This is a genomic window from Thioclava sp. JE_KL1, assembly GCF_009296265.1.
Taxonomy (GTDB): Bacteria; Pseudomonadota; Alphaproteobacteria; order Rhodobacterales; family Rhodobacteraceae; genus Thioclava.
On record NZ_WBJS01000009.1, the window covers coordinates 56,660 to 98,570 of the forward strand.

The window sequence follows — 41,911 nt, forward strand, 5'->3', positions numbered from 1 at the left end:
ACCACCAGCGGGAAGTTGTCGTCGAACTTGCCTTCGATCACTTCGCCCGCGGCCTCGATGATCGCATCGGCGATCTTTGCGTCCATCTTGCCCTGCGCCTTGTTGGCCATTGCGCAGGCTTTCTTGATTACGCCAAGCGCGCGGATGATCGGCACGGGCTGACGCTCCCAGCCGATCGGGAAGTTCATGATCGAGCGCTGCGTCTGCGCGCCCCAATATTTGTCGGCGGGAACTTCAAGCGGGCCGAAGCTGTCGGTTTCGGTGCGGGTCGCGGTCATCTGGGCCTCCATGATTGCGCGCAATCTTTCGCTCGCACTGATAGGGCGCGCGGAGGGATTTTGCAACGGTATACGGAGGTATACTTGGGGGGCTCTCAGATCTGTGCGGCGATCGCGTCGCGGTCGATCAGAGAATGCACTTCGCGGATGCGGCCATCGGTGACGCGATAGAAGACATGTTCGTCGAACGTCACGCGGCGGCCGTTCACCGGCAGGTCGAAGAGCGTTCCCGCGGGCGTGCAGTCGAAACGCAGCCGGGCTGCGATCACCGGCGGATCGGTCACGAGCGTTTCTGCGCGGAAGTGCAGGTCGGGGATCGCACGATGGTCACCCTCGAGCATCGCTTGATACCCTGCGAGGCCGAGCGGGCGCGCGTTATGCGTGACCTCCGGATGCACGAAATCACCGAGACGCGCCCAGTCTTGAGCGTTCAAGCAGTCGAGATAGCCGTGATAGAGCGAGAGGAGCGTGTCGCGGTCCAGAGGCTCCGAAGACACCGGATTACTTGCGGAATTGATCGAGGCTGACGACCTCGGCCTCGCCACGCTCGGCAGGGGCGGTCTCTTCCTCCTCGGCCACCTCATCCTCTTCGATCTCGTCGTCTTCGTCATATTCCTGCGTCTCGAAACGCAGGCCGAATTCGACGGAGGGGTCGACAAAGGTGGTGATCGCGTCGAGCGGCACATAGAGCGGCTCGGGAGAATTGCCGAAATTCAGCGTGATCGAGAACCCATCCTCGCCCACTTCGAAATTGTCATACCAGTTCTGGATGACGATGGTCATTTCTTCGGGGTAGCGTTCGCGCAGCCAATCGGCCAGCTCGGCATCGGGGTGACGGGTGTCGAAGGTGATGAAAAAGTGGTGCTCGCCGGGCAGACCATTGGCTGCGATGTCGCTTAGCACTGTCTGGATCAGCCCGCGCATCGCGTGATGCATCAGGTTGCCGTAATCAATGGATTGCGTCATGGCCGGGTCCCTTTCTTCTCGGGCTCAGCATAGGGGATTCGTGGCGGGCCGCAAGGCGGGCAGAGCCGCGCGAAGGCTGACGTCGAGGGCATGTACCGGGGGTGGCGGTCTTCGATCTTGCGCAACCTTGAGGCGAACCTTGTCGGGGCGGCGCCTATCCCAGCACTTCGCCCGACAGGCACAGCGCGACGGTGTCGCGCGGCATCATCTCCAACGCCTCGAAGAGTGCGATCACATCGTAATTATTATACGCCTCCACGATCCTGTCGCCGCGAAACCGCATCGTCAGTTGCCCGGTAAATTCCACCGCGCGCGCCGTTTGTGCCGATTTTCCCGCGATTTTCAGAAGCGTCCAAAGCCAGTCCTCCGTCTCGACATGGCGCAGCACGGTGATCTTGATGTCCTGCAGATGCGCGCGCAGGGCCGGCACCAGCTCGCGAAACTCCTGCGGTCGCAATTCGAGCCCCGGCATCAGCCCATTGGTCTGCGCCTCGGCGTCGAACAGCCCGTCGACCTCGTCCAGCCGACCTTCGCCCCAAACGGCATGGAGCCACGTTTCGATCCTCGCAAGCCGGGACATCGCGCCCCTCCGTTTCCCGTCGGTCCTGGGGGCACCATGGCAGGCACGGATTTCAAACCGGTTAACGCCGGTCGCATCGCAAAAAGAGGGGGGAAAGTGCAGGATTCTGTTGCAAGGCTCCTGCGGGCCCCGCCTTACGCGGCTAAGCGCAAGGAGTTAAGTTTCGGTTACCCGAGCTGCTTACGCAGCCAGAGCGACCGGAGCACGGTTGTCGTTGGCAACTGTACAAATCGCACCGATAACGGTGGTAGCTCACCGGGACAAAGCAAACATCTTTACACGTTCGTCGATCCTATTTCGGCCCCATTCTCCCCCAACGAGGGTTGATTGGTGGAGCCGCCGGGTACCGCCCCCGGGTCCGATCCGCTTATTTCATGCGCGTTTATGCCCATAGTCCCCGTTGCCGGGAACGTCTTGGAATATAGGGGGAAGATCGGGGGCCTTCAAGGCGTCGCGCGCGCATGATGTGCATTAACCGGACGTGAACTAGCCGCGCGCTATAGCTCGAGTCGGGCCAAGAACTGACCAAGGAGGGGCGCGATGAGCGACAAGACGATCTTGATCGATCTCAGCACAAGCTATCAGTTCCGCCATTGGCGGCCGATGGGCATCTTGCGGGTGGAGCACGAGGTCTGGCGGGCGTTTGCGGCCAGGTTTGGGGCGCGCGCGGTGCCCGCGATCTATGACGCGGCACGCGGTGGGTTTTGCCGTATTCCGCAGGCGATCTTCGAGGAGGTCATCTTCCGCAACGGCTGTCAGCCAGAAGTGCCATCACGCGCGCTCACCGCGCCGCGGCGCTGGCGCTCCTGGGCGCGGATCGGACGGTTTCTCTGGCGCGCCCGGCGCAGGGTGCGGGCGGTCGGGCAGGGCGGGCGATACGACGAGGCCGAGACCCGCGTGCGCCGCGAGAGCGCCGTGGCGGAGGAATTGCTGCGGCTGAGCGGGGAGGAATATGCCCTGATGCGCCGTGGGTTCGTGGCTCTGGAACGGGTTGCGCCGGGGATCGCACCGCGCATCCGGGCGCTCGATGCGCTCAATCACCGGGCGCATTACGGGCTGGTGCATACGGTCCACGACCAGATCTGCGCGGACCGAAATCGGATCGCGCCGGAAGAGGTGGGCGAGTATGTCTCTGCCGGTGGATTCTGGGGCGATGCGCGCTACCGGGCCGCCTACGAGATGCGGACCGCTCATGGATGGCGGCTGAGCTATTACATCCATGACCTGATCCCGATCCTTTGGGGGCATGTCGCCGAACCCACGACGCGCAAGACCTTTCCGCCCGCGCTGCACTGGATGCTCTGGGGTGTGGATCGGGTCTGGACGAATTCGGAGGTGACGCGGCGCGATCTGCTCGCCCATGCCGCCCGCTGCGGCTATCCCGAGTTGGAGCCAGAGAAAGTGCGCGTCGTGACGCTTGGCGCGGACGCGCTACGCGAGACCGCGCCCGCCACCGAACTCGCGGGCCTCTTCGCGCACCGCGATCTGGAGCCTGGCGCCTACGTTCTGATGGTCGGCACGCAGGAGCCGCGCAAGAACCATGATTTCGCCTATCGGCTCTGGCGCGAACTGGCTGCGCGCCGCGACGATATCATGCCGCTGGTTTGGGTCGGACAGCCCGGCTGGTCGATCGGCCCGCTTCTGGAAATGGTGCGCGCGGATTCCGGCCTGCCGCATGGCGCGATCCGCATCCTCGATGATGTCGACGACGCCGAGTTGCAGGCGCTCTATGCGCATTGCCGCTACACGATCTACCCGTCCCATTACGAGGGTTGGGGGCTACCAGTTGTCGAGTCGCTTTTGCATGGCAAACCCTGTCTGACATCGGATGCGCCCGCCTTGATCGAGGCGGCGGAGGGCTGCGCGGAGGCGATCGGGCTTCTCGAGGGCGAGCGGTGGCTTGCCCGGGCCGAGGCGCTGATGGAGGACGAGGCAGCCTATCGCGCGGCCTGTGCGCAAGCGGAGCGGTTCACGCCGCATCGATGGGCCGATTTTCGAGAGGCGCTCACCGCCGGGTTCGACGCGGCCGGCGATGACATCTCCACGCGCGACCCTGCGTGGACCCAGCAGTGGCGCCAGCCGATCCCCTATCGCGAGGATGCCGCATGAAGATCGCAGTTTTCGGTCATTACCCGATCCACCGCCCGCTGCATGGCGGCCAGCGCCGGGTCGCGGCTATCGCCCGGCAGGCGCGCGCGGCGGGCCACATCTTCCGCTATGTCCCGATCGACTCGACGCGCGGCTATCCCGACGGCTCGCCCGATGAGCGCCGCACGGCGGTGCCGGAGGCGCTGCTGCCGCGTCTCCACGATCCGCAGCGCCGCGAGGATCTTCATATCTCCGACACGCTCAAAGATCATCCGCTGATCGAAGGGCTGATCAGGGAACTGCGCGACTTCGCCCCCGATGCGGTGCAATTCGAACATCCGTGGCTCTATCCGCTATTCGCCGAGGCGTTAGACCGCGATCCGGTCTTGCGCCGCGCCCGGCTGATCTATTCCGCGCATAATGTTGAGGCCGCGCTGATCGATCCGCATTGGCGCGCGGAGGCTGAGGCGCTCGAGTCCGCGCTCGTCGCGAGGGCCGATCTCACCGTCGCCGTCTGTGAGGCCGATGCGCGCCATTTTGCCGGTCTGCCGGGCGCGGCAGAGGTCGTTGTCGCGCCAAACGGCTGCTGGGCGCCCGATCCCGAAACGGTCCCGTCCGCGCCGCTAGACGGACCCTACGCGCTTGTCGCGGGCTCCGCCCATCCGCCGAATGCGCGTGGCTATTGGGCGTCTTTCGGCGAAATTCCCGGCTTCCTGCCGCCGCGCAGCCGCCTCGCCGTGGCAGGCGGAATGACCCATCTGATCACCGCCGACGACCGCTTCCGCCGCTATGCGCAGATGAATGCGGAATTCGTCGCGCCGCTTGGCGTGGTGGCGGAAGAAGCCTTGAACGGTCTTCTGCATCACGCCCGCGCCATATGCCTGCCGATCACCGAGGGCGGCGGTACCAATCTCAAGACCGCCCAGGCGCTTATGTCCTGCAAACCTGTCGTCGCGATGCGCCCCGCGATGCGCGGGTTCGAAGAGGCGGAACGCCTCAGCGGCGTGCATGTCGCAGACGACCCGGAGCAGTTCCGCCGTCTGCTGCGCGATGCCATGACCAAGTCGATCGGATCGGAGCGCCGCCCGGACGAGGTCGCGCAATATGGCTGGCCCGCGCAGCTCGCGCCGCTGATCTCCCGCTATGAAAGTCTTGCCGCATGAAAGATCTACCTCCGCACCGCGTCGCCTTTGCTGATCCCGATCTCGCCGCGCAGACGCAGGCCACGCCCGCCGCGATCGACACCTTGTTCCAAGCCTATCTCGGTCGCCCCGCGAAAGAGGCGGCGCAGAGCGCGTTGAAGGAGCAGCGCGCGTCGGTCGCCGATGTCGAGCGGGAGTTGCGCGGATCGGAGGAATATCGCCGCAAGGCGCGGCTGCTGCGCGATCACGATCGCAGCCAATACGACGGCGCGATGCTGTATATCGCACCTGCGCGCGCCGTTTTCTGCCCCATTGCGAAGGTCGCCAATACCTCGGTCAAGGACTGGGCGCTCCGGCTTGTGGGCGACGGGCGGCCCGAACCCGGCATGTCGCATTACTGGCTCGATTCCGGGCAAAGCCGGATGCAGGCGCGCCATTGGGCTTTTGCCGCACGCGACCGGGTCGATCATGCGCCGGACTGGGTCTCGGTCGCGCTGTTGCGCGATCCCGTCGACCGACTGGTCAGCTGTTATTGCGACAAGTTCGGACGCAATCGAACGCAGGACTCGGTGCTGCATCATACGCGCCCGGTCTATGCGTTTTTCGCGGGCGGGGGCGATCCGGACCGGATGATGATCGAACGCGGATTGAGCTTTCGGCAGCTCTGTTTCTACATCAACGCCACCGCGCGCGAGGCGCAGGACAGCCATTGGGCCGCGCAATGGAGCTACTTGCAAAATCGCCGCTGGGACCGGCTGTTCGCGCTGGAGAAGATCGAGAGTTTCGAGAGCTTCCTGCGGGATCGCCTGCCCGAAGAGCTTCGCGACATCCGGTTGGGGCTGACCAATGCCGCGCAAAAGGCGGGCGGGCGGCCGTCCCGTGATCTCTCCGATGCGCTTCCGGGAGAGTGGATGGGCGCGCGCATGCCGCCCTATGAGGCGTTCCTGACAGACGATATTCGCGGCTTTATCGGCGATTATTACGCGCTCGATGCACGGCTGCATGCGCAGGCGCTTGCCGAGAGTTGAGCCGCAGCTGCCCGGCCGATCAGTCGCCTTCGGCCGGAATGCCAAGAAGTGTGATCGCAACCCCCAAAGCGGCGAGCGCCCAGAACGCGTAGCGTTTCGTGCCCTCGGTCTGCAGCGCGGCGAGCACCGCTTGCAGCGTGTAATAGCCCGCGAAGGCGCGCGACGCGTAGGAGATGATCTGGAACAGATCGGTCGTCCAAGTCAGCGCGATCCCGGCGCCGATCAACACCGGATAGGCCGCTTTTTGCGGGATTTTCCCGCGCGAGAATTCCGCGATCAGTCCGCCCGCGCCCCCGGTATCGGCCACGGCGGCGGAGAATTGCGCCGCCAGCGCTGCGGCCACCAGCATCGCGGGCAGGATCGGAGCGACGACGCGCATCATGTCGATGATCGCGGTCTCGGTCAGGTTATGGGCGTTGGGCGTGAAGATGTAAGCCAGCAGCGCGATATAGACCATGTAGATCGCGGTTGCGAGCATCTGCGCCCATTTCATCGCGGCGACCCGGGTGTCGGCATCGTAGCTCTTGCCCAGATAACGCGCGGTCTCGAACCCCTGCACGGTCACGATCAGGCCGAAGAGCAGCCGCAGCGAGTCCCACGGGCCCAGCGTCGGCGCATCGACCACCAGATCGCCGGCGACGGCCACCTTGCCGAAATAGACCGCGAGACCGAGGATCAACCCGGCGATGATCGCGAGCTTGAGCGCGACCGAGGCATATTCCATCTGCTCGAGCCGTTTGAACCCTCCGGAGAACCCGGCGATTGCCACGATCGCAAGCATGGTCGTCGTCACTGCGCGTGCTGCGAAATCCGTGTTCCACGGCGTGAGCGAGACCGCGAAGGCCCCGAACAGATTGAGGTAATAGGCGACCGAGATGACATAGGCGAAGGCGAGCGCCAGCTGCGCCACCTCTTCGATACGTTTGATCACGGCGGTGTCGGGCACCTCCTCGGCGCGGATGTTGGCGCGCACCGCCGCCCCGAAAAACCAGCCCAGAGCACACAAAGCCGCCATCGCGAGCGGGGCGAAGCTGCCGTAGCGGACCTCCAAAATCGGGCCCAGTACCAGAAAGCCGGAGCCAATGATCGAGGCCAGCGGGGTCACCATCGCGCGCCATTTCGGGCGGTCGCGCAGCTGAGGCAGGAACATCGCGGCAAGGACGATCAGGGCGAGAAGGAGAATGGCTGCGTCGAGTATCATGGCCTGTCTCAAATGGTCGGTTGGACGCAGCTAGCGCAGAAGGGGGAATTAAAAAGGGCCGCGTCAGACGCGGCCCTTCGCTGTGATCTATTCGGCGCAGTGATCAGAAGCCAGCCTTGATTTTCTCGAACTCGGCGAGCTGCTTCTCGCGCAGTTCCGGCGAGTTCGGCGTCTGGGCGAGGATCGGCGCGTTGATCTCGGTCAGGCCCGCCGTTTCCAGCTGCTCCGGCGGGATCAGCTTCATCGCTTCAGTGTTGGTGTGACCGTAGCCGATCTCGTCGACGAGAACCGGGCCCGCCTCGGGGCGCAGCCATGCGTTCATGAAATCGTAGAGCTTCTCTTCGGAGCCGGGGCCATCCTTGAGGTTCACGAAACCGCAGAACCAGGTCGACGAGCCCTCTTTCGCTTCGCGCTGGAAGGCGACCGGGTAGTTGTCGTCCTGCAGATAGGCGACGCCGTCATTCCACGACCACGCGACCAGCACCTCGCCCGAAGCCATCAGCTGGGCCTGCTGCGAGGGGTCAGTCCAGTAGCTTTGGACGTTCTTGTTGGCCTCGCGCAGCCAGTCGGCGGCGGCCTGGAACTGTTCGTCGGTGACATTGGTCCAGTCGGTCACGCCGGTCGCGAGATAGGCCAGCGCCCAGACGTCATCCGAGCTGTCGGGCAGCGAAGTGCGGCCTGCATATTTCGGGTTCACGAAGACATCGAGGCTCGCCACGTCTTCGGCCGGGACTTTGTCGGGGTTGTAGGCGATCGCGGTCGCGCCCCAGTCGGTCGGCAGATACCAGACGTTCTTGTCGTCATCGACGAAGATCTTCGAATTCAGATACTTGGGGTCGATATTCTTGAATTCCGGGATCTTCGAGACGTCCCAGGGTTCGATCAGCCCGGCATCCTTGTATTTCGAGATCATCTGCGAACAGGGATGCGCCGCGTCTGCTTTGAAGCCCGAAGCAAGTTTCTGATAGGCCTCGTCGTCATCGCCAAAGAAAGCGTAGGTCGGGCTGTCGCCGTATTTATCGATGTAAGGCTGGAAAAGGCCGGGGATTTCGAAACCGGCCCAATCGAAGATGGTCAGGTCCGGATCGGCGGCGCGGGCCGGGGCGCTCAGCGCGGCCACGGCAATCCCCGCCAGAAGGAGAGCAGAAGTCTTCATTGCATATTCCCTGTTTTGTGTTCGTTTTGTGAAAACGCTAGAGCGGCTTTTTCGCCCTCGCAAGAGGCATTTGCACGGCAGATAGGCAGGAGCCCTGCGGCAAAGTGTGGAAAAGCCTCGACGCGGAGGGGCGTTGCGGAAAATTTGGGCGCGACTGAACCGGATCGGGCGCGGCGCGTAGGGAAAGGGAGGCAAAGGAGACGAGCATGAATGACACCCCCGTCCTGTTATGGCTGCGGCGCGACTTTCGATTCCACGATCACGAGGCGATGGCGGCGGCTGCGAAGACCGGTGCGCCGGTGATCCCGGTTTTCATCCATGACGACCAGGTCGAAGCCTTGGGGGCGGCGGCGAAATGGCGGCTCGGGCTTGCCGTGGAGGCCTTCGCGGACAGCCTCGCGGAGAAAGGATCCCAGCTGATGCTGCGCAAAGGAGCGCCGCTGAAGGTCCTGCGCACCTTGATCGAGGAGACGGGGGCGGGCGCGGTCTATTGGTCGCGCCGCTATGACAAGCCGGGCCGCGACATCGATACGGAGGTGAAATCCACGCTTTCCGAGGAGGGGGTCGAGGCCAAAAGCTTCACCGGGCACCTCTTGTTCGAGCCGTGGACCGTCGAGACGAAAACGGGCGGACCCTACAAGGTCTACACGCCCTATTGGAACGCGGTGAAGGGCACGGATATCCCGCCGGAAGCTAAGACAGTGTCTGAACTACGTTCTCCAACTGCTTGGCCTGAAAGTGAAAAGCTGGACGACTGGAAGATGGGCGCGGCAATGCGGCGCGGCGCGGCCATCGTGGCGAAGCATGTGAATGTCGGCGAGCGTGCCGCACAGTCGCGTCTGTCGAATTTCCTGCGCGATCGCCTCTCGGACTACAAGACGCAGCGCGATGTGCCCGCTTCGGGCGGCACCTCGGGCCTGTCGGAAAACCTGACCTATGGCGAGATTTCCCCGCGCACGATCTGGCACGCCGGCTATCGCTACATGAGCGAGGGCAATCAAGGCGCCGAGACCTTCCTGAAGGAGCTCGTCTGGCGCGAATTCGCGTGGCATCTGTTCTTCCACTGGCCCGACATGGCAGAGCGCAACTGGCGCGAGGAGTGGAACGGCTTCGACTGGCGGCGCGACAATAACGACGCCGAGGCGTGGCGGCGCGGCATGACCGGGGAGCCCTTCGTCGATGCGGCGATGCGCGAAATGTATGTCACCGGCACGATGCATAACCGCGCGCGCATGATCGTGGCCTCCTATCTCAGCAAGCATCTGATGACTGATTGGCGGGTGGGCTTGCGCTGGTTCGAGGATTGCCTGATCGATTGGGACCCGGCGAGCAACGCGATGGGCTGGCAATGGGTGGCCGGGCCCGGGCCGGATGCGACGCCTTATTTCCGCGTGTTCAATCCCGAGACGCAGCTCGAAAAATTCGACAAGGACGGGCGTTACCGGAAGGATTTAATCGCCGAGGGTCAGGCCAGCCCGCCCGATACGGCGACGGATTATTTCGAAGCGGTCCCAGAGAGTTGGCAACTATCTCCGGATCAGGATTATCCCGAGCGGCTGATCGATCTGAAAGAGGGGCGCGCGCGCGCCTTGGCAGCGTATGAGCAGCACAAAGACTAGGCTGTCGCGCTAGTTCGCGGGCCTCAGATCAAGGCGTCGGATGTCGCCTTGATCCGGGTCTCGCGGCCCATGAAATCCAGCAGCAGCCAGACCCGTTTCTCGGCATCGACCTTTTCGACTGTGGCCACGAAATCCGCGAAGGGGCCGGTCGCCAGCGTGACCTCGTCGCCGGGCGCGTAATCCGGCAGTGGCTGCAGCTGATCTTGCATATCGCAACGCGCGCGCAGCGCCTTGATCATCGCATCGGGAACCGGTGTCGGGCGCCCCGCGAGCGCCACGAGCCGCGTGATCCCCTGCGTGCCGTTCACCGCGCCCAGACGCGCCGATTTCTCCTGTTCGCGCACAAAGAGATAGCCCGGAAAGAGCGGTGCGCTGCGGGTCACGAACTTGCCCGACTGGCGACGCGTCGTCTCGACCATCGGCAGGAAAATTTCGAACCGCTGCCGCTCCAGATTACGCCGGGCGATCGCGGCACTGTTGGGCTTGAACTGGGCCACATGCCACGCGCGGGCCGGGCTTTGATCGGTCATGAAAGGGCTTTCTGTTCAATCGAATTACGCCCGTATTGGCTGAGGGATCGGGCGCGGAAAGTCAATCAAGCAAGGCGAACCTGCGCGAAAACGTGCGCGCTTAGGTTGTCCTTTGTGAAGTTAACCTTGCGTTAGGGATACCTGTGCCAGGCTCGTGCCGGGCAGAAAATCTGCCCCTGATTTGGGGAGGATGCACATGATCACTCCGGTTCTTCTCGCGGGCGGATCGGGCACGCGGCTCTGGCCACTGTCCCGGCGCAGCTTTCCCAAGCAATTCGCAGAACTGACTGGCCCAAAGACGCTGTTTCAGGCCACGGCCGAACGGCTGTCAGGCGAGGGTTTCGCGCCCCCCGTGGTCCTGACGCAGTCCGATTTTCGCTTCATCGCGACCGAGCAGCTTGCCGATACCGGGATCGACCCGGGTGCGGTGATGCTCGAGCCGGAGGGGCGCAATACCGCGCCCGCCATACTCGCGGCCGCGCTTTGGGTAGCGCAAAAGGCAGGAGAGCAGGCGCTGATGCTGGTCGCTCCGTCGGATCATGTCATCGCCGATCCAGACGCGTTTCGGCACGCGATCGCGGCGGCGGAGCCCGCGGCGCGGGCAGGGCGGCTGGTGACTTTCGGCATCACACCCGACCGCGCGGAAACGGGGTATGGCTATCTCGAACCCGGTCGCGAGGCAGATGCGCAGGGCGTCGTGCCTTTGCTCCGGTTCATCGAGAAACCCGACATCGCGCAGGCCCGCGCGATGTATGAGAGCGGGGATTACCTGTGGAATGCCGGGGTGTTCCTGTTTTCGGCAGGCGCAATTCTCGCCGCAGCCCAAACTCATGCGCCGACGGTTCTCGCTCCGGTTGAAGTGGCCCTTGCCGCGGCGCGCACCGATCTTGGGTTTCTACGCCTCGATCCGGAGGCATGGAGCGACGCCCCCGACATCTCTATCGATTACGCGATCATGGAGCGGGCAGAGACTGTCTCCGCCATGCCGGTGCAGGCGCGCTGGTCCGATCTTGGCGACTGGGAAGCGGTGCGCCGTGCGAATCCGGGGACACGCCCGGATGGGATGACGCTCTCGGGGCCTGCGACGGCGATTGACTGTCGCGACAGCCTGCTGCGCTCCGAAGATCCGCGTATCGAGATTGTCGGGATCGGGCTTGAGGACGTAATCGCGGTGGCGATGCCCGATGCAGTGCTTGTCGCGCATCGCTCGCGGGCGCAGGATGTAAAGGCGGCGGTCAGCGCGCTCAAGGCGCGAAACGCCGCGCAAGCCACGGATTTTCCACGCGATCACAGGCCCTGGGGCTGGTTCGAACGCCTTGTGCTCAGTGATCGTTTTCAGGTGAAGCGGATCACGGTCAAGCCCGGCGCGGCGCTCAGCCTGCAAAGCCATCACCACCGGGCGGAGCATTGGATCGTCGTGCAAGGCACCGCGCTGGTGACACTGGGAACCGAGACCCGCCTCGTGACGGAAAACGAATCCGTCTACATCCCGATCGGCGAGACGCATCGGCTCGAAAACCCCGGGAAGCTGCCGATGGTGCTGATCGAGGTGCAGACCGGCGCCTATCTGGGCGAGGATGACATCATCCGCTACGAAGACGTCTACATGCGTTTGGCCGGCGAATAACGGCCAACTCGGCGGTGTGCCGCCACCACTCCGTGCAAATCTGCGACAGCTCCTTAAGAAAGCGTGAATTCGCGTTTCGGAGGAGTACGACTCTCTGCTAGGTCTCCAATTGATTGTGACCGAGCCGGATTTCTACACATATGTTGGTGCGCCCCTACCGCTCTCGTTTTCTCTTCCTCGCGATGGCGAGCAGTGCGCTTGCAGGGTTCGGGTTTGGTCCCGCCTGCGCGCAGTCGGCCGACCGCGCGTGGGGCTATAACAGCTATGGCATCCCCGGTCTGATCGACATGCCCGTCGCCGGTAGCCGCGAGGATGCGGAACTGGGCTTCAACGTCTTCACCTTCGCAGGACAAACCCGCGTCTCGGCCGCGTTCCAGATCACACCGCGCCTGTCGGCAGGCTTCCGATATTCGACGATCAAGAACTACATGGGCGGCGATACGCTCTACGACCGCAGCTTCTCGATCCAGTATCGTTTCCTCGACGAGGGCCGCCTTCGGCCCGCGATGGCCATTGGCATCAACGACATGACTGGCACCGGTGTCTATTCCGGCGAATACGTCGTGGCGACCAAGTCGGTCACGCCGAAACTGCGCGCGACGGCGGGGATCGGCTGGGGGCGGCTCGGGTCGAACGGCGGGTTCGACAACCCGCTGGGCGTGCTGGGCGATCACTTCAAGACACGCGGCGAACGCACTGGGGCGCAGGGCGGGACTTTCCAGCCGCAGCAATGGTTTACCGGGGATGCGGCGCTGTTTGCGGGCGTCGAATGGCAGGCGAGCGATCGGCTGCGTCTGATGGCGGAATATTCCTCCGACGCCTATACCCGCGAGGACGGCCCGACCTTCGATCGCAAATCTCCGATCAATATCGCCGCGCAATACAAGCTCAGCGACAACGCCTCGATCACGGCGGGTTATCTCTACGGCACCGATCTGAGCGTGCAGTTGAGCTATGCGCTGAACCCCAAACACAACGCCCATCCGAGCGGGCTCAATGACGCGCCGCCGCCGGTCGTGCCGCGGGCCGGCGTCGAGGCGGCGCAAAGCTGGACGAACGATCCGGCCTATCTCGCGGCGAAGCTCCGCCCGGGCTTGGCGCAGCAAGGCCTCGTGCTGGAAGGCGCGAAGCTCAGCGGCTCCACCCTCGCGATCCAGATCCGTAACGATCGCTACAACGCGCCGCCCGAGGCGATCGGCCGCGCCGCCCGCGTGCTGAGCGCGCAGGCCCCGGCGAGCGTCGACCGCTTCGCGATCACCCTGTCGGAAAACTCGCAGCCCGTCTCAACCACGACGATCCGCCGTGACGATCTCGAGGCCTATGAATTTCACCCGGTCGGCGGCGAGCTGATGCGGGCCCATGCGCAGATCGATGGGGCGCCCGCTCACCTTCCGGTTGCGCCCGGGACCTATCCCCGCTTTTCGTGGAATGTCGGGCCGTATCTGCGCCCGGGCCTGTTCGATCCCGACGATCCGATGCGCGCCGATCTGGGTGTCAGCGTCAATGCGCAATACGAGATCGCACCGGGCCTGCTGCTGTCCGGGCGCGTGAACCAGAAGGTGATCGGCAATCTCAATCAGGCGAACCGGCCCTCGGATTCGGTGCTGCCGCATGTGCGCTCGGATGCGTGGCTCTATTACAAGAATTCCGGCCCCACGGTTCCCGAACTGACGGGGGCCTATTTCTTCCGTCCCGGTCGCGATCTCTTCGGGCGTGTGACTGCGGGCTATCTGGAGCCGATGTTCGCGGGCGTCTCGACCGAGCTGCTCTGGGCGCCCGAGCACAGCCGTCTCGCGCTCGGGGCTGAGCTCAACCGGGTGCGCCAGCGCGGCTATGACCAGCGTTTCGATCTGCGCGATTACGAGGTCACGACGGGCCATCTGTCGGCCTATTACCAGTTCACCGACCAGTTCTATACGCAGCTCGATGTGGGCCGGTATCTCGCGGGCGACTGGGGGGCGACGCTGAGCTTCTCGCGCGTTTTCGACAATGGCTGGAAGGTCGGCGTCTATGCGACGAAGACCGATGTGTCCTCGGCAGATTTCGGCGAGGGCTCCTTCGACAAGGGCTTCATGATCACGATCCCGCTGCACTGGGCGACGGGTCAAACGACGAAGCAACGTTATTCGACCGTGATTCAGCCGATCGTGCGCGATGGCGGGGCGCGGCTGGGTGTGTCCAACCGGCTTTACGGGATGGTGCGCGAGGATCAGCCCGCCTCCTTTGACGGCAATTGGGAGCGGTTCTGGCGATGAGATCACTCGTTTACGGTGCGGCGCTGCTGGCGCTGGGGGGCTGTGCGCAGCTCGAAAATCTGAGCAATACCGTGACGCTCTCGGGCAGCCGTTCCGCGGGGCAGGGCGCGACTGCGCCGACTGCTACAGCTCAAGGCGAGGGCGTCGGCGTGAAGGTTGTGACGCAGACCGCTCCCGCGCGCGGGCTCGAAGTGGTCATCCCGTCGCGCGATGCGAATGCGGTCCTGTCTCTGGCTGGGCGTAACGGCACGGTCGAGACCTGGCGCACGGATGACGACATCACGGTGTCCGTGGATCGTGGCGTGGTGGTTGCAACCAGAGGTTTAGGCGATGATCTGATGGCCGCGGATTCCGGACCGACGCTCGCCGCCCTTCGCGGGACGAAGATCGGCGCCTATCGCCGGACCTACCGCTTCCTCACGGCGGAGAACCATTCCGATTATGTCCTGCTTGGCTGCGAAATGACGACAGCCGGAAACGAAACCCTCGCGGGGCAGAATTTGCTGCGTCACGAAGAAAAATGCAGCAATCCGAAAATGACCGTCACCAATATTTATTGGACCGATGAAAAGGGACGGATCCAAGCCGGGCGGCAATGGGTTTCCCCAACTGTCGGGCAGATCGCGATTGGTGTGCTCAACTAAGCCGGTTGAACCGTTCGGGATTAATTAACCCTATGGTTCACCAAAAGATTAATATAAGATTATCACGTCTTACCTATCCCAACCTAATCGGAGGTTTCGATGACGAAGTTCTTTACCGGTGCCATTGCAGTGGCAGCTACTCTCGCTGGCGCCCTTCCGGGTGCGGCCCAGGATCTGCAAGCGCCGGCCAATCTCAGCCATGACGCGCTCGTCGCTTGGGCAAAAGCCAATAACGTTTGTGAAACGGCCGTTTCCGATGCCGTTTACAACGCGGACGGGAACGTCGCTGTGACTTGCACGCCCAAGGCGACGAAGAGCACTCTTAGCGGCGCCACCCCGGTCGCAGCGGTGATCATTGGTGTCGGCCTTGCAGCAGCTGCGATGGGCAGCGGCGGCGGTACCAGTGGTACCAACGGGACCAACGGCACGAACTGATCCGTTCGAGCCGAGAATAAGAAGGGCCCCGCATCTGCGGGGCCTTTTTGATTCGGGCTAAACCTAAGTCAGGCCAGAGAAACTGTCCAAATGGACAGCGGCTCCAGCAACTTTATTTCATGCCGATTCGCGCATCCTGTGATATGACATATTTGTGACGGGTATGAGGTGAATGGGGATTCACGCGATGCTTACGGGACTCGCAATTTTTCCTCTAGCGGCTCTGGTGTGGATGATGCTCTGCGAGAGTGTCGCACCGATGCAGGACGAAGCGCCGTATCGCGAGGTGGCTAGGTAGGGACCGCTTGGGCCGGCTACGGCCCCGGCGAGGTGGTGACGAGCGCCGATCCGCGCAGGATAGGTAAGACTCATTGCGCCAATCAGCGCTCGGCGCCACCTGAAAAGATACACGCAGACACGCTGCGCCACTTTGAGGCCCGAGTCGATAAGGGCCTATTTGCGTTAGATTTTTACCCGTTCACGGCGGGAAGTGGCCATCGCGCGACGCAATTTGCTGCCAAGCGCGACGCGGCGGTAGATCAGCATGTAGCAGACGAAGACCACGCCCACGCCTGCACCGAGGGCTGCGGGTGAGGTCGCGCTGAGCACAGTGATGGAACATGCGATCAAGCTGAGCGACCAGAGCACAACCGAGGTGATCGGATTGCGCATCTCCGGGCGTCCGAGCGACTCGGCGATTCGTTTCGCGCGGCTGCGATAGACGAGGCTGTGGAGATGCAGGCGGTCCGCAGCCCCAGGATGCGTGCCGTCCCGCTTCATGCGACGCCGGATCGAGACCACGGTTTCGATCCACGGATAGGCGAGTGCGAGTACGGCGATCAGCGGGGAAATCTCATGATTTCGGGCGGGAAGGACAATACCGATCACCGCCAGCACGAACCCCGTCGCATAGGCCCCGGCATCGCCGTAAAACAGCTTGCCGGAGGGGAAATTCATCACAAAGAATCCAGCAATCGAGCCGATCATCAGCAGACAAATCGCGAGGATCGGTCCGTCATTGGTCTGCCCGGCGATTACCGCGAAGGCCGAGAAAACAATGATCGCGGAGCCGGAAGCGAGCCCGTTCACGCCATCGATGATGTTGAGCGAATTGGCGATCCCGCCGATCGCGATGGCGCTGAGCGCGATGCCGAAGGCCGGGTAGTGGAGCAGCACGTAGTCGAGGCCGGGAATATCCGAGCGATGAATATGATAGCCGGATACGAGGCAGAAGATCAGCCCGGCGCACACGGTGGCGATCAGGCGCCACTTGGCGGAGACTTTCTTGGTGATGTCCTCGATCGCGCCGGAGCCGAAGGCGGGAATGGCGCAAAGACAGATCGTCCACCAGAGCGCCTGCGTCTGCGCATCGAGCGTCAGACCCGCAGCCAACGCGCCTGCGAGGAGCGCAAAGCCCCCGATGCGTGGAGTTGGAGCTGCGTGGATTTTCTGGACACCATGATCGCCGTCGAGCGTGAGTTTGCCGTGAAAGCTCTTGGTCGCAACGATCAGGACCGCCATTAACAGCGACGCAACAAAAGCTGTCACAACATACTCAAGACCAATCATACACTGCCCCCCGGCAATAAAAATCATTATCGCGGCGGCAAATCTTAATATTTTGCTAACGCGATAGAGTGAAAAATAATGAAAATCGTACGAATACCGTCGATAGAGAGATACTTAACTTTGTTCCCGGGGGTCAACGTCCTTTCACACGCCTTAGGCGAGTATTCGCGACAACGCCTCATCACCTCTACGTGAGGTCCGGGGTGACGTGGCGTCGCCTGAACGGTGTCACGAACGCGATGAAATCAATCCGGTTTCACGCTGTGCGCTGCTCGCCACAAGGTTGAACGGTTTGGCGGGCGATTCATGCCGAAGTATGAATGGGCGGTTGAAAACAGCGACAGCTTCTCTATTCAGAGGCGCTAGATGAAGCCCGTCTCAGGTCCCTTGGCCGAGGAATGGGTGACAGGCATAGGTAACGAGGCTCAGGAGGGCACGATGGGGGCAATGACGAGGATTTTCGCGGCGCTTTGCGCGTTGCTCTTTTTGGCCTCCTGCGACACCTCGACCACAAATTTCCCGGTCAACACCCGCAATGTCAGTTCCGTCGAGGATCCGGCGGCGGGCGATGTCGCGATCGTTCGGCTCAGCCTCGCCAATGTGGCCACCTTCGGCGCACCGTCCGATCTGAGCGGCGGACGCACGACGCTGCCCTCGAGCGACTACTGGAACTACCGGATCGGGCCGGGCGACCTGCTTGATATCGTGGTTTATGAGCATCCCGAGCTGACCTCGCCCGCGGGCTCGACCCGGACGCCCGCCGAGGGTGGTCTGCGCGTCAATTCGGACGGCACCTTCTACTATCCCTATGTCGGCAATGTGCGCGCCGCGGGCCGCACGCCGGAGCAGGTGCGCGCCGATCTCTCGCGCCAGCTGAAGGAATTCATTCCCTCGCCGCAGGTATCGGTGCGCGTCGTGGGCTACAACTCGCAGACCGTCTCCGTCACCGGCGAGGTGGGCAAGCCTGCTCGGATCCCGCTGACCTCCAAGTCGCTTACGCTGCTTGATGCGATCAACGAGGCGGGCGGCCTGAATGAGACGGCCGATGCGCGCCAAGTGCTCGTTCGTCGTGGCGGGCGGAGCTACGCGGTCGATCTGCAAGCCTTCCTCAACCAGGGCATCGCCTCGAACAACCCCGTGCTGCGCAATGGCGATGTCGTCTCGGTGCAGCGCGCGACGAAGCTCGAAGCCTATCTCCTGGGGCAGTTGGTGAAACCCGGCCCGATCGACTTGACCAAGGATGACGTGAGCCTCACCGAAGCCGTCACCTCTGTCGGCGGGCTGAACACCAATCAGGCCGATGCGCGCGGGGTTTTCGTGTTCCGCGACAGCCCGAGCGGAGTGATCGTGTTCCAGCTCGATACGTCGAGCGCGGCGGCCTACGTGGTCGGCACGAAATTCTTCCTGCATCCGCAGGACGTCGTCTATGTCACGACCGCACCGGTCGCGAAATGGAACCGCGTCGTCTCCAACATTCTTCCGACGCTGAGCACGGCGCGCGCGGCCTCCGCGCTCGCGAACTGATCCATGGCGAAAGTCGGATCCATCCTCGTCGTCTGCGTCGGCAATATTTGCCGCTCCCCGGTGGGCGAACGGCTTCTGGCCGCGGCCCTGCCGGACTGCAAGGTCAGCTCGGCGGGCATCGGCGCGGTTGTTGGCGCGAACGCGGACAAGACCATGAGCGAAGTCGCGGCGGAACACGGGCTGAGCCTCGACGGTCATGTCGCGCGCCAGTTCACCGCCGAGATCGGCGCCGAGCACGAATTGATCCTCGTGATGGAGGCGGGCCACAAGCGCGAGATCTCTCGCCGCGCGCCGCAACTGGGCGGGCGGGTGATGCTGTTCGATCAGTGGATGGGGGGCAAGGGGATCGCCGACCCGTACCGGGAACCGATCGACGCCCATCGCAAGGCCTTCACCGAGATTTCCGCGGCGAGCGAGGCATGGGTCTCGCGGCTCGCACCGAAACGGTGATCCGCGTCACGGCGGCATAGGCGCGGTTTTGAATAAGCATTTGAGAGTTTGAACGGGACAGATGAAGCAAATTTCCGAAATGACGCAGAAACACGCCGCGCAGCCTGAAGTCGAGGATGACGAGATCGACCTGATGGCGCTGGCCGGCGCGCTTCTGGCGGGCTGGAAATGGATCGCGCTGGCTTTCGTCATCGCCGTGAGCCTCGGTGCCTTTGTCGCGCTGCGCAAACCGGTGATATACCAGGCCACCGGGCTTCTGCAGCTCGAGCAATCGCAAAACGCGCTGGCCGCGCTGCCGACCTCGATGCAGGATATTCTCGGCAGCGACGGTGGCGGCAAATCGGAGGCGGAAACCCAGATCGCGATCATGTCCTCGCGGCTCGTTCTGGGGGAGGCGGCCAACAAGCTCAATTTGCAGAATTTCGTGATCCCGCGGCGCTTGCCGGTGATCGGACTGCTGCCGACCAATCTGCATTTGCCGGATCCGGGACTGCTCGATCAGTATCAATGGGGGAATGAGAGCCTTCAGATCGGGCGCATGAAGGTGCCGGAGCAATGGCTGGGCGAGATGATCGACCTGCGCGTCACCGGTGCGGATAGCTACGAAGTGACTCTGCCGGACGGAACCGATCTCGCTGGCACGGTGGGTCATGAGATCACGGCGCGTGATGGCGATTTCACCTTGGCCGTGGCGTCGATGGATGCCCCGGCCGGGCGGGAATTCTACGTCGGGCGGCAATCGCTCAACGCTGCGATCAAGACGATGAAGGCGAATTTCTCGGTCTCCGAAAGCCCGCGCGGCTCGAACATCCTTCAGACCTCGTATCAGGACTCCGATCGCCAGCGGGCCGAAGCGATCCTGAATGCGATCGCGACCTCCTTCGTGGAGCAGAATATCGAGCGCAATTCGGCCTCCGCCGAGAACAGCCTCGATTTTATCGAGAAGCAGCTTCCCGACGCCCGCCAGAACGTGTCCGACGCGGAGCAGGCGCTGAATGCCTATCGTCAGAAGCAAAAATCGGTCGACGTCAAATACGAGACGCAGGCCCTGCTGGAACGCGTCACCAAGATCGAAGGCGAACTCTCCGCGCTTGATCTGAAAGAGGCGGAGCTGAAGAACCAGTACACGGTCAATCACCCGGCCTATCAGGCGCTGCTGCAGAACCGCAAAGAGCTGCAGGCGCAGCTGGATCAGGCGAAGAAGGCGACCCAAGGTTTGCCGGAGACGCAGAAGGACATCTTCAACCTGCAGCGCAATCTCGAAGTGGCGCAGCAGGTCTACACCCAGCTGCTGAACCGTTCGCAGGAACTGAAGGTCGTGCGCGCCTCGACGGTGGGCTCGGTCCGCGTGATCGACAAAGCCTATGCGAGCACCCTCCCGGTCGCGCCGCGCAAATCGCGGATCGTGGCCCTCGCGGCGATCCTCGGCCTGATCATCGGCGCGGCCATCGTGCTGGTCCGTCGCGCGCTGCGCCGGGGGATCAAGGGCGCCGAAGAGATCGAGGCGCTCGGCCTCCCGGTCTTCGCAACCGTGCCTTTCGCACAGGAAGCCGCCGATCTGCGCAACCGCAAGGGCGATCTGCCGATCTTCGCGCTCGAACATCCCGAGGCGGTCGCGACCGAGGCGCTGCGTTCCTTGCGGACCTCGCTGCATTTCGGGCTGCTGGATGCGCAGACCAATTCGATTCAGATCACCTCCGCCGCGCCTGGCGTCGGCAAGACCTTCATGTCGATCAACCTCGCCGTGGTCGCGGCGCAGGCGGGGCAGCGGGTCTGCGTGATCGATGCGGATATGCGCAAAGGTTACCTCGCGCGCTTCCTGCATCTGCCGAAAACGGCTGAAGGCCTGTCCGACTATCTCGGCCATGAAAAATCGCTGGCCGAGGTGATGCGCGACGGGCCGGTCGAGGGGCTGAAGGTTATCACTTCGGGCCGTTACCCGCCGAACCCGTCGGAACTGCTGATGCGGGCCGAGTTCGGGACCATGCTGCGCCAACTCGACAGCGAATTCGATCTGATCATCGTCGACGCGCCGCCCGCGCTGGCCGTGACCGATCCGGTGGTGATCGGGCGCTCGGTCGGGGCGAGTATCGCGGTTGCGCGCCATCTCGAGACGATGCAGGGCGCGGTGCGCGCGGTGCAGGCTAGCTTCGAGGCGGCGGGCACCTCAATCACCGGTGCGGTCCTCAACGGCTTCAAGGCCGAGGCGAGTGAGCGCTATGGCGGCCATTACCAATATCATTATAACTACCGCTACAGCTACAAATCCGACGACTGAGCGGGGGCGTCCCGTTCGTGACTCGGACGGGAGGCGCGAATGCTGCGAAAACTGCTGGGCCGGGCGAAAATCTCGAAGCTCGGGATCACCACGCCCGAGCCGCGTCCGGACCGTCACGGCATCGCCATCGCCACGATCGTGCGCAACGAGGCGCGGTTCATCGGCGAATGGGCGCGGTTTCACCATGCTGCGGGCGTGCGGCATTTCGTGATCTACGACGATGCCAGCACGGATGAGACCCGCGCGGTGCTGCAAGGCGCGCTACCGCCCGAGGCGCTCACGATCATTCCCTGGGCGCAGCGGCTCAGCGATATCCGGCTGGGGCGCGAAATCCACAATCAGGTGCTCGCCTATGCCCACGCGGCTGGGAATTTTGGGAGTGACGTGCGCTGGATGGCTTTCATCGACGTGGACGAATTCCTGATCCCCACGGCGGGCGATGATCTGAACGCCGCACTTGCGCCTCTGGGCGATATCCCGAATGTCTCGCTGCCGTGGCACATGTTCGGCTTCTCCGGCCATGAGACGACGCCCGAGGGCGGGATGCTCGCCAATTTCACCACCCGTGCGCGCGATCCGATGGGCGACGCGCCGGGGCTGCGGGCGTTCAAGATGCTCGTCGATCCGTGCCGCCTGACGGCGCTGCGCGTTCATTCGATGGAGACCGAGGGCGGGCAGGCGACGTGGAACGACGCGGGGATGAAGTCCGGCATGAGCGCGCGCGACAAGCCGGAGTTCTACTCCACCGCCGCCGTGCAGCTGAACCACTATTACACGCGCTCGAAAGCCGATCTGGAGGCCAAGATCGCGCGCGGGCCGAACCTTGTGGCCAAGCGCGAGGCTTATCGGCGCAAGGTGATGCGCACCGTGAACAGCGTCGAGGCCGACACGGTCGAGGATACGCGCGCCCGCGATCTGGCCGCGCGCCTTGGGATCACCGGTTAAGGATCCTTGCGCCAGTTCTCCTCGACCCATTTCGTGGGCCAGAGGAAGTGGCGCAGGTGGCGCAGCATCGATCCGTCACGGTCGCCGCGCAGGCCCGCCTTCACATGCTCCATCGGCGCCATATGGGTTGAGCGGCTGTTCCAGCGCCCCTCGATCGCGTCGATCGGGTTCAACCCGCCGGGGAAGATCACGACTTTCGCATCCTTCGGCAGTTTCGGCGGCGCGAAGAAGTTGATCGGGAATTGCCGGATGCAATGCCACTTGAAGGTCGCAACCCAGCCCTTCGGCCAGAACTTCACGCCACCCGGCGTGCGCCGTGTCACGAAGCGCTGCTCGAACACGTATTTCTCCGCCGTGCCCTGCGGATCGGCGAGGAATTCCTCGCGCAGCGGCGCCAGCTTGCCGATCGGGAAACGGTAGAGCGAGGTCTGGCCCAGCCGTTCGAACGGGGTGTTCGGGTTGCGGGTCAGGATCACGTCGTCGGGGTCGCCATATTCGAACATCGCATCGAGATTGCCGGTCACGACCACGTCGAGGTCGAGAAACAGCACCGGCCCGGACAGCCCGCCCAGATCGGAGCGCCACAGCCGGGACTTGCCCCAGATGCCCTGACGCACATTGGGCATGTCGCAATCGAGCTCGGGCAGCGGCATCGCGGTGATGCCGGGATCGAGTCCTTCGAACGTGTCGGTGAAGCAGTAGAAATCGAAGGGCGGCGTCACATGGCGCGCGACCATTCCGTAGAGGCGGTTGACGTAATCGACGCCGTATTTCTCGCCCCAGCGGATACAGATGATCTGTTTCTTCATGCGACACCTTTTTGAGTTACGCGCCCTCAATAGCCCCAGCGGGCGGGGCCGTGCAATCGCGGATCGGAGCGGTCAGCGGAAGAAGCGCGGCCGCAGATGGGCGTTGAGCTTTTTCGCCAAGCGCTTGAGCGGATGCATCTTCTTGCCGCGCGTGCGCCCGATATCCTGCAAATCGGCCGCATCGAGCCCATAGGCGGGCAGGCGGGCCGCAAGGTCGTCGGCGCTGTCATTGTCGAGATCGAATTCCACGTATTGATCCGGCTTGTCGGCCATATAGGCGCGCACATCGGCCAGATGCGCATCCCATTCCGCGCGCCATTGATCCTTGAGCACCTCGAGATCGGTCAGCCCCCGCGCCGCCAGTTCGCGCTTGGCAAACTCACCATGGCCATGCTTGAGACGCGACGCGATCCAGCCTTCGCGGTCGCGGAAGTTCAGAAGCAGGATCGTGTCGGGATAATCGCGCAGGATTTCGCGGAAGGCGGTGGCACCTTCCCAGGTCACGGTGCCGTCGCTGTAGATCAGGTCGCAATAGAAGGTGAAATCCTCGGCGCTGGCAAAGACCTTTCGCCCGGCGGCGAGGTTCTCGCGCATCACCCGGCCGATGCGGCGCGGCACGGGGCGGCCTTCGCGGATCTTGTGGTGAACGGTGGGGTGGTCTGCTGCGCGAAACAGCTCGGCCAGCGAGCGCGTGCCGCATTTGTTGAACCCGATTGCGACGACGCGCGGCAGGGAGTGCGGTTGCGCGGAAGCGGCGCGATCTTGCATGGCGACCTCGGAGCGGGTGAGACAGGAGCGGCGAAAACGTAACCTCTCCTATCCCATCTTGGGCGGATCGTTTCAATCGCGCTTTGTGCGTCTGGCGACCCGCCGCAAACCGGTTACATCCGCAGCCGGAAGTAGCTCATCTCGATATTGCCTTCCATCCCGGTATCGCAATGACCGAAGCGCGAGTTCGAGGTGCCGTCGATCTTGCCGCCGGAGACGATCGCGACACCTTCGATCCCCTCGGCCTGTGCCGAGAAGCTCACATCCTTCACCGCGAGGATCTGGCCGCCGAAGAAGGAGATTTTCGCTGCCGAGGAGACACCGCCCATGGTGATCAGCTTCGCGCCGCCGTCAGGGGCGCAATTGTCATCGCGCCCAATGCGCAGCCCCTGCGGAGCCGAGAAGCTGCGATCATCGGTCGAGGTGTTCGCGAAGATCGCGTTTTCGAGTGCAACGCCATTGCCGAATTTCACCGGGCAATCCGCGATTACAGCGACTTCCGAGATCACGGCGGGATCGGTCGTCACGGTGTCGTCGACTTTATTCGGGACCGAGATCGTCACGCTCGAATTACAGTTGAGCACATAAAGATTGCCGGGTTCGAAGTCGGTGGTGTCGAGCTTGGTGCCGGTCAGCACGGTCGGGCTCTTGTTGGTGATGTAGGCGGGCAGATAGCCGGTGCCGTCCCGCATCGACTCGATGATCTTGGGAATGCGATCGATGACGCGCAGCTTGTAGAACGAGGTGCGCAGCGCTTCTTGCAGCCCGTCATTCTGCTTGAACCCCGAGGCGGGGATGTCGAGCTTGCTGGTGTCGGGCATCGACACGATCGCGCCGCTCTCGAAGAGGTTGTTCTGATTGAGCGAAACATATTGCGCCGCATAGAGGCAGAAGCCCGAAGCGAAGCTGTTGCCCGATTGCAGGTCGATCACGCCTTTCGCGGCCAAACCTTCGGTGAGGCAGGCGGGCTGATAGGCTTCGGCCACGGCGCCGGTGTTGATTTGCCAACCGTCCTGACCGATCACCTTGCCGAAGAAGGTGGGTGCGGCGTTCGCGCGCTCGGTCGTGCGATGGGCCATCACGCGGACGGCCGGGCTCAGATCGAGGTCTTCGGCGTAATCCGTGACGAAGCGGTGATTGGTCGCGTCGTAATAACCGAAGGTCACGTCGTCTTTGGTGATCACCGAAGTCCCGTCATCGGAGGCGAGGTTGGAGTGGGCCAGCTGGGCCGCACGGGTCTTCGCCTCGTCTTTGGTGATCAGCGGGTCAGAGGAGAGATACATCGCACCGAGCGCCGCTGCATCGGCCGCGTCCTGCATCACCACCCGATTGCGATAGCCGTTCGAGACGTCGAGCGCGAGACTGCCGACAGCGAGGAACAGGATCGTCCAGAACAGCGAAAGCTGGGTGATCACGCCATCTTCTTCAGCGGTAAAATCGGTAATCGTTACGCGGTTCATGTCAGGACTCCATGTAGCGGTAGTCGTGGACCGTGAGGTCCATGTTGAGAACTCTGGTGAAAAGACCTGTGGCGACGAGTTCGGACATCGGGATCGTCACGCGGGTCTCGATGATCCCGTCGGTGACTTGCGTGTCGACCGTGTAGGTGGTCTCGTCATAGGGGAGCAGGGCGCGCAGGCGCGCCATCGTGTCCTCGTCATTCTCGAACCGCCCGACCGAGTAGGCGCGATCTACATCCTGCACGATACCGAGGATCCGCGATTGGGCGTTGAAGATGAGGGAAACGTCGACGGTCGCGGCGAGCATCCCGATAAACAACGGCAGCCAGAGCAATGCTTCGATCGTTGTGGCGCCGTCTTCGGCGGAGAAGAAACTCTTTAAACGCTTCAAGACAGGACGCCCCATGGTTGAAAACGGTTGATTAACTATCTCCAGTTGCAAAAAGCGAAACTACCGCGGCGTAAATATGGCGAAATTGCGAAAATGGGGCAGAAATTGATCGGAATCGACACATTTGGGCGCGCGATGCTTAGGGCTGCGGTCTTTGCAGCGCGACGTTGCGCCGGTCCCCGCCGCCGCCTACAACGCCCCCAGACCACAGCTTAATTCGGAGCCCGCCCATGACGCCCGCCGCGCGCTATGCCGCCGCCATCGATATTCTCGACCGCATCCAAACGGGCGAGGTGGCGGAGCGTGCGCTGACCAACTGGGCGCGCGGCCACAGGTTCGCGGGCTCCAAGGACCGCGCGGCGATCCGCGATCACGTCTTCGATGTGTTGCGCTGCAAGGCGAGTGCCGCGCTTGCCGGGGGCGGGGCGCAGGGACGCGCCTTGGTCGCCGGGCTGCTCCGTTTGCAGGGCACCGATCCCGCAACGGTCTTCAGAGGCGAGGGCTTTGCGCCTGATCCTCTCTCCGACGAGGAGCGCGCGGCCCTGTCCGAGCCTTTGCCCGAGGCTATTGCGCAACTGGACTGGCCCGATTGGCTGCGCGACCAGCTTGCCGCCGATCTCGAGCCCGACTTCAACGCCATTTCCGAGGCGATGCGCGCCCGGGCGCCGGTCTTCTTGCGCGTCAATCTTGCGAAAACAGATCGCGCCAAGGCGATCGCGGCGCTCGCCAAGGACGGGATCGAGGCGTTCCCGCATCCGCTCGCAGAGACCGCGCTGGAGCTTGGCGAAGGTGCGCGACGCATTCAGCAGGCTGAGGCTTACACGAACGGTCTGGTGGAGTTGCAGGATGCGGCGTCGCAAGCGGCCATCGCCTCTGTCCCGATCGCGGCGGGTCAGCGCGTGCTCGACTATTGCGCGGGTGGCGGGGGCAAGGCGCTGGCGCTGGCCGCAGCCTGTCCCGAGGCGCAGATCACCGCGCATGACATTGATGCGGGGCGGATGCGTGACTTGCCCACCCGCGCGAAACGCGCCGGGACGAAAGTGGCCATGCGCGCGCCGGGCGATCCGGGGACGGGCTATGACCTCGTCTTGGTCGATGCGCCCTGTTCGGGCTCGGGAACCTGGCGCCGCACGCCGGATGCGAAATGGCGTCTGAGCGCTGCGCGACTGGCCGAACTCGTGGCCCTGCAGAGCGAAATTCTCGACGCCGCCCGCGACCTCGTCGCCCCCGGCGGACGTCTGGTCTACATGACGTGCTCGCTTCTCTCGGTCGAGAATGGCGCGCAGATCGCCGATTTCGTGACGCGTCACGGCTGCGAGCTCGTGTCGCAGCGGCAATTCACGCCGCTCTCCGGTGGCGACGGGTTTTTCGTCGCCCAGCTCCAGCTCTGATTTTTCTGCCACTTTTGTCGCCCGGTTCACGGCTCCGTGATTGACTCAATCGTCAGTTGAAAGTCTAGTCGCGTTAATTGGGTTTTAATTATTTTACCGCGCTATGGGGCCGATCTGTCAGGCAGGGAGGCGAGCGTGGGGCGGAACGAATTGATGCTGCAGCCACTCTCGAAGACGATGGCGGCGCTGGCGCCGGGTGCGGTCTATTTGCTGCTTGCAGCGGGAATCGCGGCGGCGATTGCCTTCGTGATGCCCGATGAGGTGGTGACCTGGGCGATGTTCTCTGTCGCGGGGACGCTCGTGATCACGGCCGCTTGGCTGCGACTGGCCTTGGCGCAGGACCGCAGGCGGCGCGCGCGGCAGCAGGAAACGCTCGCGAATTTCATCGCCCATGACGCAGCCCCCAGCTTCACCACCGACCCCGAGGGCGAGATCGGCTATCAGAACCGGGCTGCCGTGGACCGTTTCGGCTCGCGCGGCGGGCAGGGGCTGGCGCGAACCTTGGCGGAGCTTTTCGCCGATCCCGGCGCGGTGCTGCGACGCCTGCAAAGCAAGGCGGAGGCGACGGGGGCCGCGCGCGAGGATCTCGTGACCCGGCGGGGCCATCTGCGGCTCTCTGTTCACCGTATCGGCTCGGGCGATTTTCTCTGGCGGCTCGAAGATATGGCCGAACGGGCGATTGGCGGGCGCGGCGCGGAAACGATCAGCTTGCCAATGCTCACCGTCTCCAATGGCGGCACGATCCTGTTCATGAACGAGGCGTTGCGGCGGCTCGTGGGGGAGCGGGTGCGCTCCCTCGACCGTATTTTCACCGATCTGCCGCTGCGCTCGGGCGAAGAGCACGAGATCAAGGGAGAGGACGGCCCCGTCACCGCGGTCGTGGCCCAGCTTGAAGGCGTGGGCGGCCGATCCGAGGTTTATCTGCTGCCGATCGGTGGGCCGCGCTCTGCCGAAGAAGGCGCGAACTTCGAGGCGCTGCCCGTCGCTATGCTGCGCCTGTCGGCCCATGGTCGGGTGCGCGCGGCCAATCGTGCCGCGCGTGGCCTCCTTGGTGGGATCGAGCCACAGACCCGCCTTGCCGACCTCCTCGAAGGGCTCGGGCGTCCGGTCTCGGACTGGGTGAACGACGCGCTCGCAGGCCGCGCCGATGGCCGTCCCGAGGTGCTGCGCGCCCGGCGCGGCGACAAGGAGGTCTTTCTTCAGGTCACACTCTCGCGGATCGTGGAAAACGGGCGTGCGGGGCTGCTCGCCGTCCTGTCCGACGCGACGCAGCTCAAGACGCTCGAGGCGCAATTCGTGCAAAGCCAGAAAATGCAGGCGATCGGTCAGCTTGCGGGCGGCGTTGCGCATGATTTCAATAACCTGCTCACCGCGATTTCGGGCCATTGCGACCTGCTGATGCTGCGCCACGACAAGGGCGATGGCGACTATGCCGATCTCGATCAAATCAGCCAGAATGCCAATCGCGCCGCCGCGCTAGTGGGGCAATTGCTTGCCTTCTCGCGCAAGCAGACGCTGAAGCCGGAGATTCTCGATCTGCACGACACGCTGTCCGATCTGACCCATCTGCTCAACCGGCTGGTTGGCGAAAAGGTCGTCCTGAGCGTCAAGCATGAAAGCGATCCCGGACGGGTGCGCGCGGACAAGCGGCAACTCGAACAGGTCATCATGAACCTCGTGGTGAACGCGCGCGACGCGATGCCCGGCGGGGGCGAGATTCGGATCGAGACCGACGCGGTGCACCTTGCCGAAAACCGCACGCGCGACCGCGTGGCAGTGCCGAAGGGCGACTATGTCGCGATCAAGGTCACCGATACCGGCACCGGTATCGCGGCCGATAAATTAAGCAAGATTTTCGAGCCCTTCTTCACCACCAAACGCACCGGCGAGGGTACAGGGCTCGGTCTTTCGACCGCCTATGGCATCGTGAAGCAAACCGGCGGTTATATCTTTTGCGATTCCGTCATCGGGACAGGAACGAGTTTCACGATCCTTTTGCCCGCCTATGCCGCCACCGAAGAGGCGGACGTGTCGAGTGCCGAAAACGCAACGGCGGAGGCGCGAACTGCCCCGCATGGCCCCACGACGCCTTCCGTCATGCCCAAAGCGGAAGTCGCGCCGTGCGCGACAAAGGCGACCCCCGTGATTGCCGGCGAGGCGACCGTGCTTCTGGTCGAGGATGAGCCCCCGGTGCGCGCCTTCGCCGCGCGCGCGCGCTCAAGCTGTGCGGCTACACCGTGCTGGAAGCCGAGAGCGCGGAAGAGGCGCTGGAACTGCTCGAAGATGCGGATTTGCAGGTCGATATCTTCGTCACCGACGTGATCATGCCCGGCCTCGACGGGTCAAGCTGGGTCAGCCGCGCGCTCGAGGCGCGGCCGGGCACGCGCACGGTCTTCATGTCGGGCTATGCAGAGGAAGTGTTCCAAAACGGAACGTCCCCCGTACCGGATTCGATTTTCCTGCCGAAACCTTTCTCGCTGAGCGAGTTGACCGCAACGGTGCAGGACTTGCTCTCACGATAAGGCGCGGGTGACCCGATCATAAAGCGCAAGATCGTCCTGCATCGCGACCCGCAGTGCAGCCTCGGTCTCGGGGGCGAGCCCGGTCTCGACCGCCGGGGGGACGTTAACGCGGGGCAGGGTGATGGCGAAGCCGAGCTCATCTTCGAGAAAATGCACGAAATCCTCGATCCGCTCATACGGAAAAATCCGGTCCACCAGCGGCGTGCCTTCATCATCACAGAGAAATGCGGCCTGACTGGGCACATCGCTGAACCCTGCGCGCGGGTCCTCGATGTAGTCGCGCGCGAACTGTTCGAAAGAATAGCCGGCAGAAATGTCGCTTTCCTCGATCAAATCGCGCAGTCGAAAACGATAGAGCGACCGCAACCAGTCGAGCGGCTCACGCATCAGCGCGACCGTGGTGAAGCTGGCCTCGGTCTTCGACGACAGCAACGGCGCAAGATGATCCTGGAAATCGCGGGCCGAGGCGTGTTTGAGAACAGCCGGACGGGTCAGTGCGACGTCGGCCAAAGACTCCAGCGCAGTCTCGACCGCAGAGGAACCTGCCTTCGGCGTGGCGAGGAAGACGAGTTTTTGTTTCCAGAAAATCAGCATCTTGGCGGGTCAGCTCCTAACTGCGCCGGTGATAATCATTCGGCCCACGCGGGTAAACCGTTTCTTAACCGAATTGGCGGTTCAGTGAGTTGTGGAAAATTTTGTTGTAATGTTCACGTTCCGTGCGCATAGTGCGGTCAGAACATGAGGTGAACATCCGCGCGAGGGCGTCGCATTGCCGACCAGCCGTCGCTGTGAAATAAGGAAGCGGACAAATGGCAGTAGCGAAGCTTTTCGATATGGATAAATCTCCCAAGGCAGACAAGCAAAAGGCGCTCGACTCGGCGCTGGCGCAGATCGAGCGGCAATTCGGCAAAGGCTCGATCATGAAGCTCGGCGGCGACACGCCCGCGCGGGAAATCGAAGCGACCTCGACCGGCTCGCTGGGCCTCGATATCGCGCTCGGCATCGGCGGGCTGCCGAAAGGCCGGATCGTCGAGATCTATGGGCCGGAAAGCTCGGGCAAGACGACGCTGACGCTGCACGCGATCGCGGAAGAGCAGAAGAAGGGCGGCGTCTGCGCCTTCGTCGACGCTGAACACGCGCTCGATCCGCAATATGCACGCAAGCTTGGCGTCGATCTCGACGAGTTGCTGATCTCGCAGCCCGACGCAGGCGAGCAGGCGCTGGAAATCGTCGACACGCTGGTGCGTTCTGGCGCGGTCAGCCTCGTCGTGGTCGACTCGGTCGCGGCGCTGACGCCGAAGGCCGAAATCGAAGGCGATATGGGCGATCACACCGTGGGCGCGCAGGCCCGTCTGATGAGCCAGGCGATGCGCAAGCTGACCGCCTCGATCGGGCGTTCGAACTGCATGGTGATCTTCATTAACCAGATCCGGATGAAGATCGGCGTCATGTTCGGCTCGCCGGAGACGACGTCGGGCGGCAACGCGCTGAAATTCTACGCCTCCGTGCGTCTCGACATCCGCCGCATCGGTTCGATCAAGGATCGCGATGAGGTGGTGGGCAACCAGACCCGCGTGAAAGTGGTGAAGAACAAGGTGGCCCCGCCGTTCAAGCAGGTCGAGTTCGATATCATGTATGGCGAGGGCATCTCGAAGATGGGCGAGCTGGTTGATCTGGGCGTCAAGGCCGGGGTCGTCGACAAGGCTGGCGCCTGGTATTCCTACGGGGACGAACGCATCGGCCAAGGCCGTGAAAACGCGAAGACGTTCCTGCGCGAACATCCCGATGTCGCCTATGAGATCGAGGACAAGATTCGCGCCAGCCACGGGCTCGAATTCGACAAATTGTCCGAAGATGACGCGCTGACCGAAGACTGATCGTCACCGCAAATTCATGCAAAGGCCGGGAGCGTCGTCTTCCGGCCTTTTTGCGATTGCTGGACAGGGGGAAAGGGCGGCGTTAAACGGGACCGGACATGCCCGATCAGGCGAGACAGGACGATATGCCCAGCCTTAACGAAATCCGCTCCACTTTCCTTAATTACTTCGAGCGTAACGACCACCGGGTCGTTGACAGCTCGCCCCTCGTTCCGCGCAACGACCCGACGCTGATGTTCACCAATTCCGGCATGGTGCAGTTCAAGAACTGCTTCACCGGGGTGGAAAAGCGCGAGTACAACCGTGCAACGACCGCGCAGAAATGCGTGCGCGCCGGCGGCAAGCACAACGACCTCGACAATGTCGGCTACACCGCGCGCCACCATACGTTCTTCGAGATGCTCGGGAATTTCTCCTTCGGAGATTATTTCAAGGAAGACGCGATCCCGTTCGCCTGGGAATTGCTGACCAAGGATTTCGACATTCCGAAGGATAAGCTGCTGGTCACGGTTTATCACACCGATGACGAGGCGGCGAATATCTGGAAGAAGGTCGCCGGCCTGCCCGACGAGAAGATTATCCGCATCCCGACCTCGGACAACTTCTGGCAGATGGGCCCGACCGGTCCCTGCGGTCCCTGCACCGAGATTTTCTTCGATCACGGCGATCATATCTGGGGCGGCCCGCCCGGCTCGCCCGAGGAAGATGGCGACCGGTTCATCGAGATCTGGAATCTCGTTTTCATGCAGAACGAGCAGTTCGAGGACGGCTCGATGCGCGCGCTCGACATGCAGTCGATCGACACCGGCATGGGGCTAGAGCGGATCGGCGCGCTGCTGCAAGGCAAGCACGACAACTACGACACCGACCTGATGCGCCACCTGATCGAGGCCTCGGCCAACGCGACCGATGGCGCGCCGGACGGGCCGGGCAACGTGCATCACCGCGTGATCGCGGATCACTTGCGCTCGACCTCGTTCCTGATCGCGGATGGCGTGATGCCCTCGGCGGACGGGCGCGGCTACGTGCTGCGCCGGATCATGCGCCGCGCGATGCGTCACGCGCACCTGCTGGGCGCGAAGGATCCGGTCATGCACCGTCTCGTGCCGTCGCTGATCCGCGAGATGGGCGCGGCTTACCCCGAGCTTGGCCGGGCGCAGGCGCTGATCGAAGAGACGCTTCTGGGCGAGGAAACCCGCTTCAAAACCACGCTCGATCGCGGGCTCAAGCTGCTCGACGAGGCGCTTGTGGACCTGCCCGAAGGGAAAAGACTGCCGGGCGAGACCGCGTTCAAACTCTATGACACGTTCGGCTTCCCGCTCGACCTGACGCAGGATGCGCTGCGCGAACGTGAGCGCGAGGTCGATACCGAAGGGTTCGACGCCGCGATGGAAGAGCAGAAGGCAAAGGCGCGTGCCAGCTGGTCCGGGACCGGCGAGGCGGCCAATGCCGCTATCTGGTTCGACCTGTCCGAGAAGCTCGGCGCGACCGAATTCCTGGGCTACGACACCGAGACCGCCGAAGGTCAGATCACCGCGCTCGTGACCGACGGGGCCGAGATCGGCAAAGCGACCGGCGAAGTGCAGATCGTGGTCAACCAGACCCCGTTCTACGCCGAAAGCGGCGGTCAGGTCGGCGATCGCGGTTGGATTGTGACCGAGACGGGTAAAGCCGAAGTTACCGACACCAAGAAAGTCGCAGGCGTCTTCATCCATTTCGCGCGCGTCACCGAGGGCGAGCTCGCCAAGGGGCAGGGCGCGAAGCTCGAAGTCGATCACGCCCGCCGCAGCGCGATCCGCGCGAACCACTCGGCCACGCACCTGCTGCACGAGGCGCTGCGCCGCACGTTGGGCGATCACGTGGCTCAACGCGGCTCGCTCAATGCCGAGGACCGTCTGCGCTTCGACTTCTCGCACAACAAGGCGCTGTCGGCCGAGGAAGTCGCGAAGATCGAACGCGAAGTGAATGAATTCATTCGCCAAAATACGCAGGTCGACACCCGGATCATGACGCCGGACGATGCGCGCGATCTGGGCGCGCAGGCGCTGTTCGGCGAGAAATACGGCGGTGAGGTCCGTGTCGTCTCGATGGGCGAGCTGGCCAATTCCGGCAAAGGCACGAACGGGAATGTCTATTCGCTCGAGCTTTGCGGGGGCACTCATGTGAAGCGGACCGGCGATATCGGCACCTTCGTCCTGACCGGCGAAAGCGCGTCCTCGTCGGGCGTGCGTCGGATCGAGGCGCTGACCGGCGATATCGCGATGGCCGAACTGCGCCGCCGTGACAAGCTGCTGGGCGAGATCGAAGGGCTGGTGAAAACCTCGGAGGCCGATCTGCTCGGACGTCTGCAGGCGATCCTCGACGAGCGCAAGGCGCAGGCCAATGAGATCGCGCAGCTGCGTCGCGAACTGGCGATGGGCGGCGGCGCTTCCGGTGGTCCGGAAGTCAGCGAAATCAACGGCTTGAAGTTCGTTCCTCAAGTTGTCGCCGGCGTGACCGGCAAGGACCTTCCGGGGATCGTGGACGAGCTGAAAGAGAATGTCGGTTCCGGCGTGATCCTCGTAGTGGCCGACGCGGGCGGCAAGGCGGCCGTGGCGGCTGGCGTGACCAAGGACCTGACCGAGCGTGTCAGCGCGGTCGAGCTGGTGAAAGCCGCGGCGCAGGCGCTTGGCGGAAAAGGCGGCGGCGGTCGTCCCGATATGGCGCAAGCCGGCGGGGCCGATCCGTCGAAAGCCGATGAGGCCATCGCGGCCGTGAAAACTGTTCTGGAGGGATTGTAATGGCAGGCGCATTCTGGATCGCCCATGTGAAGGTGCTCGACGACGAGGCCTATGGCAAATACGCCGAGGGCGCGGGCCCCGCGATCGCGAAACATGGTGGACGCTTCCTCGCTCGTGGCGCGCGCTATGTGCAACTCGAAGGCAATGACCGCGCGCGCAATGTCGTCGCTTGGTTCCCGTCTCTGGAAGCGGCCGAAACCTGCTACTACTCCGACGACTATCAGGCGGCGCTGGCCCATGCCAAAGGCGCATCCGAGCGCGACCTGATGATCGTCGAGGCGATGGACGACGTCGAAATCAAATGAAGATCGGCCTGTAAGGTATTGATCTGAAATCATTTAGAAGGCGGCTGCGGCCGCCTTTTTCTATGACGTTGCGCCCGGTCGTTTTTGCTCTGGACCTTCGGGCGCGCTGCGTCCTATGCTGCCGCCATGACTACGAAGACCATCATCATCTGCTGCATTATCCGCTGACATACGTCACGCGGGCCGGTCTTCTCTTTCCAAATTTCTCATGACCTTGTAAGCCCGCCGGCAGGTGCCGCCGACCCTTTGCGAGGACACATGACCCAGATCCGTTTGCGCAATTCCCTGACCCGGAAAGTCGAGGATTTCCGTCCGATCGATGCAGACAACGTGCGGATGTATCTCTGCGGGCCGACCGTTTACGACCGGGCGCATCTCGGCAACGCCCGTCCGGTGGTGGTGTTCGACGTGCTCTACCGGTTGCTGCGCCACGTCTACGGGGCGGAGCACGTCACCTATGTGCGCAATTTCACGGATGTGGATGACAAGATCAACGCGACGGCGCTGGCGCGCAAGGAAGCCGGGGCCGCAGGGTCGCTCGAAGAGCTGATCCGCGCACGGACCGAGGAAACCATCGGCTGGTATCATGCCGACATGGATGCGCTCGGCGCCTTGCGTCCCGATCAGGAACCGCGCGCGACCGACTATATCGGCGCGATGATCGCGATGATCGAGACGCTGATCGAAGATGGTCACGCCTATGCCGCCGAGGGGCATGTTCTGTTCCGGGTGCGCAGCTACAAGGATTACGGCGCGCTGTCCGGTCGGACGGTCGATGACATGATGGCCGGGGCCCGGGTCGAGGTTGCGCCCTTCAAGGAAGACCCGATGGATTTCGTGCTCTGGAAGCCCTCCGACGAGGGGCTGCCGGGCTGGGAGAGCCCGTGGGGCCGGGGCCGTCCGGGCTGGCATATCGAGTGCTCGGCCATGAGTTACGAGCTGCTCGGGGCGTCGTTCGATATCCATGGCGGCGGCATCGACCTGCAATTCCCGCACCACGAGAACGAGATCGCGCAAAGCTGCTGTGCCCACCCCGAGGGCTCTTTCGCGAATTACTGGCTGCATAACGAGATGCTGCAGGTCGAGGGCAAGAAGATGTCCAAGAGCCTGGGCAATTTCTTCACCGTGCGCGATCTGCTGGACGGCCATGACGGCGAGAAGGGTATTCCCGGCGAGGTGATCCGGTTCGTGTTCCTGCAGACGCATTACACGAAGCCGATGGACTGGACGGCGGAGAAGGCTGCGGGGGCCGCCGCGAAGCTCGATGATTTCGTGCGCATGGCAGATCGCTATTGCGATTTCGAACAAGCGGCGAAACGTGCGCCGCACGAAGCCATTCTCGACGCGCTCGGTGACGATCTAAATACCCATGGGGCATTGGTTGCCATCGACAAGTTCGCAGGTCAGGCTGATCTTGTGACCGATATGGCTGTTGGTTTGGATTTTCTCGGGTTGATATCGCTTGAGGAGATGGAGCGCCGGGTGCAGCAACTTCGCTCGAAGACTGACGGCTTGAAAGAACTTGCCGACACGCTCGCAGCTTTGCGTGCGAATGCCTTGGAAGCCAAAGACTTCGCACCGGTCGACGCAATGAAACAGGCCCTCATCGCCGCTGGTGTCGAGGTGCGCATGTCGAAGGCCGGGGTGGAATTGCTGCCCGGGCCCGATTTCGACCCCGCCAAGCTGGAGGGCCTGTGATGGCTTACGCAACGCAGGTTTGCCTCCGGCCCGAGGGTGGGGGCATCTTCGCCCCCGCCCTGGGGGGCGGGTCGGGGGCGAACCGGATCGCAGGCGATCCGGTGGCTCCTGTGACCATCGGGCGCGGCCTGGCGGAACGTAACCTCGACGGAGGCAACCAATGACCAAACAACGCCTCTATCTCTACGACACCACGCTCCGCGATGGGCAGCAATCGGCAGGCGTCCAGTTCTCGGTGCCTGAGAAGATCGAGATCGCAAAGGCGCTCGACGGGATCGGCATCGACTATATCGAGGGCGGCTGGCCCGGGGCGAACCCGACCGACAGCGATTTCTTCGAGGCCCGGCCCGAGACGCGGGCGACCTTCACCGCCTTCGGGATGACCAAGCGGGCAGGGCGCTCGGCCGCGAATGACGACGTGCTGGCGGGCGTGATGAACGCGAATACGCCCGCGGTCTGCCTCGTCGGCAAGACGCATGACTATCACGTAACTACCGCGCTCGGGATCACGCTGGAGGAGAACCTCGAGAATATCCGCGCCTCGGTTGCGCATATGGTGGCGCAAGGTCGCGAGGCGCTGTTCGACGCCGAGCATTTCTTCGACGGCTACAAGGCGAACCCCGACTATGCGCTGGAGTGTTGCCGCGCCGCCTATGAGGCGGGCGCGCGCTGGATCGTGCTGTGCGACACCAATGGCGGCACGCTGCCAGGCGAGATCGGCAAGATCGTCGAAGCGGTGATCGCGGCGGGCATTCCCGGCGACCGTCTCGGCATCCATTGCCATGACGATACCGGCAACGCCGTGGCGGGCAGCCTCGTGGCCATCGAGGCCGGTGCGCGCCAGATCCAAGGCACGCTGAATGGGCTGGGCGAGCGCTGCGGCAATGCGAACCTGATCACGCTGATCCCGACGCTTCTGCTGAAAGAGCCCTACGCCTCGACGCTCGACACCGGGATCGCGCCCGAAAGCCTGCGCGACATCACCAAGCTCTCGCGCAAGCTCGACGACATCCTGAACCGGGTGCCGCTGCGCTCCGCGCCCTATGTCGGCGCCTCGGCCTTCACCCATAAGGCGGGGCTGCATGCCTCGGCAATCCTCAAGAATCCGGACACTTACGAGCATATCGACCCCGCCGTGGTGGGGAACACGCGGCTGATCCCGATGTCCAATCAGGCGGGCCAGTCGAACCTGCGTGCGCGGCTGAAAGGCATGGGGATCGAGGTCGCGAAGGACGATCCGCGCCTCGCCCGCATCCTCGATCTGATCAAGGAGCGCGAGGATCAGGGCTATGCCTATGACGGGGCGCAAGCGAGTTTCGAACTGCTCGCGCGGGCCGAACTGGGGCAGTTGCCGAAGTTCTTCGAGGTGAAGCGCTACAAGGTCACCGTGGAGCGCCGCAAGAACCGCTACGACAAGATGGTCTCGATTTCCGAGGCGGTCGTGGTGGTGAAAGTCGGTGGGAAGAAGATGCTCTCGGTTTCGGAAAGCATGGACGAGCAGGGCCATGACCGTGGCCCGGTGAATGCGCTGTCGAAAGCGCTGTCGAAGGATCTCGGCCCCTATCAAAGCCTGATCGACGACATGAAGCTGGTCGATTTCCGCGTCCGTATCACGCAAGGCGGCACCGAGGCCGTCACCCGCGTCATCATCGATAGCGAAGACGGCGCGGGCCAGCGCTGGTCGACCGTGGGCGTGTCGCCGAACATAGTCGATGCGAGTTTCGAGGCGCTGCTCGACGCGATGATCTGGAAGCTGATGCGCGACGGGGCGAAACCGGCATGAGCGATCTGGCCGCGTCTCTGCAAGCGGCGGCCGAGGCCGTGCGTCAGGGCGATCCCGACCGGTTTGCCGCCACCATGGCCGCGCCTGCGGATCTGCGCGACCGCCTCTGGCCGCTCTACGCTGCCAATCTCGAGATCGCGCGTGCGCCCTGGGCGTCGTCAGAGCCGATGGTCGCCGAGATGCGCCTGCAATGGTGGGTCGATGCGCTGGAGGCTCTGTCCGAGGGCCGCGAACCGCCGCATGAGATCGGCCCGGCGCTTGTCTCGGTGGCACAGCCCTCGCGCCATTTGATTGCCGCAGCCGAAGCCCGTCGTGCCGATTGCTGGCCCGATCCTTTCGACGATATTTCAAGCCTTTGGGCCTATCTCGATCAGACTTCCGGCGCGCTTTACTGGGCCGCCGCCGATGCCCTTGGCGCGCCCGAAGACGCGGAAATCACCGTGCGCAGTTTCGGTGCAGGCGCTGGCCTCGCGGCGCTCCTGCAAGCATGGCCCGATCTCGTCGCGCAGGGCCGTCCACCGCTTGCCGCGCCAGACAGCGCAACGCTTCATCAGCTCGCGGCGGAGGGCCAAGCGCGACTCGAACCCGCCCGCAAGCTGCGTCTGGGACCGGCCAAGGCGGCACTCCTACCGGGATGGCAAGCCCGGGCGCTGCTCTCTCTCGCGCGCGAAATAGAGGACCCGCTTGTGCCGGGCGCGCTGGCGCTGTCGGAATTCCGCCGCAGATCGGGACTTTTGCGCGCCGCGCTGCTTGGCGTCTGAGCCCTTAGGGCCAGCCTGCGGGAATTTTTCGGAAGTTAGAGGAATCTTCAACTCTTCGCCTGATGGTGATCGCGATTGCCCCGATAGGTCGGGTCGTTGTCGCTGTTCGCCGGAGGACGTTGATGCGCTTTTTCGACAATCTCAAACTTGGATTGAAATTGCCGCTCATGCTGGTGGCGATTGCCATGGTCGCGCTGACCATCATGGGAATTTCAGCCTATCGCACAGCCTACGGACTGCTGGAAAGCGAAGGGACACAGCGGCTCACGCGAACTCTGGCCGCGCGCGTCGCTCTTGCGGAAGACTGGGCGCAGACACTGGCCTCCAATACCCGCACGATTGCCGCCAATCCCGACACGGCGCGGGCGCTTTACGATTTCACCAAGAGCCTCAACCGGCTCGATCCTACCGCCATCGAAAGCCTGCGGACCGGGGCCGCAGAGGCCGGGGCGTCCGAGGGCGAGGTGAGCGGCCCGCTCCGGGACTATCGCCTGCTACTGGATCGCTATGGTCCCGCCATTGATCAGATTTTGGCGGAGAATGGCCTGAAAGATCTCTATCTGATCGATCGCGACGGTCGCATTGTTTTTGCCGCGCGCGATCATAGCGCGATTGGTCACGCGCTTGCGGATGAACCGGCGGGACTGATCGAGGCCGCGACCGCTGCGCTGGATTGGTTGAGCGCGCCGACGGGCATGGTGGCGGCCGATACCGTCGCCGTTTCGCCCCCGCATTTCGAGTTTGCCAAGGGTCGGTTCTTCGCCGCACGCCCCGTGCGAAACGGAAATGGTCTCAAGCTCGGTGCTGTTGTCTTGCGAAAGCCGATGGCCGAACTTGGGGGGATCATGGCCAACCCACGCGGCATCGGCGAAACCGGTGAAGGTTTCCTGATTGACGAGAAAGGGAGGCTGATGAGCGATCTGCGCTTTCCGGCCAGCGCTCCAAAACCGGGGGAGGTTTTGCCCGCGGCTACCGTGAGTGCTGTGGAACAGGCGCAAGAAGAGGTGATCTCTTTGCAAGGGCATCCAGCGATCGAGAGAACCCAGAAGGTCACTCTATTCGATCAGCCCTATTGGGCGGTCGTCGAGCAAGACCGTGCAGAGCTGTTCGCTCCTGCCACGTCACTTGCCCGTGCGATGCTATTCAACGCCTCCTGGCTCATCCTTCTATTGGCGGCCCTTTCTGCCTGGATGGCACGATCCGTCTCAAACCCTCTCAAGGGCCTGGAAAAATCCATTCGCAAGATCAGCGGAGGCGATTACGCGAGCGAGATCGCACAGACTCGCCGTGGCGACGAAGTCGGCGCAATCGCCTCCGCGCTGAGCAACCTGCGCGACGAGCTTGATCAGTCTGAAGGGATCAAACGCGAGGCCACGCGACAAGGAGCAGCCTATGCCAACGCCTCCGCCGCCCTGATGATCGTCGACCGCGACTTCCGTATCACCCATGTCAATCGTGCGCTCGTCGATCTGGTCGAGTCGCGGCTCGACGAGTTCCGCGTCGTCAGTCCCGACCTCGATCCTGAAGATCTTGTTGGCCGCTCGATGGATGACTTCCACGCCAATCGGGGACACGCCCGTGCACTGCTCGGTGATCCAGCCCAATTGCCGCTTCATGTCGATATCAAAGTTGGCGAGGGTCGTTTTGGCGTCGACGTCACCGAATTCGTCGATGGGCAGGGCAATCAGGCGGGGTTCGTGGTCGAGTGGCGCGACGTGACCGAACGACGGATGAAGGATGCCCTTATCGCGGCCATCGAGCGTGGCCAGCTCGTTTGCGAGGCCAATCCTGCGGGGAAGGTTGTTCGAATGAACGCAAATCTGCAATCGCTCCTCGGGGGGCAGGCACCAAGCCTCATGGGAGAGCCGCTGAAGGACTGGCTAAGCACGGTTGATGGCAGTGATCCTTCGCCTTCGATTGCCGCCGGTGAGCCCGTCACTGCCCGCTTTTCGATACGTGACCCTCAGGGCAATACCTTTCTGCTCGACGGCTCACTCAATCCGATCTCGGATAAAGCAGGGCGATTGATGAAGATCGTGCTCATGGCCAGTGACGTGACCGTTGCGGACGCTGCGCTCGCCTCCGCACAACACCGAAATCTCAAAATGCTCGAGGCTCAGAAATCTGTCGTCGAGACGCTTCAACTCGGCCTTGCGGCCCTGTCGCGCGGCGACCTGAGCCTGACGCTCGACACGGAGTTTTCCGAGGAATACGAGGCGTTGCGCAACGATTTCAACGCTGCGGCGCAAAACCTTGCGGCAGCGATCGTTTCGGTCATCGATAACGCTGCGGCGATCGATACTGAGGCCAGTGAGATCGCCTCTGCCTCTGATGACCTCAGCCGCAGAACGGAACAGCAGGCCGCGACGCTCGAAGAGACCGCAGCCGCGCTCGATCAGCTCTCATCCTCTGTCACGACATCGGCGCAAGGCGTGGCCGAAGCGGATCGGGTGGTGTCAGAAGCCCGCAGCAGCGCGGAAACCTCTGGTGAAGTGGTCAAGCAGGCCATACAGGCGATGAGCGAAATCGAAACCAGCTCACAGCAGATTTCCAAGATCATCGGCGTGATCGACGAGATTGCCTTCCAGACCAACCTACTTGCGCTCAACGCTGGTGTCGAAGCCGCGCGCGCCGGTGAAGCGGGCCGCGGTTTCGCCGTTGTCGCTTCAGAAGTACGCGCCCTCGCGCAACGGTCTTCCGAAGCCGCACGCGAAATCGACACCCTGATCACCGCGTCGAGCGAACAGGTGACCCGAGGCGTGGGCCTCGTCGGCGAAACCGGCCGTGCGCTCACGGAAATTCTTAACGCTGTCGTCGATATTTCGGCGCGTGTCTCTGAAATAGCGGGCGGTGCCCATGAGCAGGCAGATGGGCTGAAAGAGATAAATATCGCGGTGAATCAGCGTAAGCGGCGGCTGCATCCCACCCCAGGTTCAGCTTGACGACTTGAAGGTCCACGGGAGAAGTTCATCAATGCGGCCTTGCGGATGGCCGGCGGCGATGGCTTCGAGGGTGGCCTTGAGATAGGCGAAGGGCTCGACGCCGTTGATC

General features: G+C 63.2%; 35 protein-coding genes, 1 other RNA gene and 1 pseudogene (1 of these 37 only partly in view). 22 read left to right on the top strand and 15 right to left on the bottom strand.

Annotated elements, in window-relative coordinates:
- From fumC to ssrA, 5 genes are all read right to left on the bottom strand, one after another.
- Positions 1–278, bottom strand: partial view of a class II fumarate hydratase gene (gene fumC / locus F8R15_RS16840; RefSeq protein ID WP_078550727.1) — the 5' portion only. The gene continues 1,117 nt to the left of window position 1, outside the view; the window shows 278 of its 1,395 coding nt (coding positions 1–278); it begins with the start codon at positions 276–278; its stop codon lies off the left edge, out of view.
- Positions 279–373: 95 nt separating this feature from the next.
- Positions 374–775 (bottom strand): ester cyclase, encoded by a 402-nt coding sequence (locus tag F8R15_RS16845; protein WP_368731087.1) that lies wholly within the window; start codon positions 773–775, stop codon positions 374–376.
- 4 nt (positions 776–779) lie between these two features.
- Complete coding sequence (locus F8R15_RS16850) at positions 780–1,244, bottom strand: SspB family protein (RefSeq protein WP_152845363.1); 465 nt, start codon at positions 1,242–1,244, stop codon at positions 780–782.
- Between the two features lie 154 nt (positions 1,245–1,398).
- Positions 1,399–1,824, bottom strand: coding sequence for a nuclear transport factor 2 family protein (locus tag F8R15_RS16855; protein ID WP_152845364.1), 426 nt, complete (start codon positions 1,822–1,824; stop codon positions 1,399–1,401).
- A gap of 95 nt (positions 1,825–1,919) precedes the next feature.
- Positions 1,920–2,275, bottom strand: a transfer-messenger RNA (tmRNA) gene (gene ssrA, locus F8R15_RS16860).
- 89 nt (positions 2,276–2,364) lie between these two features.
- On the opposite strand from ssrA, the gene F8R15_RS16865 reads away from it, so the two are divergent.
- The 3 genes from F8R15_RS16865 to F8R15_RS16875 are packed head-to-tail and all read left to right on the top strand — an operon-like array spanning position 2,365 to position 6,082.
- Positions 2,365–3,933: a glycosyltransferase family 1 protein gene (locus F8R15_RS16865; protein ID WP_152845365.1), complete on the top strand. Its 1,569-nt coding sequence runs from the start codon at positions 2,365–2,367 to the stop codon at positions 3,931–3,933.
- Positions 3,930–5,075: a glycosyltransferase gene (locus F8R15_RS16870; protein WP_152845366.1), complete on the top strand. Its 1,146-nt coding sequence runs from the start codon at positions 3,930–3,932 to the stop codon at positions 5,073–5,075. The genes F8R15_RS16865 and F8R15_RS16870 overlap by 4 nt, the downstream gene beginning before the upstream one ends.
- Positions 5,072–6,082, top strand: coding sequence for a sulfotransferase family 2 domain-containing protein (locus F8R15_RS16875; RefSeq protein WP_152845367.1), 1,011 nt, complete (start codon positions 5,072–5,074; stop codon positions 6,080–6,082). The genes F8R15_RS16870 and F8R15_RS16875 overlap by 4 nt, the downstream gene beginning before the upstream one ends.
- A gap of 19 nt (positions 6,083–6,101) precedes the next feature.
- Here the strand turns inward: F8R15_RS16875 and F8R15_RS16880 are convergent, their stop codons facing one another.
- Positions 6,102–7,283: a hypothetical protein gene (locus tag F8R15_RS16880; protein ID WP_152845368.1), complete on the bottom strand. Its 1,182-nt coding sequence runs from the start codon at positions 7,281–7,283 to the stop codon at positions 6,102–6,104.
- A gap of 103 nt (positions 7,284–7,386) precedes the next feature.
- The gene (locus tag F8R15_RS16885) at positions 7,387–8,439 is read right to left on the bottom strand and encodes a PotD/PotF family extracellular solute-binding protein (protein WP_152845369.1); all 1,053 of its coding nucleotides are present in this window, start codon (positions 8,437–8,439) and stop codon (positions 7,387–7,389) included.
- A gap of 206 nt (positions 8,440–8,645) precedes the next feature.
- On the opposite strand from F8R15_RS16885, the gene F8R15_RS16890 reads away from it, so the two are divergent.
- Positions 8,646–10,058, top strand: coding sequence for a deoxyribodipyrimidine photo-lyase (locus tag F8R15_RS16890; protein ID WP_152845370.1), 1,413 nt, complete (start codon positions 8,646–8,648; stop codon positions 10,056–10,058).
- A gap of 23 nt (positions 10,059–10,081) precedes the next feature.
- On the opposite strand, the gene F8R15_RS16895 is transcribed toward F8R15_RS16890, so the two are convergent.
- The gene (locus F8R15_RS16895) at positions 10,082–10,588 is read right to left on the bottom strand and encodes a transcription termination/antitermination protein NusG (RefSeq protein WP_152845371.1); all 507 of its coding nucleotides are present in this window, start codon (positions 10,586–10,588) and stop codon (positions 10,082–10,084) included.
- Between the two features lie 196 nt (positions 10,589–10,784).
- Here F8R15_RS16895 and F8R15_RS16900 point away from each other — a divergent pair, with 196 nt between their 5' ends.
- The 4 genes from F8R15_RS16900 to F8R15_RS16915 all read left to right on the top strand — a co-directional run bounded on the left by F8R15_RS16900 (position 10,785) and on the right by F8R15_RS16915 (position 15,549).
- Positions 10,785–12,215, top strand: a complete 1,431-nt coding sequence (locus F8R15_RS16900) for a mannose-1-phosphate guanylyltransferase/mannose-6-phosphate isomerase (protein WP_152845372.1) — start codon at positions 10,785–10,787, stop codon at positions 12,213–12,215.
- A 140-nt stretch (positions 12,216–12,355) separates the two neighbouring features.
- Complete coding sequence (locus F8R15_RS16905; protein WP_152845373.1) at positions 12,356–14,470, top strand: YjbH domain-containing protein; 2,115 nt, start codon at positions 12,356–12,358, stop codon at positions 14,468–14,470.
- Positions 14,467–15,114, top strand: coding sequence for a YjbF family lipoprotein (locus tag F8R15_RS16910; RefSeq protein ID WP_152845374.1), 648 nt, complete (start codon positions 14,467–14,469; stop codon positions 15,112–15,114). Before F8R15_RS16905 ends, F8R15_RS16910 begins: the two co-directional genes overlap by 4 nt.
- A 99-nt stretch (positions 15,115–15,213) precedes the next feature.
- Positions 15,214–15,549: a hypothetical protein gene (locus F8R15_RS16915; protein WP_078523295.1), complete on the top strand. Its 336-nt coding sequence runs from the start codon at positions 15,214–15,216 to the stop codon at positions 15,547–15,549.
- A gap of 462 nt (positions 15,550–16,011) precedes the next feature.
- On the opposite strand, the gene F8R15_RS16920 is transcribed toward F8R15_RS16915, so the two are convergent.
- Positions 16,012–17,070 carry a glycosyltransferase gene (locus F8R15_RS16920; protein WP_246832754.1) on the bottom strand — a complete coding sequence of 353 codons (1,059 nt, stop codon included), beginning with the start codon at positions 17,068–17,070 and terminating at the stop codon, positions 16,012–16,014.
- Positions 17,071–17,484: 414 nt separating this feature from the next.
- On the opposite strand from F8R15_RS16920, the gene F8R15_RS16925 reads away from it, so the two are divergent.
- From F8R15_RS16925 to F8R15_RS16940, 4 genes are all read left to right on the top strand, one after another.
- Complete coding sequence (locus tag F8R15_RS16925) at positions 17,485–18,642, top strand: polysaccharide biosynthesis/export family protein (protein WP_253732709.1); 1,158 nt, start codon at positions 17,485–17,487, stop codon at positions 18,640–18,642.
- Positions 18,643–18,645: 3 nt separating this feature from the next.
- Positions 18,646–19,092, top strand: coding sequence for a low molecular weight phosphotyrosine protein phosphatase (locus tag F8R15_RS16930; protein WP_152845375.1), 447 nt, complete (start codon positions 18,646–18,648; stop codon positions 19,090–19,092).
- Between the two features lie 61 nt (positions 19,093–19,153).
- On the top strand, positions 19,154–21,370 hold the full coding sequence (locus F8R15_RS16935; RefSeq protein WP_253732711.1) for a polysaccharide biosynthesis tyrosine autokinase: 2,217 nt from the start codon (positions 19,154–19,156) through the stop codon (positions 21,368–21,370).
- Positions 21,371–21,409: 39 nt separating this feature from the next.
- The gene (locus F8R15_RS16940; RefSeq protein ID WP_152845376.1) at positions 21,410–22,315 is read left to right on the top strand and encodes a glycosyltransferase family 92 protein; all 906 of its coding nucleotides are present in this window, start codon (positions 21,410–21,412) and stop codon (positions 22,313–22,315) included.
- On the opposite strand, the gene F8R15_RS16945 is transcribed toward F8R15_RS16940, so the two are convergent.
- The 4 genes from F8R15_RS16945 to F8R15_RS16960 form a co-directional block, all read right to left on the bottom strand.
- Positions 22,312–23,124: a glycosyl transferase gene (locus F8R15_RS16945; protein ID WP_152845377.1), complete on the bottom strand. Its 813-nt coding sequence runs from the start codon at positions 23,122–23,124 to the stop codon at positions 22,312–22,314. The two genes, F8R15_RS16940 and F8R15_RS16945, sit on opposite strands and share 4 nt — an antisense overlap.
- A 72-nt stretch (positions 23,125–23,196) precedes the next feature.
- Positions 23,197–23,892, bottom strand: a complete 696-nt coding sequence (locus F8R15_RS16950) for a sulfotransferase (protein ID WP_152845378.1) — start codon at positions 23,890–23,892, stop codon at positions 23,197–23,199.
- Positions 23,893–24,005: 113 nt separating this feature from the next.
- A complete protein-coding gene (locus F8R15_RS16955) occupies positions 24,006–25,352 on the bottom strand; it encodes a pilus assembly protein TadG-related protein (RefSeq protein WP_152845379.1) in 1,347 nt (448 codons plus the stop codon).
- A 1-nt stretch (position 25,353) separates the two neighbouring features.
- On the bottom strand, positions 25,354–25,743 hold the full coding sequence (locus F8R15_RS16960; protein ID WP_165756979.1) for a TadE/TadG family type IV pilus assembly protein: 390 nt from the start codon (positions 25,741–25,743) through the stop codon (positions 25,354–25,356).
- Between the two features lie 230 nt (positions 25,744–25,973).
- On the opposite strand from F8R15_RS16960, the gene F8R15_RS16965 reads away from it, so the two are divergent.
- Both F8R15_RS16965 and F8R15_RS16970 read left to right on the top strand, forming a co-directional pair.
- Positions 25,974–27,134, top strand: a complete 1,161-nt coding sequence (locus F8R15_RS16965; RefSeq protein ID WP_152845380.1) for an RsmB/NOP family class I SAM-dependent RNA methyltransferase — start codon at positions 25,974–25,976, stop codon at positions 27,132–27,134.
- A 153-nt stretch (positions 27,135–27,287) separates the two neighbouring features.
- Positions 27,288–29,656: pseudogene (locus F8R15_RS16970) on the top strand (ATP-binding protein).
- On the opposite strand, the gene F8R15_RS16975 reads toward F8R15_RS16970, so the two are convergent.
- Positions 29,648–30,250 carry a hypothetical protein gene (locus F8R15_RS16975; RefSeq protein ID WP_152845381.1) on the bottom strand — a complete coding sequence of 201 codons (603 nt, stop codon included), beginning with the start codon at positions 30,248–30,250 and terminating at the stop codon, positions 29,648–29,650. The pseudogene F8R15_RS16970 and the gene F8R15_RS16975 sit on opposite strands and share 9 nt — an antisense overlap.
- Before the next feature lie 215 nt (positions 30,251–30,465).
- Here F8R15_RS16975 and recA point away from each other — a divergent pair, with 215 nt between their 5' ends.
- The 8 genes from recA (at position 30,466) to F8R15_RS17010 (ending at position 41,802) form a co-directional block, all read left to right on the top strand.
- The gene (gene recA, locus F8R15_RS16980) at positions 30,466–31,533 is read left to right on the top strand and encodes a recombinase RecA (RefSeq protein ID WP_078523378.1); all 1,068 of its coding nucleotides are present in this window, start codon (positions 30,466–30,468) and stop codon (positions 31,531–31,533) included.
- A 125-nt stretch (positions 31,534–31,658) separates the two neighbouring features.
- Positions 31,659–34,313 carry an alanine--tRNA ligase gene (gene alaS / locus F8R15_RS16985; RefSeq protein ID WP_152845391.1) on the top strand — a complete coding sequence of 885 codons (2,655 nt, stop codon included), beginning with the start codon at positions 31,659–31,661 and terminating at the stop codon, positions 34,311–34,313.
- Entirely contained in the window at positions 34,313–34,618 is a 306-nt protein-coding gene (locus tag F8R15_RS16990; RefSeq protein ID WP_078523379.1) for a DUF1330 domain-containing protein, read from the top strand. The genes alaS and F8R15_RS16990 overlap by 1 nt, the downstream gene beginning before the upstream one ends.
- A 258-nt stretch (positions 34,619–34,876) precedes the next feature.
- Positions 34,877–36,316 (top strand): cysteine--tRNA ligase, encoded by a 1,440-nt coding sequence (cysS, locus tag F8R15_RS16995; protein ID WP_152845382.1) that lies wholly within the window; start codon positions 34,877–34,879, stop codon positions 36,314–36,316.
- Positions 36,316–36,480, top strand: coding sequence for a hypothetical protein (locus F8R15_RS21515; protein WP_172976248.1), 165 nt, complete (start codon positions 36,316–36,318; stop codon positions 36,478–36,480). Before cysS ends, F8R15_RS21515 begins: the two co-directional genes overlap by 1 nt.
- Positions 36,477–38,099 carry a citramalate synthase gene (cimA, locus tag F8R15_RS17000; RefSeq protein WP_152845383.1) on the top strand — a complete coding sequence of 541 codons (1,623 nt, stop codon included), beginning with the start codon at positions 36,477–36,479 and terminating at the stop codon, positions 38,097–38,099. Before F8R15_RS21515 ends, cimA begins: the two co-directional genes overlap by 4 nt.
- Positions 38,096–38,860 (top strand): squalene/phytoene synthase family protein, encoded by a 765-nt coding sequence (locus F8R15_RS17005; protein WP_152845384.1) that lies wholly within the window; start codon positions 38,096–38,098, stop codon positions 38,858–38,860. Before cimA ends, F8R15_RS17005 begins: the two co-directional genes overlap by 4 nt.
- Before the next feature lie 122 nt (positions 38,861–38,982).
- The gene (locus F8R15_RS17010; RefSeq protein ID WP_172976249.1) at positions 38,983–41,802 is read left to right on the top strand and encodes a methyl-accepting chemotaxis protein; all 2,820 of its coding nucleotides are present in this window, start codon (positions 38,983–38,985) and stop codon (positions 41,800–41,802) included.
- On the opposite strand, the gene F8R15_RS17015 is transcribed toward F8R15_RS17010, so the two are convergent.
- The coding region (locus F8R15_RS17015) for a transposase domain-containing protein (protein WP_152845386.1) at positions 41,794–41,911 on the bottom strand (118 nt) is incomplete at its 5' end. The genes F8R15_RS17010 and F8R15_RS17015 overlap by 9 nt on opposite strands.

What these genes read in the sequence shown, in the direction of transcription:
- F8R15_RS16850 (WP_152845363.1), bottom strand. Translation starts at nt 1,244, where the DNA reads ATGACGCAATCCATTGATTACGGCAACCTGATGCATCACGCGATGCGC.
- F8R15_RS16855 (WP_152845364.1), bottom strand. Translation starts at nt 1,824, where the DNA reads ATGTCCCGGCTTGCGAGGATCGAAACGTGGCTCCATGCCGTTTGGGGC.
- F8R15_RS16865 (WP_152845365.1), top strand. Translation starts at nt 2,365, where the DNA reads ATGAGCGACAAGACGATCTTGATCGATCTCAGCACAAGCTATCAGTTC.
- F8R15_RS16870 (WP_152845366.1), top strand. Translation starts at nt 3,930, where the DNA reads ATGAAGATCGCAGTTTTCGGTCATTACCCGATCCACCGCCCGCTGCAT.
- F8R15_RS16875 (WP_152845367.1), top strand. Translation starts at nt 5,072, where the DNA reads ATGAAAGATCTACCTCCGCACCGCGTCGCCTTTGCTGATCCCGATCTC.
- F8R15_RS16880 (WP_152845368.1), bottom strand. Translation starts at nt 7,283, where the DNA reads ATGATACTCGACGCAGCCATTCTCCTTCTCGCCCTGATCGTCCTTGCC.
- F8R15_RS16885 (WP_152845369.1), bottom strand. Translation starts at nt 8,439, where the DNA reads ATGAAGACTTCTGCTCTCCTTCTGGCGGGGATTGCCGTGGCCGCGCTG.
- F8R15_RS16890 (WP_152845370.1), top strand. Translation starts at nt 8,646, where the DNA reads ATGAATGACACCCCCGTCCTGTTATGGCTGCGGCGCGACTTTCGATTC.
- F8R15_RS16895 (WP_152845371.1), bottom strand. Translation starts at nt 10,588, where the DNA reads ATGACCGATCAAAGCCCGGCCCGCGCGTGGCATGTGGCCCAGTTCAAG.
- F8R15_RS16900 (WP_152845372.1), top strand. Translation starts at nt 10,785, where the DNA reads ATGATCACTCCGGTTCTTCTCGCGGGCGGATCGGGCACGCGGCTCTGG.
- F8R15_RS16905 (WP_152845373.1), top strand. Translation starts at nt 12,356, where the DNA reads ATGTTGGTGCGCCCCTACCGCTCTCGTTTTCTCTTCCTCGCGATGGCG.
- F8R15_RS16910 (WP_152845374.1), top strand. Translation starts at nt 14,467, where the DNA reads ATGAGATCACTCGTTTACGGTGCGGCGCTGCTGGCGCTGGGGGGCTGT.
- F8R15_RS16915 (WP_078523295.1), top strand. Translation starts at nt 15,214, where the DNA reads ATGACGAAGTTCTTTACCGGTGCCATTGCAGTGGCAGCTACTCTCGCT.
- F8R15_RS16920 (WP_246832754.1), bottom strand. Translation starts at nt 17,070, where the DNA reads ATGGCGGTCCTGATCGTTGCGACCAAGAGCTTTCACGGCAAACTCACG.
- F8R15_RS16925 (WP_253732709.1), top strand. Translation starts at nt 17,485, where the DNA reads ATGAAGCCCGTCTCAGGTCCCTTGGCCGAGGAATGGGTGACAGGCATA.
- F8R15_RS16930 (WP_152845375.1), top strand. Translation starts at nt 18,646, where the DNA reads ATGGCGAAAGTCGGATCCATCCTCGTCGTCTGCGTCGGCAATATTTGC.
- F8R15_RS16935 (WP_253732711.1), top strand. Translation starts at nt 19,154, where the DNA reads ATGAAGCAAATTTCCGAAATGACGCAGAAACACGCCGCGCAGCCTGAA.
- F8R15_RS16940 (WP_152845376.1), top strand. Translation starts at nt 21,410, where the DNA reads ATGCTGCGAAAACTGCTGGGCCGGGCGAAAATCTCGAAGCTCGGGATC.
- F8R15_RS16945 (WP_152845377.1), bottom strand. Translation starts at nt 23,124, where the DNA reads ATGAAGAAACAGATCATCTGTATCCGCTGGGGCGAGAAATACGGCGTC.
- F8R15_RS16950 (WP_152845378.1), bottom strand. Translation starts at nt 23,892, where the DNA reads ATGCAAGATCGCGCCGCTTCCGCGCAACCGCACTCCCTGCCGCGCGTC.
- F8R15_RS16955 (WP_152845379.1), bottom strand. Translation starts at nt 25,352, where the DNA reads ATGAACCGCGTAACGATTACCGATTTTACCGCTGAAGAAGATGGCGTG.
- F8R15_RS16965 (WP_152845380.1), top strand. Translation starts at nt 25,974, where the DNA reads ATGACGCCCGCCGCGCGCTATGCCGCCGCCATCGATATTCTCGACCGC.
- F8R15_RS16975 (WP_152845381.1), bottom strand. Translation starts at nt 30,250, where the DNA reads ATGCTGATTTTCTGGAAACAAAAACTCGTCTTCCTCGCCACGCCGAAG.
- recA (WP_078523378.1), top strand. Translation starts at nt 30,466, where the DNA reads ATGGCAGTAGCGAAGCTTTTCGATATGGATAAATCTCCCAAGGCAGAC.
- alaS (WP_152845391.1), top strand. Translation starts at nt 31,659, where the DNA reads ATGCCCAGCCTTAACGAAATCCGCTCCACTTTCCTTAATTACTTCGAG.
- F8R15_RS16990 (WP_078523379.1), top strand. Translation starts at nt 34,313, where the DNA reads ATGGCAGGCGCATTCTGGATCGCCCATGTGAAGGTGCTCGACGACGAG.
- cysS (WP_152845382.1), top strand. Translation starts at nt 34,877, where the DNA reads ATGACCCAGATCCGTTTGCGCAATTCCCTGACCCGGAAAGTCGAGGAT.
- F8R15_RS21515 (WP_172976248.1), top strand. Translation starts at nt 36,316, where the DNA reads ATGGCTTACGCAACGCAGGTTTGCCTCCGGCCCGAGGGTGGGGGCATC.
- cimA (WP_152845383.1), top strand. Translation starts at nt 36,477, where the DNA reads ATGACCAAACAACGCCTCTATCTCTACGACACCACGCTCCGCGATGGG.
- F8R15_RS17005 (WP_152845384.1), top strand. Translation starts at nt 38,096, where the DNA reads ATGAGCGATCTGGCCGCGTCTCTGCAAGCGGCGGCCGAGGCCGTGCGT.
- F8R15_RS17010 (WP_172976249.1), top strand. Translation starts at nt 38,983, where the DNA reads ATGCGCTTTTTCGACAATCTCAAACTTGGATTGAAATTGCCGCTCATG.